Here is a 40445-nt window from a genome sequence, read left to right as displayed (position 1 = left end):
TGGCCGCGGGCAAGGGCCCCGAGGCCCAGGCGGCGGCGCTGAAGCAGTCCGAGATCGAGGCGGCCGCGGGCCCCGGCGGCGCGGCCCGTCCGCGGCCCGCGTGTCCACCGACCGCGGCCCGCGTGTCCACCGCCCGGGGCACCGGCAGCGCGCGTCTGGCCGTCCGGCCGGGCCCGCTCTGCTGTGCTGGGGCCATGACACATTCGTCCCCCACGGCCCCGCTGCGCCGCATGGTCGCGCGCGGGCGCGCCGAGGAGCACCGGGCGGCCACCCCGCTGGAGCTCTTCTTCGACCTCTGCTTCGTCGTGGCCGTCGCCCAGGCGGGCGTGCGGCTGGTGCACGCGCTCGCCGAGGGCCACTACGGCACCGGGATCACCGGCTACTTCTTCGTCTTCTTCGGCGTGTGGTGGGCCTGGATGAACTTCACCTGGTTCGCCTCCGCCTACGACTGCGACGACGTGCCCTACCGGGTGATGACGCTGGTGCAGATCGCGGGCGTGCTGGTGTACGCGGCGGGGGTGCCGCGCGCGTTCGACGCCGACGACTGGACGGTCGCCGTCATCGGCTACCTGATCATGCGGGTGGCGCTGACGGCCCAGTGGCTGCGGGCCGCCGCGTCCGAGCCGCCGGGCAGCGCGGCGCGGCGCACGAACACCCGGTACGCGACCGGCCTGGTGGTCTGCCAGGCGGCCTGGGTGGGGCTGCTGTTCGCGCCCGCCGGCGCGAAGCACTGGCTGTTCCTGGCGGTGGTGGTGGCGGAGCTGCTGGTGCCGGTGGTCGCCGAGCGGAACCACCCGACGCCCTGGCACCCGCACCACATCGCCGAGCGCTACGGGCTGTTCACGCTGATCGTGCTGGGCGAGACGCTGACGGGGGCCACGGTCGCGGTGCAGTCGGCGATGGACGAGCACGACGCGGTGGGCGAGCTGCTGCCGATCGCGGCGGGCGGCGTCCTGATCGTCTTCGCGGCCTGGTGGATCTACTTCGCGGTCCCGGCGGGCGACCGGCTGAGCAGCAACCGGGAGGCCATCCCGTGGGGGTACGGGCACCTGCTGGTGTTCGCGTCGGCGGCGGCGATCGGGGCGGGCCTGGAGGTCGCCGTGGAGGAGGCGGTCGGCAAGGCGCACGTCTCGACGTTCGCGGCGTCGGCGGCGGTGACGGTGCCGGCGGCGCTGTTCCTGCTGACGGTGTGGCTGCTGCACGCGCGGCACTTCAAGAGCGGGCCCGCCCAGCAGCTGGTGCTGCCGGTGACGGCGCTGGCGGTCCTGGCGTGCACGTTCGCCGGCTCGTGGGCGGTGCTCGCGGCGGGCCTGGTGTCGGCGGTCGCGGTGGCGGTCGGGGTGGTGCTGCACCAGCGGCCCGTACGGGCGTGAGGGCGCGGGCGCCGGGGTGCCCGCGCGGGTCCGGCGCCGCCCCTGGAAGGGCGCTCGACAGGGGGTCCTGCGGTCGCGGGCCCCGTGGTACGCAGGGGGCATGACCAACAATGACGCACTGACGGACGTGGCCGGCCTGCGGGTCGGCCACGCGCGCGTGGCCGGTGACGGCGCGCTGAGCGGCACCACGGTCGTGCTCGCGCCCGAGGGCGGGGCGGTGGCCGCCGTGGACGTGCGCGGGGGCGGTCCGGGCACCCGGGAGACCGACGCCCTGGACCCGCGCAACCTGGTGCCCCGGGTGGAGGCGGTCGTGCTGACCGGCGGGAGCGCGTACGGCCTGGACGCGGCGGGCGGGGTGATGGCCTGGCTGGAGGAGCAGGGGCGCGGCATCCCGGTCGGCGGGCCCGGCCGGGTGGTGCCGGTGGTGCCCGCGGCCTGCCTGTTCGACCTGGGCCGGGGCGGCGACTGGCGGGCCAGGCCGGACGCGTCGACGGGGCGGGCGGCGGTGGAGGCGGCGGCCGCGGCGGAGCCGGGCGCGCCGTTCGCCACGGGCGCGGTGGGCGCCGGGACGGGGGCGCTCATCGGCGGCATGAAGGGCGGCATCGGGACGGCGAGCACCGTGCTGCCGTCGGGGGCCACGGTGGCGGCGCTGGTGGCCGCGAACGCGGTCGGCTCGGCGCTCGACCCGCGCACCGGGGTGCTGTACGGACGGCACTTCGCGACCTCGGACGGGCCCGTTCCCCTTCCGGACGCGGCGGTGCACGAGGCGGCCGTCAAGCGCCTGAACGAGACACGGGCGGCGATCGGGATGCCCCCGCTGAACACCACCCTGGCGGTCGTGGCCACCGACGCGGCCCTGGACAAGGCCCAGGCGCAGAAACTGGCCGGGACGGCGCACGACGGCATCGCGCGCGCCGTGCGGCCGGTGCACCTGCTCAACGACGGGGACACCGTCTTCGCCCTGTCGACCGGCGCCCGCCCGCTGGACGCGGCGGACCCGCTCGCCCTCAACGAGGTCCTCGCGGCGGGCGCGGACGTGGTCTGCCGGGCGATCGTGCAGGCCGTGCTGGCCGCGCGGGGCGTGGACGGCCCCGGCGGAAGCTTCCCCTCCTACTCCGACCTGTACGGGGAGGGGCCGGGCGGGGCCTGACGCACGGGCCCGCCGGGCGGCGCGCCCGGGGGCCCAACGACGGGGGCGCACAGGGAACTTCCCGTGCGCCCCCGTCGTTTTGACCGAAACCCCGGACACGATGTCAGACCCAGGGACTACGTTAAGCAAGCACCGAGTGACATGCGGCGACGGCGAATGCCTGGAGACTCCCCTTGAACGATCCGAACGAGACCACCGAGGCGCACCTGCGGCGGCTCATGGGCCGGGCGCTCAACTCCTTCGACCTGCCCGACGCGATGATCGAGCGCCTGGAGTCCGCCCTCGCGCACGCCGGTTCGCTGCACTCCTCGCACCACAGCGCGGCCCTGCACCGCGCCACGTACAAGCACGTCTTCCTGATGCCCGACGGGGACTCGCTGACGCTGTGGGAGCTGGTGCACAACACCGGCCGCGACGGCGCCGAGCAGCACGAGCTGTACGCGGAGGAGACCGAGGCGCGGCTGGCGGCCTCCCGGCTGCCGATGGGCTTCCCCGAGGCCCCGGACGTGCTGGGCGGGAGTGGCGACGACGACCTGGACGGGGACCTGGAGACGCTGGCGGCGATGCTGGCCCGCCCGGTGCTCCCGGCTCCGCGCACGTACACGCCGGACAACTCCGCGGACCACGCGCGCCGGGTGCTGCGCCGCGCGGAGAACCCCGACCACCCCGGCGAGGACACCGCCCGGCGGCTGCGCGGCGCGTTCGCGCACCACATCACGCAGGTCTTCGGCCGGCTGTGCCCGCTGGCGCAGGAGGCGGGCCGCGACGCCGGGTTCACGCTGTACGAGCACGCGTTCCTGCTGGTCGACGGCAGCGAGACGAGCCTGTGGGAGGTCGAGCACACGGCGACGCCGGACGGCCGCCACATGTGCGAGGTGTACGCGGACCAGGAGGCGGCCCGCGAGGCGATGGAGCTGCGCGCCAAGGTGCGCTGAAGGCGGTCCGTACGGGACGGACCCCCGGGCGGGGCCCGGGGGTCCGGATCGGGTGCGGCTCACGCCGGGGTGCGCGGTGAGGCGCGCGGCGGTCAGGCCGCGACCGGGACCTTCGGCTCCTCGTCCGCCGCCACCGGGGCCTCCTGGGGCTGCTTGCGGGCGCCCTTGAGGAGGATGACCAGGCCCGCGCTGACGGCCGTACCGGCGGCGATCGCCACCAGGTAGAGCAGCGGGTTGCCGATCAGCGGGATCACGAACACACCGCCGTGCGGGGCCCGCAGGGTGCACTCGAAGGCCATCGACAGGGCGCCGGTGACCGCGCCGCCCGCCATCGCGGCCGGGATGACCCGCAGCGGGTCGGCGGCGGCGAACGGGATGGCGCCCTCGGTGATGAAGGAAGCGCCCAGCACCCAGGCGGCCTTGCCGTTCTCCCGCTCCGTCTTGGTGAAGAGCCTGCCGCGCACCGTGGTGGCCAGCGCCATCGCCAGCGGCGGGACCATGCCCGCGGCCATCACGGCCGCCATGACCTTCAGGGAGCCCTCGTTGGGGGTGGCCAGGCCGCCGACCGCGAAGGCGTACGCGACCTTGTTCAGCGGACCGCCCAGGTCGAAGCACATCATCAGGCCCAGGATCACGCCCAGGACGACCGCGTTGGCGCCGGACAGGCCGGACAGCCAGTCGGTGAGCGCCTTCTGCAGCGACGCGATCGGCTTGCCGACCACCAGGAACATCAGGAAGCCGACCACGGCCGAGGAGATCAGCGGGATCACCACGACCGGCATGATGCCGCGCAGCGCCGCGGGCACGTTCACCCGCTGGATCGCCAGCACCGTGCCGCCCGCGATCAGACCGGCGGCCAGACCGCCCAGGAAGCCCGCGTTGATGGTCAGCGCGACCGCGCCGCCGACGAAGCCCGGCACCAGACCGGGCCGGTCCGCCATCCCGTACGCGATGTACCCGGCGAGCACCGGGACCAGGAAGCCGAACGCGAGGCCGCCGACCTGGAACAGCAGCGCCGCCCAGCTGGTGGACTCGGTCCACACGAAGTGCTCGGCGACCGAGGGGGCCTTGTCGATGGTCCAGCCGCCGATCGCGAAGCCGAGCGCGATCAGCAGACCGCCGGCCGCGACGAACGGGACCATGTAACTGACGCCCGACATCAGCCACTTGCGCAGCTTGGTGCCGTAGCCCTCGCCCGGCTCGCCCGCGCCCTCCACCGGGGTGGCGGCGGCCGGGGCGGTGACGTCGCCGCGCGCCGCCTTCTCGCGGACCTCGCGGATCAGCTCGGCGGGCCGGCTGACGCCCGCCTTAACCCCCACGTCCACGGTGGGCTTCCCGGCGAACCGCTCCTTGTCGCGCACCGGCACGTCGTGCGCGAAGACCACGCCGTCGGCCGCCGCGATCACCGCCGGGTCGAGCCGGGTGAACCCGGCCGAGCCCTGCGTCTCCACGACCAGCTCCACGCCCTCGGCCCGCCCGGCCTGCTCCAGGGCCTCGGCGGCCATGTAGGTGTGGGCGATGCCGGTGGGGCAGGAGGTGACGGCGACGATGCGGAACGGGGCACCGGCGGCCGGGACTCCGGTGGCCGCGGGGGCCTCGGGCGCCCCGGGGCTCGCGGCCTCGGGGGCCTCGGCGGTCTCGGCGGACGCGGGGGCCTCGGGGGCCTCCTCGCCCGCGATCAGTGCCGCCGCCCGCTCCGGGGAGGACTCCGCGCGCAGGGCCGTCGTGAAGGACTCGTCCATCAGGCGGCGGGCCAGCGAGGACAGGATCGTCAGATGGGCGTCGTCCGCGCCCGCCGGGGCCGCGATCAGGAACACCAGGTCGGCGGGCCCGTCCGGAGCGCCGAAGTCGATGCCGCGCGCGGAGCGGCCGAAGGCCAGGGTCGGCTCGGTGACGTGGGCGCTGCGGCAGTGGGGTATGCCGATGCCGCCGTCCAGGCCGGTGGGCATCTGCGCCTCGCGGGCGGCCACGTCGGCCAGGAAGCCGTCGAGGTCGGTGACCCGGCCCCGCGCGACCATGCGCTCGGCGAGCGAGCGGGCGGCCGCCTCCTTGGTGCCGGCGGACAGGTCGAGGTCGACCAGGTCCGCGCCGATCATCTGGCTCATCGCGGGCTCCCTTGCTCGCTGAGTACTCGGTCCAGGGGGACGTCGCCGGTCACGGTGACCGCCGAGGCGTCCAGGTGGTGGGGGGTGGGCATCTGGCTGCCGGGCAGCTGGACGGCGGCGGCGCCGTGCGCCACGGCCGCGGCCAGCGCCTCGGGCCCCTCGCCGCCCGCCGCCAGGAAGCCGGCGAGGGAGGCGTCGCCCGCGCCGACGTTGGAGCGGACGGTGTCGACGCCTGCGGAGCCGAACCAGGTGCCGTCGCCGGAGACGAGCACCTGCCCGTCCGCGCCGAGGCTGGCGAGCACGGCGCCCGCGCCCCGCTCGCGCAGCTCCCCGGCGGCCTTCACCGCGTCGCCGACGGTGAGCAGCGGGCGGCCGACGGCCTGGGCCAGCTCGTCGGCGTTGGGCTTGACCACGTCGGGGCGGGCGGCGAGGGCGGCGAGCAGCGAGGGCCCGGAGGTGTCCAGGGCGATGCGGCTGCCGAAGTCGTGTGCGCGGGCGACCAGTTCGGCGTACCAGTCGGGGGTGAGGCCGCGCGGCAGGCTGCCGCAGCAGGCGATCCAGTCGGCGTCGGGGGCGTGCGCGCCGACGGCGGCGACCAGGGCGGCGGCCTCGTCCGGGGTGAGTTCGGGCCCCGGCGCGTTGATCTTGGTGAGGGTGCCGTCGGGCTCGGCGAGCGCGATGTTGGAGCGGGTGGGTCCGGCGAGCGGGACGGGGGCGACCTCGATGCCCTGGGCGGCCAGGAGTTCGGCGACCAGGGCGCCGGGGGCGCCGCCGAGCGGGACGACGGCGAGGGTGCGGTGGCCGGCGGCGGCGACGGCCCGGGAGACGTTGACGCCCTTGCCGCCGGGGTCGACGCGTTCGGCGCGGGCGCGCAGCACCTCGCCGCGCTCCAGCGCCGGGACCTCGTAGGTGCGGTCCAGGGACGGGTTGGGGGTGACGGTGAGGATCATGCGCGTACCACTTCCGTGCCGGCGGCCTCGATGGCGGCGGCGTCCTGCGGGTCGAGCCCGCTGTCGGTGATGAGCAGGTCGACGTCGGCGAGTCCGGCGAAGCGCGCGAAGTGCTCGGCGCCCGACTTGGCGGAGTCGGCGAGGAGCACGACCCGGCGGGCGGCGGCGACGGCGGCGCGCTTGACGGCGGCCTCGGCGAGGTCGGGGGTGGTCAGGCCGTGCTCGGGCGAGAAGCCGTTGGCGCCGAGGAAGACGACGTCGGCGCGGATCTCCCCGTACGCGCGCAGCGCCCAGGCGTCGACGGCGGCGCGGGTGCGGTGCCGGACGCGGCCGCCGACCAGGTGCAGGTCGATGCCGGGGTGGTCGGCGAGCCGGGCGGCGACGGGGAGGGCGTGGGTGACGACGGTCAGCGAGCACTCCAGCGGGAAGGCCGCGGCGAGGCGGGCCACGGTGGACCCGGCGTCCAGGACGACGCTGCCGTCCGCGGGGAGTTCGGCGAGGGCGGCGCGGGCGATGCGGTCCTTCTCGTCCGCGGCGGCGGACTCGCGCTCGGCCAGGTCGGGCTCGAAGTCGAGCCGCCCGGCCGGTATGGCGCCGCCGTGGACGCGCCGGACGAGCCCGGCCCGGTCGAGGGCCTTGAGGTCGCGCCGGATGGTCTCGGCGGTCACCTGGAAGGCGTCGGCCAGGGAGAGCACGTCCACCCGGCCGCTGTCGCGGGCGATGCGGAGGATCTCCTGTTGGCGCTCCGGTGCGTACATGTGGATTTGGGTCCGTTCTCTGCCCGAACGTGTGGTTTCCCTTGCAGAGTACGGCGGGGGTGCGGCCGAAGCCAACCGATCGGGCACGACCGGACACATTCGGGCCCTTGGGCCCACCACCCGGGCCGGGGCGGCGGGCCCAAGGGCCTCCAGGGGCCCCCAAGGGCCCGGGTCCGCCGCCCCGGTCCGTCCGTCAGTCGGCGGCCGCCCCCGACAGCCGCTCCCCCAGGGCCGCCGCGTACGCCCGCAGCGGCTCGGGCGAGCGGATCGTGAACGGCCGGTCGGTGAGGGCCAGGTGCAGGGCGATCCACTCCACCGAGTCCGCCATCGGCCCGCGCACCCGGCACACCCCCTCGCCGGTCTCCCGCGCCGCCGGGAACGACCGGGGCAGCCGGGCCGCGATCCACTCCGCCGGGGCCCGGAACTCCACGTCCACCTCCAGCTCGGGCCGCCCCCGGTGCAGCGACTGCCCCAGCATCTGCGCGGGGCCCTCGGCGGGCAGCTCGCGCGGGGTGTAGCGGGCCCCGGTCGCGAACGGCTCGTCGACCCGGTCCACCCGGAACGTCCGCCAGTCCTCGCGCTCCAGGTCGTAGGCGACCAGGTACCAGCGGTGGCCCGTGGACACCAGGCGGTAGGGCTCCACCTGGCGCCTGCTGGGCGTGCCGTCCCCGGCCCGGTAGCCGAAGCGCAGCCGCTCCCGGCCGGTGACGGCCGAGGCGATGGTGGTCAGGGTGTGCGGGTCCACGGTGGCGCCGTCGCCCCGGGTCAGCGGGAGCGTGGCGTGCTGGAGGACGGAGACCCGGCGGCGCAGCCGCGAGGGCAGCACCTGCTCCAGTTTGGCCAGTGCCCGTACGGAGGCCTCCTCCACGCCCTCGATGGCGTGCCCGGCCCCGGCCCGCAGGCCCACCGCGATGGCGACCGCCTCCTCGTCGTCCAGGAGCAGCGGCGGCAGCGCCGCGCCGGCCACCAGGCGGTAGCCGCCGGCCGCGCCCATCGACGCCTCGACGGGGTAGCCGAGCTCGCGCAGCCGGTCCACGTCGCGGCGGATGGTGCGGGCGCTGACGCCGAGCCGCTCGGCCAGCTCGCTGCCGGGCCACTCGCGCGGGGTCTGGAGCAGGGACAGCAGGTTCAGCAGGCGTGCCGGGGTGTCCGTCATGGGCCCAGCATGCCCGGGAAGTAGGACATGACCTGTCCTACACGGCGGTTAGTGTCGTCGTCATGAGTTCACAGGCCCCCACCACCCCGGCGCCGTCCGGCGCGAGCGACCCGGCGGACCGCCGCCGCTGGATCGCGCTGGCGATCGTCATGACCGCCGCGTTCATGGACCTGGTCGACGCGACCATCGTCAACATCGCCATCCCCAGCATCGAGCGCGACCTCGGCGCCACCTTCGGCGCGATCCAGTGGATCACCGCGGGGTACGCGCTGGCGTTCGCCGCCGGGCTGATCACGGGCGGCCGCCTCGGCGACATATTCGGCCGCAAGCGGCTCTTCCTGCTCGGCACCGCCGGGTTCACCCTGGCCTCGGCGCTGTGCGGGTTCGCGGCGAACCAGGAGATGCTCGTCGCCTCGCGGCTGCTCCAGGGCGCGGCGGCGGCGCTGATGGTGCCGCAGGTCCTGTCGATCATCCACGTGACGTTCCCGGCGCACGAGCGCGGCAAGGTCTTCGGCATGTTCGGCGCGATCATCGGCCTCGGCGCGGTGTCCGGGCCGCTGCTGGGCGCGCTGCTGACCCAGTGGAACCTGTTCGGCCTGGAGTGGCGGCCGATCTTCCTGATCAACCTGCCGGTGGGCGTCGCGGGCCTGCTGCTCGGCCGGAAGTTCATCGTCGAGTCCAAGGCGCCCAAGGCCCTGAAGCTGGACCTGGTCGGCGTCGTCCTGGTCACCGCGGGGCTGCTGCTGCTCGTCTACCCGCTGACGCGCGGGCGCGAGCTGGACTGGCCGGTGTGGGGCTTCGTGTGCATGGCCGCGAGCCCGGTCGTGTTCGCCGCGCTGGTGGCGTACGAGCGCCACAAGACCCGCAAGGACGGCTCGCCGCTGGTGGAGCTCTCGCTGTTCCGCGTGAAGAGCTTCGCGGCGGGCATCGTGGTGCAGCTGACCTTCGGCGTCGCGCTGGGCATCTTCTTCCTGGTGTGGACCCTGTACATGCAGATCGGCCTGGGCTGGAGCCCGCTGCGGGCGGGCCTGACCGGGGTGCCGTTCTCGGTGGCCGTGTCGGTGGCGGCCGGGATCTCGGTGCAGCAGCTGGTGCCGCGCTTCGGGCGCCGGGTGCTCCAGACGGGCGCGCTGGTGATGGCGTCCGGCGTGCTGTTCTACCTGTGGGAGGCCGGGCGCTACGGCACCTCGATCCACTCCTGGCAGATGATCGCGCCGCTGGTCGTGATGGGCCTGGGCATGGGCCTGATCGTGGCGCCGCTGACGGACGCGGTGCTCTCCGAGGTGCCGCGCGAGCACGCGGGATCGGCCTCGGGCCTGATCAACACGGTGCAGCAGATGGGCAACGCGCTGGGCCTCGCCCTGGTGTCGGTGGTCTTCTTCGGCTCCATCGACGAGGGCCGGCTGGCGGTGGCGCCGCAGGAGACGGGCAGCGCGTTCACCGGCGCGTTCCAGGACTCGCTGTGGTGGGTGGTGGCCGTGCTGGTGGCGATCTTCGCGGTGATGTTCGCGCTGCCGCGCAGGCCGAAGCAGCACGTGGAGGGCGGCGGGGACGCGCTCCCTGAGCAGGCCGGCGCCCCGGAGCGCGAGCTGGTGCACTGAGCACGGGCGGTACGTACGCGAGGAGGGGCCCGGCCCCGGAGGCGATCAGCCGTCCGGGGCCGGGCCCCTCGTCCACGTACGTGCGTACCGCTTACGCCGCCGCGTCGAAGCCCGTGTCGCGGGCCATGCGCTTGAGCTCCAGCAGCGCGTGCTTCTCTATCTGCCGGATCCGCTCGCGGGTCAGGCCGTGCTGCTTGCCGACCTCGGTCAGCGTGCGCTCGCGGCCGTCCTCGATGCCGTACCGCATGCGGATGATCGAGGCCGTGCGGTTGTCGAGCTTGCCGATCAGGTCCTCCAGCTCCTCGCTGCGCAGCAGCGAGAGCACGGACTGCTCGGGCGACACCGCGGAGGTGTCCTCCAGGAGGTCGCCGAACTGGGTCTCGCCCTCGTCGTCCACCGACATGTTCAGCGAGACCGGGTCGCGCGCCCAGTCCAGGACGTCCGTGACGCGCTCGGGGGTGGAGCCGAGCTCGGCGGCCACCTCGGCGGGCTCCGGGTCCCGGCCGTTCTCCCGGTTGAACTCGCGCTGCACCCGGCGGATGCGCCCGAGCTCCTCCACCAGGTGGACGGGGAGCCGGATGGTGCGGGACTGGTCGGCGATGGAGCGGGTGATCGCCTGGCGGATCCACCAGGTCGCGTACGTCGAGAACTTGAAGCCCTTGGCGTAGTCGAACTTCTCCACCGCGCGCACCAGGCCCGCGTTCCCCTCCTGGACCAGGTCGAGCAGGGGCAGGCCGCTGCGCGGGTAGCGGCGGGCGACCGCCACGACCAGGCGCAGGTTGGACTTGATGAAGAGGTCCTTGGCGCGCTCGCCCTCGGCGGCCAGTGCTTCCAGCTCCTCGCGCGAGGCCCCGCCGGCCTCGCTCTCGAGCTCGCCGTCGAGGATCTGCCGGGCGAAGACCCCGGCCTCGATCGTCTGCGAGAGCTCGACCTCCTTGGCGGCGTCGAGCAGGGGCGTGCGCGCGATCTCGTCGAGATACATGCCGACCAGGTCGCGGTCGGCGATCTCCCCGCCCACGGCGCGAACGCTGCTTGCCCGGCCAGTCCCACCGGAAGCGGACTGACGACGGGCGACGGCACGGGTTGCCATGCGTGCTCCCTTGCTGAGTAGGTCGCGACACCTTTCGGGTGCCCTGCATCCGATGGAAACAACGACTGGAATCCGGACAGAATTCCCAAGCCGTGCTCTCGATTTCGCGATCATGCAGTACCCTGTGCCGCCACCGAGTCGGCACGGATCCTGCAAGAACGTACAGAAGTGCAGGTCAGGCCCTGCGGAGCGACTTCTTCCGGAACCCGCTCCAGGCCCTTGGCCCGCCCCTGTGCGGCGCTCGAATGAGACCGCGATCACACCGTGACGCCTTGCGGATGCCCGCACTTCTCCCCCTTAGACGGGATCGGACACCCCGAGGTTGCTCGGGATGTCCGATTGATCGCCTATTGCGAGAAAAGTACGGAGTGGGTTCGGGATACGGAGCCGGGGCCCGCGCCTCGCGGCCCGCCCCGGGCGCGCGCCCCACCCCGGGCCCGTCCTCAGCCGAACTGCACCGACCGCTTCGCGAGCCCCATCCAGAAGCCGTCGATCACGCTGCGCCCGTCCGCCAGCTCGCCGTGCGCCTCCGCCGCGCCCAGCGTCACGAAGAGCGGGGCGAAGTGCTCGGTCCTGGGGTGGGCCAGCTTCCCGGCGGGGGCCTTGCGCTCGAAGTCGAGCAGCGCGTCCACGTCCCGCGCCTCCAGGGCCTCGCGCCCCCAGGCGTCGAACTCGGCCGACCAGCCGGGGGTGCCGCCCGGGTGGCGCAGGGCCGCCAGGTTGTGGGTGAAGAAGCCGCTGCCGACGATCAGCACGCCCTCGTCCCGCAGCGGCGCGAGGCGGCGGCCGATCTCCAGGAGGCGGACCGGGTCGAGGGTGGGCATGGAGACCTGCAGGACCGGGATGTCGGCGCCGGGGAACATCTCGACCAGCGGGACGTACGCGCCGTGGTCCAGGCCCCGGTCCGGGACGTCCTGCACCGGCGTGCCGGGCGCGCGCAGCAGCTTGCGGACGGACTCGGCGAGCCCGGGGGCGCCGGGCGCGGCGTAGCGGACCTGGTAGTAGTGCTCGGGGAAGCCCCAGAAGTCGTACACCAGGGGCACCGTCTCGGTGGCGCCGAGGGCGAGGGGCGCCTCCTCCCAGTGGGCGGAGACGACGAGGATCGCGCGGGGCCGGGGCAGCGCGGCCGACCAGGCGGCGAGCTCGCCGGGCCAGACGGGGTCGTCGGCCAGCGGCGGGGCGCCGTGGGAGAGGTAGAGGGCGGGCATCCGCTCGGGTGCTGCGGTGGCCATGGCGACTCCTTGCGCTCAATCTCCTTGAACTTTCAAGCTCAACGTACGAGAAGGGTAGCGGGATCTAGTTCAACTTTCAAGGAAAGGTCGTACAGTGGATGCATGAACACGGCACCCACCCGCGCGAACGGAACCGCCGGAACCGCCGGCGCCCCCGACACCCCCGCCGTCGCAACCGCTGTCGAACCGGCTGCCGAGCCGGCCGTCGGGCCCCGCTGGCTCGACGCCGAGGAGCAGGCCGTCTGGCGCTCGTACCGGCACGCCACCACCCTCGTCGACGACAGCCTCGACCGCCAGCTCCAGCGCGACGCGGGCATGCCGCACATCTACTACGGCCTGCTCGTCCAGCTCTCCGAGGCGCCGCGCCGCCGCAAGCGGATGACCGAGCTGGCCAAGGACGCCAAGATCACCCGCTCCCGGCTCTCGCACGCGGTGGCCCGGCTGGAGAAGAACGGCTGGGTGCGCCGCGAGGACTGCCCGTCGGACAAGCGCGGGCAGAACGCCGTACTGACCGACGAGGGCTTCGAGGTACTGAGCAAGGCCGCCCCCGGCCACGTCACCGCCGTGCGCCAGGCGATCTTCGACCGGCTCTCCCCCGAACAGGTCCGCCAGCTCGGCGAGATCATGCGCCTGGTGGCCGAGGGCCTGCAGCCCACCGGCCCGGACGCGGACCTGCCCTGGCTCCGCTGAGCGGAACCAGGGCAGGCCACCTGGGGGACGCACCCCGGGTCAGTGCGCGATGACGGGGACCTTCACCTCGTCCTCGGCGCCCTCGTCCGCGCCGGAGGCCGTGGAGGCGCCCGGGCGGCCGGTGTTGATGAGCGTCACGGCGATCGTCGCCGAGACGACCAGGATGCCGACCGCCCACCAGATCGCGGCCGAGTAGCCCTCGACCATGCCGCGCAGCGCGAGCAGCTGCCGCGCCTGCGCGGTGGTGGCGCCCGCCGCGTGGTCGGTGATGTACGCGGTGGTGGCCGAGGCGGCGATGGTGTTCAGCAGGGCGGTGCCGATGGCGCCGCCGACCTGCTGCGAGGTGTTGACCATCGCGGAGGCGACACCGGCGTCACGCGCCTGGACGCCGTGCGTGGCCAGCGACATGGCCGGCATGAACGCGGTGCCCATGCCCAGGCCGAGCAGCAGCTGCGCGGGCAGGATCAGACCGGCGTACGAGGAGCCGATCTCCAGCTGGGTGAGCAGCAGCATGCCGAGCGCGGCGGTCAGGAAGCCGGGGCCCATCAGCAGGCGCGGCGGCACGCGGGTCATCAACCGGGTGCCGATCTGGGTGGAGCCCGTGATCATGCCCGCGATCATCGGCAGGAAGGCGAAGCCGGTCTTGACCGGCGAGTAGCCCTTGACCACCTGGAGGTAGTACGTGAGGAAGAGGAACAGGCCGAACATCGCGATGACGGCCAGGCCCAGCGAGAGGTAGACGCCGCCGCGGTTGCGGTCGGTCACCACGCGCAGCGGGAGCAGCGGGGACTTGACCTTCGCCTCGACGGCCACGAAGGCGCCGAGCAGCACGACCGAGCCGATGAACAGGCCCAGGGTGACCGGGTCGGTCCAGCCGTCGGACTCGGCGCGGGTGAAGCCGTACACCAGGGAGACCAGGCCGAGCGTGGACAGGATGACGCCGGGGACGTCCAGCGGGGCGCGGTTGCGGCCGCCGGCCGGCTCGCGGATCACGAAGTACGCGCCGAGGGCGGCGACGATCGCGAACGGGATGTTGACGAAGAACGTCCAGCGCCAGTTCAGGTACTCGGTGAGGAAGCCGCCGAGGATCAGGCCGACGGCGCCGCCGCCACCGGCGATCGCGCCGTAGATGCCGAAGGCCTTGGCGCGCTCCTTGGCGTCGGTGAACATCACCGCGAGCAGCGAGAGGGCGGCGGGCGCGAGCAGCGCGCCGAAGGCGCCCTGGAGCGCGCGGGCGCCGAGCATCATGCCCTCGCCGTTGGCCGCGCCGCCGAGGGCGGAGGCCAGGGCGAAGCCGATCAGGCCGACGACGAAGGTGCGCTTGCGGCCCCACAGGTCGGCGATGCGGCCGCCGAACAGGAGCAGTCCGCCGAAGGCGAGGGCGTAGGCGGTGATGACCCACTGGCGGTTGCCGTCGGATATGCCGAGGTCCTGCTGGGCGGAGGGCAGGGCGATGTTCACGATCGTGGCGTCGAGCACGACCATGAGCTGGGCCAGGGCGATGAAGACGAGCGCCTTCCACCGACCGGGGTCGAGGGAGGCGGACGGTGAGTTCTGGGACATGGAACGGGCCACCTAGTGGTGCGTAACGGGCGGGACGGGCGGTGTCGCGGACGTGCGGGGGCAGGGCTCGGCGCCTCGCGGCGCACGACGGCGGCCGCGGGACCTTTACGGGCCCGCTCGTCGCGGGCTCTCGGGAAGGCGGGTCCGCGGGCCCTCAGGGGCCGGCGGTGAGGCGGGTTCGCGGGAGGGGGCGGGCTCTCGGGAAGGCGGGGGCGGTCAGGCCTCGGGGCAGGACTCGCGCCGCAGTTCCTCCAGGGTGGCGGCGGCTCCGGGGAGCTCGGAGCGCGCGGGCGCCTCGAGTCCGTCGAGGAACAGCTGCAGGTGACGGTGGGTGAACCGGTCGAAGTCGGCACACGCGGTGCCGGGCAGCGGCCGGGTCAGCTGGGCGATGGCGACCATCAGGTCTCCGACGGCGACGTCGGCGCGGAGCCTGCCTGCCTCCTGCGCGGCGTCGAAGAGCCGCTGGACGGCGGCCTCCAGGCGGTCGCGGCAGGCGAGCAGTTCGGGATGGGCCTGGTCGAAGGCCCCGGAGAGCATCGGGCACAGGGCGCCGATGCGCTCGTCGACCGAGGCGTGCGCGAAGCGGCGCACCGCGGCGAAGGCGTCGGCCTCCTCCTCGGCGGCCTCCAGCGCCAGGGCCGTGCTGCGGTCCAGGACGCTGAGGACGACCTCGTGGACCAGGGCGGCCCGGTCGGTGAAGTGGCGGTACAGGGTGGCGTTGCCGACCCCGGCGCGCCGGGCGATCTCGTCGAAGGGGACCTCGGGCCCGTGCTCGACGAACATCTCGCGGGCCGCCGCGACGATCCGCTCCCGGTTGCGCAGCGCGTCGGCGCGCGGGCGCGGGACGCGGCGGGGTGCGCTCTCGGAGACCGGCTTCACGGGGCCACTTCCTTCGGTTCGCTTCGGGCGTTCGGTACGGGGATTTTCCCGCCGCCCCCCGAAGCGGGGAACGGCTCCCCGTTTCGCTGGGGACACGTATCCAAACGGGGAAACCGTCCCCGGTTATTTCACGCCCCCCTGTGACCTGTGCCACACGAACGGAGCAGTGCGCGGGGGCGTCCCGGCACACCCCCCTGTTGGGCCACCCGGCGCGCGCACCGGCACCACCCGTCACAGGCTGATCGCACTGAGTGCAGTCCGGAGCAGGCCGACTGCCCCGGCCGAAGGCGTTCTCGCATGCACCGAAGCCGCCGGAGGATACGCAGACCCGCCGCTTCCGCGGCCGTCACCGTCCTCGCCCTCGCGGCCCTCGCCTCGGCGAGCACCAGCCTGCCGAACCCCAGCCGCGCCTCGGCCGGCCCGGTGGCGGCGGTCCGCGACTCCTCCCCGCTGGGGCCCTGCCGGATCGCGTCCACCATGGGCGTGCAGATGTCGGAGGGCATGCCGACGTCCCCCGGGTACGCCCGCTCCACCGGCGAGGTCCGCGCGCTCAACCTGATGATCGACTTCCCGGACGCGCCCGGGGAGGGCGCCGCCGCCGACCGGCTCGCCGAGTTCTTCCCGCAGACCTCCGACTGGTTCCGCACCAGCTCCTACGGCCGGCTCAGCTACCGCCCGTACGCCCCGATCGCCGAGTGGCTGCGGATGCCGATGCCGTTCGCCGCGTACGGGATAGAGCGCGGCGCGCCCTACGAGCCGGGCTACAAGCAGCTGGTCGAGGACATCGTGACGGCGGCCGACCCCCACGTGGACTTCAGCGCGTACGACCTGGTGAACATCCTGGTCACCCCGAACGCGGGCCCCTCCGCCCTGGACACCGTCCTGTCGGTGACCTTCTCCGGCAACGACGAGGCGCCCTACGCGGACGGCGTGCCGCTGTCCAACACGTCCTTCGTCTACAGCCGCCAGGACGACGGCTCGGGCTCCTTCCCCGAGACCGGCTTCCGGGTGCTGCCGCACGAGAACGGGCACGTCTTCGGACTGCCCGACCTGTACACGACGGACGGCGGCGGCACCGTCGGGCACTGGGACATCATGAGCGAGGACTGGGGGGCCAACAACGACCTGCTCGGCTGGCACAAGTGGAAGCTGGGCTGGCTGGACAACGAGCAGGTGGGCTGCGCGACCGGCGCGGGCACCAACGAGTACGTCCTGACCCCGCTGTCCCAGCCCGGCGGCCCCAAGCTCGCGTTCGTCCCGCTGAACGGGGAGTCCGGGTACGCGGTCGAGGTCCGCGCGCGCGGCGGCAACGACGAGGCCGTGTGCGAACCGGGCGTGCTGGTCTACAAGGTGGAGTCGGGCGTGGACACCGGCCACGGCCCGGTGACGGTCGCGGACAGCGACCGCGGCAGCGGCGGCTGCACCCGCCGCCCGAACGTGCACGCGGAGCTGTCGGACGCTCCGTACCGCCCCGGCGAGACGTTCATCGACCGGCAGAACGGGGTGCGCATCACGGTGATGGACGAGGACGCGGAGGGCAACTACCGGGTCCGGGTGACCCGGACGTAGGGCCGCGCACGCGGATCAGGCCCCGGCCACCTCCTCCTTCAGCTGCCGCTTGAGCACCTTCCCCGTGGCGTTGCGGGGCAGCGGGAGGGTGCGTACGAAGAGCAGGGCGGGCACCTTGAAGGCGGCGAGGCGCCCGGCCGCGTACGCCCTGAGCTCCTCGGCGGTGGCGGCGGCGCCCTCGGCGAGCCGCACCACGGCGGCGACCTCCTCGCCGAGCTCGGGGTGGGGCACGCCGAGGACGGCGGCGTCGCGCACGGCGGGGTGGTCGAGCAGGACCCCCTCCACCTCGACGCAGTACACGTTCTCGCCGCCGCGCAGGATCACGTCCTTGATCCGGTCCACGACGCTCACCCGCCCGTCGCGCAGCACGGCGAGGTCGCCGGTGCGCAGCCAGCCGTCGGGGGTGAAGGCGGCGCGGGTGGCGGCCTCGTCGCGCCAGTAGCCGCGCACCAGGGACTGGCCGCGCAGCAGCAGCTCGCCCGGCTCCCCCTCGGGCGCGTCGACGCGCACCTCGGTGACGGGGCTGGGCCGCCCGGCACCGGCGGGATCGGCCCGGTACCCGGCCCCGGAACTGGCGAGCACCCCGCCACAGGTCTCGGTGAGCCCGTACCCGGTGCGCGGCTCCACGCGCTCGCCGCAGACCCGGGCGAGGCGCTCCAGGAGGACGGGCGGGGCGGGGGCGCCCCCGGTGTTGAGGTGCCTCAGGCTCTCCATCGGGTCCACGGCCTCCTCGGCGTCCCGGAGCAGCCGCAGGGCGGTGGTGGGCACGCCGGAGAAGTGGGTGACGCGGTGCTCGCGGATCAGCCCGCGCGCCTGCCGGGCGTCCCACTTGCGCATCATGACGAGCGCGCCGCCACTGGCCATCACGGAGTACACGGAAGTGAAGGCGGCGACATGAAAAAAGGGAAAGGTCACCAGAAAGACGGGCGGCGGCGCGCTCCCCGGCACCTCGCCGCGCTCCAGGGCGGCGAGGGCGGCGTGGAAACGGGGGTTCATGGCGGCCCCGGCCTGCGCGAGGTGGGTGGCGACGGCGCCCTTGGGCCGCCCGGTGGTGCCGGAAGTGTAGATGAGGGTGGAGTCGTGCTCGGGCAGGACGTGGAGGTCGGGCGGCCCGGCGTACGGATCCCGGTCGGGCACGTACGCGTGATGCCCCCGCACCTCGCCACACATCACCACGACGGGCACGCCCCGCCCCCGTGCCCACGCCTCCACGCCGGCGACCCGCTCGTCGTCGACGAGCAGGACGGAGGGCTCGCAGTCGTCCAGGGCGTACGCGGTCTCCTCCGGCCCCCACCAGGCGTTCAGGGGTACGGCGACGAGCCCGGCCAACTGCACGGCCCAGAAGGCGATCTGCCACTCGGGCAGGTTGCGCGCCGCCAGCGCGACCCGGTCCCCGGGCACGGCCCCGTACCGCCCGAGCAACGCCCGGGCGAGCCCGCAGGCCTCGTCGAAGAACTCCCGGTAGGACCACACCCCGCCCTCGGCCACCAGGAAGGGCCGGTCCCCGAGGGCCCAGGTCACCTCGACGAACTCCCGCAGGGTCCGGGCCCCGCCCGCGTACACCCCGTCCACGACCTCGAAGGGCGCACCGGGCCCGGTGAGCACTGCCTCGCCACGATTCACGGAGCCCGACGCTAGGGGACGGGGGAGGGGGGCGGCAAGATCGGGGGGTGGGGGGCCTGGGGGAAGGGGGCCGGGCTGTCGCGGGGGCCGGGGCGGCCGGACTGTCGCGGGGGCCGGGCTGCCGCGGGGGCGGGGGCGGCCGGGCCCGGACACGACGGGCTCCCCGGGAGAAACCCCTCCACCAGCGCCACGCCCCATCCGCTACCCTGTCCCAGGACCGCCCACAGCGGTCGCGCCTCCGTAGCTCAGGGGATAGAGCACTGCTCTCCTAAAGCAGGTGTCGCAGGTTCGAATCCTGCCGGGGGCACCATCTGATCGGCCTCGGACGCACGTCGTCCGGGGCCGTTCGCGCGGATGGAAGAGGATTGCCCTACCACTCCGCATAGCGCAGGAACTGCCAGCCCAACACGATCAGGGCCAGTGACTGGCCGAGGGAAACAAACACGAGTAGCGGCCTGACCTGAGGTGAGCACCAGAATCCGGTCACGCAGGCCAGTGGCACGGCAAAGTACGTGAACAGATCCACGGCAGTCTGAAGTCGTTTGCGCGTGGTGCGGCTCGCATCCTCGCGATGGTAGGTCTCCCATCCGAATACCGTGCCTTGGGCACCACTCAGCTCAGCCAGCCGTGGTCCCAACTGACCACGGATGTAGCAGCCGACCGCCGAGATCTTCTCGTCGTTGACCAGGTAGGTCCAGCCTAGGACCAGGCAGATCACCGGCACGGCAAGCAGCAGTTGGGCCTGGCTGCTCTCAGCAGCCACCGCCAGGACTGTGGTGGACGCGGCAAGCGTGAAGTAGAGCAGGTTGTCTCGAAATCCTATTCGAGTCTTCTGCTCCTCCTTGATCCGGTCGTACTCAGCCAGCAGCAGGCTGATCTCAGAGACGTCTTCCGTGGCGGCCATGAGCACTCCTCAGTTCGAACCCCCGCTTGCCTGATGGGAGGGCGGACCGGACTCCGACACTCCGGCCCGTCCCCACCCTGGAAGTCCAAGAAGGGTCAGTCGACGACGCGGAAGTGCGGCAAGTTGTTGGGATTAATTCGTTCGATCCAGCCCTTCCCATCCGCCGCGATACCCTCCAAGAGACGGAAGGTATGGATGAATCCAGCCGAGTTCAAGTTTATTTCGGAGATCTCTTGGGCGTTCTCATCCGGGGCCATCTGATGAGTGTCGGCATCCTTGACCCGAATCCTCCTCGCCGGACCGTTGGTCAGAACGAGTTCCAGGTCGTAGCCGATCTGCGAGCGTTCCGTCACCTGCACCGATGACAACGCATCGAACCGATAGTTACTGCGCTGCTCGTCCCCGCGTTTCGCGTCGGCAAAGTCAAATTCCGCGCTTACCTCACGAACGCCATCCTGCGTAACCAGGAAAAGGCGGAAGCTGTAACGCGAGTACCGCCAAGGGCCGCCCCTCACACGCCCCCGCTTGTAGGGCCGCGCGGGAGTCACCAGGATTGTGTGAGTGATCAGATCGCGCCAGGTGAGCTGGTAATTACGGAGGGCTTCGTCCACGAAGAGCGTCTTGTCACAGGTGAGCCAGTTCTCCATTTCCAGTTCACTAGGCCTCACGGAGTCCAGGAAGGACTTCCACCGCTGGTAAGCGCCCTGTCGCGCAGCCAGTCGACCTTGATGCTCCAGAGATTCCTCGGCAAGTCGACGCTCCTCCCCCCAAGCCTCCAGCCAGAAGGATGTGGCCACCTGTCCAGACCAGCCCACGCCGGCTGTCGCCAGGGTGGCCAGCAGGATCTGAGCTGACCCCGAACCTGAGGCAACTATTCCTAACAGAATGAGAGTCGTGATCCCGAGGGCAACAAGGGCGACCGTGCACAGCACCTTGGTCATCACCACTGACAGTGCATTTCCCTGGTGACGCCGGTCGAACAGGGTCCCGTTGTTGTGACGATCTCTGGCGTCCTCGGCCAGGTATCGAATCAGCCAGTTGACCCGGTCCACACTGATGCGACTCTCGCGGTACACAAACGCAATCTCGGCGATCAGGGCGCTGCGGATGTGAACGGTGTAACCGAGCCATTCGTTCGGCGTGAACCCGTAGGGCGCGCGGACACTGAAGTAATGGTCGAACGAATGACGGACACGCTTGGTGAATCCGTCCTCGGCCGAAGCGACATCGCCCGCGTACGCAGCCTGTGGTTGCGGGCTCTTGGCCTTGATCTGGCGTTCCCGATACCACCATCGGCGACCGAAGTGTGCTGCGGCCAAGGCCGCAGCGAGCGCAACCGAGATCTGGACGGACGCCGCAACCGGGTTCGCGACCAGCGCGAGGACCCACAGCAAAGCGGCGCTGATGACGAAAAGCCCTGCGGGAACCGGAAGGGCGGCCTTGGCAGCGGCAGCGGTACTCGGACGGGGTGGCAGGGCCCGTGGACCGATCGGATCGGGTTCGAAATACGACCAGACTCGTTGGACGCGTTCATTACCGAAACGATCCGTCTCGGCTTGTTCACGGTTCCCGGCCCACAAGCTGTCCTTCAGTCCTCCAGTGAGCACGAGGTCGAGGTGGTGGAACATCGCGTCACGCTGGCGTGGTGACAAGGCCAGCAATCGCTTGAGTACTTGGTCCGTCTCACCGTCCGCGGTGCTGAACATCTCCAGCACGTCGAAGGCGACGCTCAGAGCCTCCTTCCACTCTCCCTCGGCGTAGTTCGGTACGAGCTCGGCGGTCTTCTGTAGCCGCTGCACATCTTCGCTGTTGAGGTCGTGCAAAGCGCGGGCGCTGAGCATGGCAAGCACCCAGTAAAAGCGAACCTCGGCGTTGTCGTATCCATGGGCAATCGCGTCACTGATCATGTCGCGAGCGCGGCTGGGGATGCCATCCTCCAGGAACCGAACGCCAACCTTGTACTTCTCTTGTGGTGAAGCATCCGGATGGACGAAATAGACGTTGGAGTTGTGCACGGTCTCGGCTTGGATACCGACCGTGGAGTCGAAGGAAGCGGAGTTGTACGTGCCTCCCATACCGTTGTTCATGACAAACCACCCACTGCGACGACCAAGGGGGCCAGCATGCCCACCAGTTCGGGAAGGTCTGCGACCAGACCGCGTAGCCTCTTGAGCGCCATGGTCGCCCTCTTGGAGGATCCGGGAGTGTTCTCCGTTACCGATCGGCGAGCAAATCCCAGTTCGGCCAGCGCCTCTTGGTAGGTGTCGCCGTCCAGGGCGCCCTCAGCGTGGTAACGCTTCAGGTATTCGCGGAATCCGTCCAGTTCATGGACGGCATCTGCCGGGCTTGTCGCCTTCGGAGCAGTGTTCACGTGGACGCTGCTCCCCTCGACCGAACCAGCCATGATGCCAACGGTGCTGTGGTGGGCAGTGTTGTTGACGTTTCCCTTGAATGCTCCGGACTCCTGGGACCTGCCTGCATGGGGCATAGCGGTCTGCTCCTGTTCTGCCACCAATTCCACAGCCAGGCGTGTGGCAAATGCCGCCGCGTTCGCTGCGGCCCTTGGTTGCCAGTTGCGGTCCTCTGCACTGTTCTTCGTACCGTCCGCGCGATCGCTGATCCCCCGGATGATGGCCACGGGTGCTCCATTGAGATGGCCGGCCTGAGCCACGCCGGCGGCCTCCATCTCGATCGCGAGCGCGTCGTTGTAGTGCTGCCGGATCCACCGTGCCTCTGCCGAGATCTTCGAGTTCTGCACGATCTCACCAGCGGCGATCGCGCCGAAGCGCACCTCGGGCGGGCGTCCGGAATCGGGCGTCTCATCGGCCCAGTCGTTCACACGAGCCAGGTGCGAGCCGAGTTGGCTGATCCCGTGCGGCGCCTCCCACACCCGGGGCCGGGCTTTGAGCCCGTCGTCCTCACTGGTTCCGCCGTGGTACGCGTACACGTGTGTGGCCATCACCACGTCACCCAGTCTGGCGGTGCTCCACAGCGCACCTGCAACGCCGACGAAAAACAACGCCACCGGCGAGAACTCCTGGACGGCGCGCTCAGCGATCACCGCCGCAGACTGATTTCCCTTATTCGTCAGCCCGAGCACAACCCGGCACGATGTGCCCTGCACCGTTCCCACTTCGAACCGTGTCCCACGTTCATGGCGGTGCACCCGCAGGTCGGACATCCTATGACTTACAGCCTGGTACTCGAGATTGAGGGCGGTGAGGATCACCACCAGGTCCTTCGACATCTACTCCCCTTCTTCCCCCGTGTGCTCTTCCGTCCCGGGTGGCACAGTCCGGATCAGTGGCGGGTACAGAACCCTCTTCGGTCCGGCTCTGTACAAACGCGCGGGCCGGCCTCCCGTGGTCTTGCGTCCCGAGCCCGAGGGAGTGATGAATCCCTTTACGGCTTGGACTTTCCGGTAGAAATTGCGAGTGTCGAGCCCGATGCCCCAGACCGCTTCGTACACCTGCTGCAACTCGGCGATGGTGAAGAGCTCTCCGCAGAAGGCCGTGGCCAGCGCGGAGAACTCAAGCTTGGTGCGTGCACGCTCGATCCCGTCCGTCACGATCCTTCGGTGATCGAAAGCCAGCTCCAGCTCACCCGAGAGGACGGTCGCCGCGGGGACCCACTCTGCGTCCACCGCGTCCGTTCCAGCGACGGGTTCGGGAAGTCCTGGTGCGATCGCCAGATGGGCCACGGAAACGACTCGGCCCCGTGGATCACGGCCCGCATCCCCGTAGATGGCCAGCTGTTCAAGGTGTACGGAACCGGCGGCCAGGGATGTTTCCTCGCTCAGTTCACGATGGGCAGCGTCCAGGATCCCTTCACCGGCGTGACTGAGGAAGCCTCCGGGCAGAGCCCTCATGCCCTGAAAAGGATCTTCCCCTCGCTCGACGAGCAGGACACACAACCGCCCCTCGCGCAGGGTCAGGACCACGAGGTCGACCGTCAGCAGCACTGGCGTGGGCGACCACGCGTCATCTTGCATGTTTTAAAAGGTAGTTCGATTCCTGTCACAGTGACAAGAAGCGTGTCGGAGGATGGCTGGTAAAGGCTGTTGGACAGGCTTGAACAGAGGACCACCGGACCCGGAGGTACCGCGAAGGCCCCCGTTCGCACCGAACGGGGGCCTTCGTCAGGTCAGGCGGGAGGCCGCCCTCTTCCTCACCGCAACTCCTCCGGGCAAGGCGTCCCCCGCGGGAACATCTTGTACGGGGCCGCCAGGCGGTAGGTGCCCGGGTGGGGGGCGATGAGTTCCGTCCATTCGTCGCCCTCCGAGTCCACCTCCGTCTTGAGCAGGCAGCCGTACGGGTTCACGAACGTCTTCCGGCGCTCCTCGTCGTCCTCGCGCAAGCGCTTGGACTCCTCCGTCTCGTACGGCGCCTCGACCTTCTTGCCCTGGTCGTCCAGGAGCGACAGCCACGGCGAGTACGGGATGCGGATCAGGACGCGGCCCGCCGTGGACACCCGGATCGTCACCTCGTTCGCGCCCGCCTTGTCGACCACCGCCGGCGGGTCCGCCAGGGGCATCGGGTCCTCGACCGCGAACAGGCGCCAGTTGGCGTCCGACCAGACCTGCCTGAGGTAGGGCAGGCCCTCGTCGACCAGCTCCGCCTCCTGCTTGCCGCCCGGGTCCGGCTCGCCCTTCGGCAGCACCACGTAGTGCACCGCCCAGCGGTCCAGCCAGTCCTGGTAGTTGACCGGGTTCAGGGTGTCGTCGTAGAAGATCGGGTTGCGCTGGAGGTCCGCCTGCCGGTTCCAGCCGCGCGCCAGGTTGATGTACGGGGTGAGCGCGGACGCCTCCCGGTGGCTGCGGGCCGGGACCACCTCGACGCGCGCCTTCTCCGCCCCCAGCTGCTGCAGCTGGTTGATCAGCGGCGCCGCCTCGCGCGCCCAGGACGCGTCGGGGGCCGTGCGGATCACGTCATCGACGCCCTTGAACCCGATCCAGGCGTTCAGGCCCGCGAACGCGAGCAGCACCGCGTACCACTTCCGCGAGCGCGGCACCGTGTACGGCAGCACCGCCAGCAGCGCCACCCCCGCGAACAGCATCGGCAGGCGCGAGATGTTCGACCCGATCTGCGAGTCGATCAGCCAGGTCAGCAGGGTGCCCAGGGAGTAGACCGCGGCCGCCGTGCGCACCGTCGCCCAGCTCTTCGGCACCAGCGCCGCGACCAGCACGCCGAACAGGAACGGCAGCGACGTGGAGCCCAGCGACATCGGCTGCGTACCGGAGAAGGGGAACAGCCACGCCGACAGCGCCACCACCACGACCGGGGCGAGCCCGAGCGCGTACGCGCCGGGGCGCCGCTTGTGCAGGAACAGCGCGGCCGCGACCACGCCCAGGAACAGCCCCGCCACCGGGCTCGCCGCCGTCGCCAGGCCGGCCAGCGGCGCCGCCGTCGCGGCCTTCGCCCAGCGCTTGTAGCGCCACTTGTGCGGCCAGCAGAAGACCGCCGCGACCGCGCCCAGCGCGAACAGCATGCCCAGGCCGAAGGTGACCCGCCCCGACAGTGCGTTGCAGACGAACGCGAACACCCCGGCCATCGAGCAGGCCAGCGGATTGCGGACGGCCCGCACCCGGGTCAGGATCAGCGCCGTCAGCGCGGCCGAGGCCGTCCCGGCCAGCATCATCGTGGAGCGCACGCCGAGCACGGACATCAGGTACGGCGACACCACGCTGTACGAGACCGGGTGCATCCCCCCGTACCAGGCCAGGTTGTACGCCGAGTCCGGGTGGCGCCCGACGAACTCCGCCCACGCGTCCTGGGCGGCCAGGTCCCCCCCGCTGTTGGCGAAGAAGAAGAACCACAGCACGTGGCAGAGCGCGGCCACCGCCGTCGTCACCGCCACCGGGTGGCGCAGCAGGCTCCTCAGCCGGCCCTCCGGGGCCTCCGCGGAGACCGGGCGCCGGGGAGCGGGCAGCCGTATTCGCGTCCCGGTCCCGGGAACGTCCTCGGCGCGTGTCGGCTCGGCGGTGGTCACTCGGCTCTCTCCGTCTTCCCCCGCGTCCGCACCGGCCGGGAGCCGTCCCGGCGGTACGTCGTCCCGGCCTGGTGGTCTCTGAAGGTCGCCGGCCCCGCCGCACGGTGCGGACGGCGGGTGTCCGGCGGGCGGTCCCGACTGCGAGGACGCCGTCCCCGCGTCCCCGAGTTGCCCCGGGACGCTAGCACGCGCCGTGCCGGGGGGTCCGGGACGCGGGGCGGGGTGCGGGGGCGAGGGGGTGCGAGGGGTGTGAGGCGGGGGCGCTTCTCCGGCGCCCCCACCCGTGCCCCGGAGAGCGGGACTCGCGTGCCCCGGGGGGCGGGACTCGCGGAGAGCCCCGCCCGTCGGCCCGTGAGGCGCGTAGGCCCGTGGGGCCCGTCAGCCCACCCGGGTCAGCTTCGCCATCGTGCCCGGCTCGACCAGGTCCTGCTGGACCGCGACCGGCACGCTGATCTCGCCGGTGCCGGAGCCCGTGGAGACCTTGCCGACCACCGTGCCCTCGGCGGCCGTGTGGGCCAGGGCCTTGCCACCGTCGGCGAGGTCCAGCTTCACCTTCACGCCCGACCAGCCGAGCGCCTTCAGGTCCTGGGTGGCGACGACCGGGGTCCGGCCGCCGAGGCCGTCGTCGACGTACCCGACGACCTGGCCCTTCTTCACCAGCACCTTGGAGGTGAGGCCGCCCTCGGCCGCCTTGACCAGCTCGTAGGCCGCGTCGAGCGCCTTGGAGAGCTTGTCGGACGGGGTGCTGCCCTCCTGCATGCCCATGACCGCGCCGACGATGCGGCGGTTCTTGCCGTCGACCTCCTTGTTGGCCGCCCAGATCAGGTTGCCGCCGGCCGGGGTGGAGGAGCCGGTCTTGATGCCGGAGAAGTGCGCGTCGGGACGGAGGAGGTTGCGGGCGTTGCCGTTCTCCATGCGCGTGGGCAGGTCGTGCATCTGGAAGTTCGGCTGGCTGACGACGTAGCGGAAGACCTCGTTCTCCATCGCCTTCTTCGCCAGCTTCACCTGGTCGACGGGCGTGGACACGGTGGAGGACTTGAAGCCGCTGGGGTCCGTGTACGTCGAGTTGGTCATGCCCAGTTCCTTGGCGGTGGCGTTCATCTTCTTGACGAACGCGGCCTCGGACCCGGCGTCCCAGCGGGCGAGCTGGCGCGCGATGTTGTTGGCCGACGGCAGCATCATCATGAGCAGCATCTCGCGCTGCGTGTACGAGACGCCTTCCTTGGCCGCCACCCGGGACTCGTCGACGTTCTTGACGCCCTCGACCTCGGTGACCTTCTCGATCTTCATGCTCGGGCCGGGCTCCTGGCCCTTGAGCGGGTGGTCGCGCAGGATGATGTACGCGGTCATCACCTTGGCGGTGCTCGCCGTCGGGGTCGGCTTGTTCGCCGCGCCCGACCTGCCCATCGAACCGATGCCGTCGACGTCGACGGCCGCCGCGCCCTCGCCGGGCCACGGCAGCTTCAGCTCGCCGCCCTCGAAGGTCTGCTCGGCCGCGGCCGTGAGCTTCAGGGTGGGGGGCGGCAGCGGGCGCACCATCTGTACGACCGCGAAGACGATCAGTACGAGCAGGATCAGCGGGGTCCAGATCTTGACCCGGCGGACCACGGTACGGACGGGCGTCTGAGCCGGGGGCGGGGTGTTGGTCAGCTCGGCGAGCAGGTCCAGCGGGGGCCTGGGCGGCATCGGCTGCTGCCGGGTCCGCTCGGCCTCGCCGAGGGACGCGGCCCCCGGGGCGCCGGCGGCCGGGACGACCGGCGCCGCCGACGTGGCGGTCCGCTCGGCGGGTCGCTCGGCGGGCTTCGGGGCGGGCTTCCCGGCAGGTGCCCCGGTGGCCTTCGCGGCGGGCGTCCCGGTGGACTCGCCGGTGGTCTTGTCGGTGGTCTTGCCCGTGGTCTTCCCCGTGGGCGCGGGCTTGGCCTGGGGCGACGCGGTGGTCCGTACGTCGTCGGAGCGCAGCGGCACGAACTGGCTGGTGCGCTCGGCGTCCGACTCGGGCTTCCGCCCGGACCCGGACTCGGCGACCGGCTCGGTGACCGGCGTGGATCCGGCCGCCGCACCGCCCTTGACCTCGGACTTCGGGGCCGGCGAGGGGGCGGGGAGCTTGAGCGCGGTGGTGGGGTTGTCGAGGGCGCGGGAGTCCTTGGCGGCCCAGGAGGGGGCGGCCTTGTCGTCGCCCTCGGCCTCCTCCGTACCGCTCGTACCGCTCTCGGGACCGCTCTTCGAGCCACGGTCCTGGCCGCTCTTCGCGTCGGTCCCCGGGGCGTCCTCCCCCGTACCGCCGTCGTCCTCCGCCGCCGGCCCGGACCCGTCCTTCGCGTCCGCCTTCTCCGCGTCCGCGTCCTCGGGGCGGACGGCGCGGAACATGGCGGTCGCCTGGTCGCCCTTCGGCGCCCCGGTCGTACGGAAGACGGCGGTGGCCTTGTCGGACTCGGGCGCGGATGCGGGCTCGTCAGATGCCTCGGGTGCCTCGGGCGCCTCGGCGGAAGCGGCGTCGGCGGAGGCGGACGCCACCGCCCCGTCGCGCGCCCCGGACTCCTCGCCCTTCTCGCTCTGCTCGCCCTCCTCGGGCTTTGCAGGAGCACGGAAGACGGCAGTGGCCTGGTCCACCGCGGGGGCCTCCCCGGCCTTCTCGCGGGTGGGCAGCGTGCGGAAGACGGCGGTGGCCTGGTCGGGGGCGGGCGCCTCGGGCTCGTCGGCCCCGGCGGCATTCTCCTCGCCCGCCGCGGTCTCCTCGGCCTTGACGGGCGTACGGAACACGGCGGTGGCCTGATCGGCCTTCGGCTCGTCGGAGGCGCCGTCACCGGCGTCAGCCTCGTCGTCCCCACCGGACCCATCAGCCGCATCGGACCCATCGTCCCCAGCGGCCTTCGCGTCCCCGCCCTCGCGCTCCCCCGCCTGGGCGGGAACCGCCTCGGGCATCATGCGCGTCTCCGCCTCCGAACGCTCTTCGGCGTCGTCGGCGCTCTGGACCCAGGCGGCCACGGCGGCCCGGAGGCGGGCGTCACCCTCGGCAGAGCCGGACTCCGTTCCGGGCTCGGGGCCGCGCGGGACCGACGCGACGGCCAGTCGCGGGTCGCGCTCGCCCGGAGCCGTCTCCCCCGACGACTTCCGCTGCTCCGACTTGTCGGGGGACTCGCCCGCCACCGTGCCTCCTCAACCGCTAACGCCAACGCTGTACGACCAGTGAACCGCGCCGGGGCACGGTGTCCGAACCATGTACCAGTGTCCTGTGTGAACCCCGGGCTCTCGTGGCTAGACGAGAACGACATACCTACTGGTTCCCGTACGAACCACCCAGGCGCTCTCGACAGATGAATGTGAGAGGGGTCACCCTGTCATTCATCCACGCGGGGAGGCATGGATGGGCAGGAGCCGCAGAACAATTCCGGAGGAGCTTCTGCTGCTCGCTCTGGACCCGGCCACGGGTACCACAGCGCAGCCGCAGTCGCTCGACCTCGGCCTCGCCGGAGCACAGCTAGTGGAGCTGGCTCTGGCGGGACGGATAGCCCCAGACGGGGATCGTATCGCCGTGGTGATGCCACGGCCGACCGGAGATCCGACCCTGGACTCCGCACTGGAACTGCTGCGCAGGCGCGGCAGTCCGGTGCGCGCGGTCCACTGGATCGGCGGGCCCAGGCTTGGGCTCCGCCAGACGTATCTCTCGCACCTGGAGCGGTGCGGCATGGTGCATGCCGTGGCGGGACAGATGTGCGGGGTGTTGCCGACGACTCGCTACCAGGCGACGGACACGGCGATCAGCCGGGAGATCAGGTCCCGGCTCGATTCAGCGATCCGCACCGGCGTACCGCCGGACCCGCGGACCGCGGCGCTCGCCGCGCTGGCCCACGCGGTCGGTCTCGGCAAGCACCTCTACCCCGGGAACGAGGGGCGCTCGTCGCGCTCCAGGCTCCGGGACCTGATCAGGCACGACCCGATGGGCGGCCTCGTGGCGCACGCCGTGATGGACGTCCAGAACGGCGCGGCCGCACAGCCGCGCCGCAACCCGGCCGTGCCGAACGGCAGGCCGGCCGTCCCGGTGCAGGAGGGCGCACGTCGCGGCATGGCCCGCGTCGCCGCCCACTGAGCACCCGGACACCGAGCACCACCGGGCGCACGCGCACCGGCAGAACCACGCGTACCACCGCCGCACCGACGTCCCCATGACCCGGTTCGGGAGCCGCATGACCGCGGGGCCGCCTTCCAGGGCGGCCCCGCGTTCGCGTGCGGAGCACTGTGTGCCCGTTTTCCAGCGGGGACGGCGCCATTGGTGGCAGTCTGCTGAACAGTAGATACGCACAGCTACGCGACCGGAGGTGCAGTTTCCGTGGCGTCCAACGTCAACCCGACCGTACGGCGACGTCGCTTGGGCCAGGAGCTGCGCCGGCTCCGGGAGCTCAAGGGCATGACGGCGGAGGAGGTGGCGGAGCGCCTGCTCGTCTCGCAGTCGAAGATCAGCCGCCTGGAGAACGGCCGTCGCTCCATCAGCCAGCGGGACGTCCGCGACCTGTGCGGGGTGTACGAGGTCGAGGACCACCGGATCGTCGACTCGCTGATGCAGATGGCCAAGGACAGCCGTCAGCAGGGCTGGTGGCACGCCTTCGGCGACATCCCGTACAGCGTCTACATCGGCCTGGAGACGGACGCGGCGAGCCTGCGGGTGTACGAGCCCCAGGTCGTCCCGGGCCTGCTCCAGACCCGGCAGTACGCGGAGGCGCTGATCCACGGCGCGCTGCCGGAGTCGACCGAGCAGGACATCGAGAAGCGCGTCAACGTCCGCGCGCGCCGCCAGGAGCGGGTCAAGGACGAGGAGCACCCGCTGCGGCTGTGGGCGGTGATCGACGAGTCGGCGCTGCGCCGGGTGGTGGGCAACCGGGCCCTGATGGTGGAGCAGTTGGAGCACCTGGTGGAGCAGTCGCGGCTGCCGCACGTGACGGTGCAGGTGCTGCCCTTCGACATGGGCGCGCACCCGGGGATCAACGGGCAGTACGCGATCCTGGAGTTCCCGGACGCGGCCGACTCCAGCGTGGTGTACCTGGAGGGCGTGACCAGCGACCTCTACCTGGAGAAGGCCAACGACGTGCAGAAGTACAGCGTGATGTACGAGCACCTGCGGGCCCAGGCGCTGAACGTGGAGCAGACGCGGGAGTTCATCACGACCATCATGAAGGAGTACGCGCGGGGATGATCCCCGCAGGTCAGCGCGGCCCAACTCGCCTTTCTGACAAGCGATTTGACAGCGAGGGCGCGAAGGGAGGCCGGTACGGTACACCGCGGCGGCCTCGCGGGGGAAGCCCGCTTGGAATATGCCATCCGGTCGAGTGAACGACCGTCTCGCCCGGCGGGGCCAGCGAGTAGCGTCGATCACGCCAGCAAGCACGTTGGCGCAAACCTCACTGGTTGAACCGGAGTGATCATGGCAATTCAGCAGGGTGCCCAGGCCTCGTGGATCAAGTCCTCCTACTCCACCGGCAACGGCGCGTGCGTCGAGGTCAAGTCCCCCGTCACCGCCGCCATCGCGGTCCGGGACTCCAAGGTGGTGGACGGCCCCAACCTCCACTTCGCCTCCGCGACCTGGAACGCGTTCGTGCGGGACGTCACCACCAGCGCGCTCTAGCCGTACCGCAGCACCACACGAAGAGCCCTCTCGACCGGTCCGCCGTCCTGGCCGAGGGGGCTCGGCCCTGCCCGGGCCCCGGCCCGCCCCGGCCACCGGCCCCCGCTCGCGACGGCGACCCGCCCCGCCCGTGACGGCTACCGCAGCCGGTCCACGTACCGGTCCGTGCCCGGGACCGTCGGGATGAACGGGGCCACCAGTTCCACCCGGCCCAGGCCCGTCGCCGCGACCTCCTCGTCCAGGCCCGTGAAGTGCGGGGTCCAGGCCTCCGCCGGGTCGGTCTGGAGGAACCAGAGCAGGGTCAGGCGGGTGTCGACGCCCTCGACCTGCTTGACGTACGTCATCCGGTCGCCGGGCAGCGGGGTGGGGCGGAAAAGCGTCACCAGGGCGGCCGGGGAGCCCGCCAGGCGCTTGGGGAGGTGGCGGGATCGCAGCCATTCCAGGAGGGCCGTGCGCTCCTCCGGGCCGTGGGCGTCGACCACTTCGAGGACCAGGCCCGCGTAGGGGTGGTCCAGGGCGTGGAAGTCGCGGGGTCCGGCCGCGCCGTCGCGGTAGACCGTGGCCTCGTGGTCCTGGAAGGACGTGAAGACGTGGGTGCGGTCCTGGTAGACCCGCCCGTCGCGGTTGAGCCGCTTGTTGATGCCGACGGTCCACTTCATGTGGTCGTCGTAGCGCCCGTCGGTGATCCAGTACGTGGAGAGGTAGCAGCCCGACGTGACCGGCTGGGCCACCGCCGACTTCTCCGGGTAGCGCATCAGCTGGAGTTCGCGGGTCGCGACCCAGCGGCGCCCCGCGTACATCCAGGGCATCGCCATCGCGCCGGCGTAGTAGTGGTCGTCCTCGTACCAGCGGTTGTAGGCGTACTCGTGGCCCGGGTGCGGCTCGACCATGGTGATCAGGGCGTGGCCCGGGTGCACCCCGTACGGGCCCACCCCGGCCAGCTCGGCGTACACGTCGCTGCGGGTGTCCTCACTCATCCGTACCCCTTCCCAAGTCCGTGTGCGGGACCTACTCTGACGGGCCGTCAGATCTTTGGCCAGAGTCGGGAGGCACCGGATGCTGCTCCAGGGGAAGACCGTCGTCGTGTCGGGCGTCGGTGCCGGGCTCGGCCACCAGATCGCCGCGACGGTGGTGCGGGACGGCGGCAACGCGGTGCTCGGCGCGCGCACCGGGGCGAACCTCGTGAAGACCGCCGCCGAGATCGACCCGGGCGGCACCCGCACCGCCCTGCTGCCCACCGACATCACCGACCAGGCGCAGTGCGAGGCCCTCGCCGCGCTCGCCGTCGAGCGCTTCGGCGGGATCGACGCCGTGGTCCACGTCGCCGCCTGGGACAGCTACTTCGGCGGTCTGGAGGACGCGGACTTCGACACCTGGAAGGGCGTCCTGGACGTCAACCTCCTCGGCACCCTCCGGATGACCCGCGCCTGCCTGCCCGCGCTCAAGGAGCGGGGCGGCTCGGTGGTCGTGATCGGCACCCAGTCGGCCATCGCGGCGCCCTCACAGGTGCGCCAGGCGGCGTACGCGGCGTCCAAGGGGGCGCTCACCTCGGCCGCGTACTCGCTGGCGCGCGAGCTGGGCCCGCACCGGGTCCGGGTCAACACCGTGCTGCCGGGCTGGATGTGGGGCCCGCCCGTCCAGGCCTACGTGCAGTTCACCGCGCACACCGAGCAGGTGGCGGAGGAGGAGGTGCTGCGCCGGCTCACGGAGCGCATGGCGCTGCCCGAGCTGGCCACGGACGGGGACGTCGCGGACGCGGTGGCGTTCCTGGCGTCGGACCGGGCGCGGGCGATCACGGGGCAGCAACTCCTCGTGAACGCCGGGGAGATCATGCGGTAGGGCTGACCGCACCAGGGCTACCTCCTCGCTCCGGCCGCACGGGACCCGCATCCCGTGCGGCCGTTCTCGTGTGTGCGTACGCGTCTTCGCATGTAAAGGGACCTGACGAAGTGCCCGCTCATCGTGTGGCCGCCGTCCCGGGCCGGACAACAACCCCGAAGGTCAAGAGCGGGCAAAATCGTTCTGCTTTCTGACCTGCGTTCACATCCCTGACCGTGAATGTATTGACCCGCCCCCTCGCCCGACGGTTCAATCCCGGCAGTCCCCGCTCCCGCACGGGGACGCCGACGCCGCTGAGCGGACGTACCGCGGACGTACTGACGAAGAGCACCCACATGGACAGACGTTCACAAGGCGGACCCCTGGAGGGGGAATGAACAGTCTCGACTGGGCCGTGCTCATCGGCTACTTCGGCGTGATGGTCGCCATCGGCGTGTGGTCCCACAAGCGCGTGGACACCGTCTCCGACTTCTTCACCGCGGGCGGCAAGATGCCCTGGTGGCTCTCCGCCATCTCGCACCACATGTCCGGCTACAGCGCCGTGATGTTCACCGGGTACGCGGGCATCGCCTACACCTACGGCGTTACGTCCTTCGTCACCTGGTCGCTGCCCATCGCGATCGGCATCTTCATCGGCGCCAAGGCCTTCGCGCCCCGGCTCAACCGGCTGCGCTCCCGGCTCCACGTGGCCTCCCCGCTGGAGTACCTGAAGACCCGGTACGACCTGAAGACCCAGCAGGCCCTGGCCTGGTCCGGCGTCCTGCTGAAGATCGTCGACGTGGGCGCGAAGTGGGCCGCGATCGCCACCCTGCTGTCCGTCTTCACCGGACTCTCCCTCGACCAGGGCATCCTCATCACCGGCGTGATCACCGGCGTCTACTGCACGGTGGGCGGGCTCTGGGCCGACGCGCTCACCGAACTCGGCCAGTTCGTCATCCAGTTGTTCGCCGGGCTCGCGATGCTGCTCGCGGTGATGTCGAAGCTGGACGGCTTCTCCACGCTCTGGACCGTCTGGGACCAGCTGCCCGAAGGCCACGCGTCCCCGACGGCGGGCCCGTACACCGTGACCTTCCTGCTCGCGTTCCTCTTCATCAAGACCTTCGAGTACAACGGCGGCATGTGGAACCAGGCCCAGCGCTACATGGCGACGGGCAGCGCCCGCGAGGCCACCCGCTCGGCCCGGCTCTCGGCGGTGCTGTGGCTGGTCTGGCCGGCGGTCCTGTTCTTCCCCATGTGGTGCGCGCCGCTGCTGGTGGAGGCGCAGAAGCCGGACGCCTCGGACTCGTACGCCCTGATGACCGAACAGCTGCTTCCGCACGGCCTGTTGGGCCTGGTCATCGTCGGCTTCTTCTCCCACACCATGGCGATGTGCTCCTCCGACGCCAACGCCATCGCGGCCGTCTTCACCCGCGACATCGCCCCGGTCCTGTCCAAGCGGGCGCGCGGGTGGAGCGAGCGGGGCGGCCTGGTGGCGGCGCGCTGGTCCACGATCTCGTTCCTCGCCCTGTCGATGGCGATCGCGACGCAGGTCAACTCCCCCACCTTCAAGGACATCATCTCGGTCGTCATCAAGTGGGTGGCGGGCCTGATGGGCCCGATCGCGATCCCGTTCATGCTGGGCCTGCTGCGCCCCTTCCGCCGCTCGGGCCCGACGGCCGCGCTCACCAGCTGGGCGTGCGGGCTGCTCGCCTTCTTCTTCCTCAACTACGACCTGACGGGCACGGCCCGCACCGACGTGGCGCTGCAGTGGCAGGTGTCGGTGCCGCTGGCGGTCTCGCTGGTCCTGTACGTGGTGGTGGGGCTGGTCCGGCCCGAGGACACGGAGGAGCGGGACGCGGTGATCGGCATCGTCAACGCGGACGGGGACGCGGACGGGGACGGAGGCGGGGGCGCCGGGGATTCGGGGACTTTGGTCCCGGGGCGGCCGGGCGGAGTCGGGTAAGTCGCCTGGGGGCGCCCGCGGTTGGTGCGGGACCTCGGTCCCGCACCCCCTGCCGGAGGCGCCGCACTCCGCCCCGCCCCCACCCCGCCTATCTGCATGTTTGCGAACATTCGGCTAATTTCGGGGTAAAGACGCCGACCCGGGAGCACGTACACATGCGCAGGCACTACGGAGCAGCCGCCCTCACCGTCATCGCCCTGGCCGCCACGGCGGCGTGCGGCGGGGGTGGTGGCGGTGGCGTCAAGGCGGCGTCCGGTTCGGGCGGCGGCGACGACGGTGCCGCGAGCCCGGCCCAGGTGATCCAGGCCGCGGCGAAGCAGAGCGGCGAGCTGACGTCGCTGTCGTACGTGATGAAGGGCAGCGCGGCCGGGGGCCAGGCGTTCGAGGCGAAGGCCGAGATGTCGATGGACCCGGTGGCGATGCGGATGACGATGGGCGCGCCGGCGGGTGGGGCGGGGGCCGGGACGGGTGGCGGTGCCGGGGCCGCGGGGATGGAGTTCCGGCTGATCGGCCAGCAGTTCTTCATGAAGACGCCCGCGCCCGCCAAGAACGGCAAGTCGTGGCTCAAGGTGGACACCGGCAAGATGCCGGGCGTCGCCGACGGCGTCCAGCAGAACCCGGTCTCCACGCTGGCGGGCCTGGCCGACGCGAAGGACCTGAAGGAGGCGGGCACGGAGAAGGTCGACGGGGTGGACACCACGCACTACACCGGCACCGTGACCCTGGAGCAGCTGCGGGCGGCCCTGAAGGAGAACGGCAACCGGGGCGCCGGTCTCAAGGCCCAGCAGAACGCGATCGACCAGTACGCGAAGACCGGCGTCGAGAGCGTGGACATGGAGGTCTGGATCGACGCGAAGGACCGCCTGAAGCAGCTCCGCACCCGCGCCGAGGGGAGCACGGGCCCGACGGACATGAAGATCACGGTGACCGGCTACGACAAGCCGGTCAGGGTGGAGGCGCCGCCGGCGTCGGAGGTCGGGGACCTGGCGGAGGCGTTCCGCAGGTGACACCGGGCGTGCCGTCCGACGGTCCGGGAGGACGTCGGACGGCACGACGGACGTCAGGCCCGGGCCCTCTTCCCGCGCCGGCTCGCGAACACCGAGCCCGCGCCCACGGCCACCAGCAGCGCCCCGGCCAGCAGCCCCTGCCCGGGAGTCACCGGGGCTCCGGTGTCGGGCAGTTGGGGCGGCACGGGGGTGTCGCCGGTGGGGGGCTGCTCCGGCGGGGTGACGCCGGGGTCGGACGCGGAGGGGGACGGCTGCGCGGGGGGTTGCGAGGGGGCCTGCGAGGGCTTCGGGAGGGGTGACGGGTCGGGGTCCGGCGTGGAGTCGGGGCGTCCGGGCGGGACGGCGACGGGGGGCACGGCGACGGGCGGGTCGACCACAGGCGGTACGGCGACGGGCGGTACGAGGACCGGCGGGGCGACCACGGGCGGGTCGAGGACGGGGAGTTGCGGGTCGGGCACCTCGTCGGCACGCGGCGGGACGGCCACGACCGGGGGTGTGAGCACGGGCGGGAGGGCCACGACCGGTGGTGTGAGCACGGGCGGGACCGGGGTCTGGGGAGTGGGCTCGGGCGGTGTCGCCACGGGCGGTGTGGCCACGGGCGGTGTCGGGCGCGTGGGGCGGCGCCAGGTCCCCTCGGCCTGCGACGACAGGGCCCTGGGCCGCGGGCGCGAGGTGACGAAGCCCTGGCAGTCGTCGGCGCCGCCGTTGGTGACCAGGAACTCCATCGAGGTCAGCGTGTGGTCCTCCGCCTCGGCCCGCACGGTGCCGGTGCCGGACTCCGCCCGGGTGCCGCACAGTTCCGTACGCCCGGTGCCGGCGGGAAGCTCCAGCTGGCCGTCGACCAGGGTGCCGGGGCTGCCCGCGCAGACGGTCAGCGTGTCGATGCCGCTGCGTTCGATCCGCGTACGGCGCACGTCGGAGGCGACGGGGAAGCGCAGCTCGGCGCCGGGCTCGGCGGGCTCTTGGGCTGCCGTCACCTCGATCTTCGGGCTGGTCTTGAGCGTCGGGTCGACGGACGGCCAGTCGGGGCACTTCAGGTCGCCGTAGGGGCCGCCCTCCGGGGCGGGGGCGTTGGCGCCGAGCCCCTCGGTGACGCACCACACGAGGAGCTGGGTCCTGCGGCGCGTGGCGCGGTCCGTGTAGTCGGCCTCGGCGGTGAGTACGTGGGCGAGCCTGGCCCGGTCCCGGTCGCTGAGGTCCGCCCGCCCGCCGCGCGTGCTGCCGGAGGGCAGGAAGGGGGCCTCGCCGCAGGCGCGCAGGGGGTAGTTCATGCAGAAGGCCCAGCGTGCGGGGGTCACCACGCCGTCGACCACGGGGCCCACGACGCAGAGCGGAACGCCGTAGAAGAGGCGGCCGGGCGGGGGCTTGGCGAGGTCGGGGTTCACGGCTCCGGAGACGTTCTGGACCGCCGCGATCTGCCCGTTGGCCAGCCAGGAGGGGTGCACGACCACGTCCGGGGCGGGGGTGCCGCCGGCGGCATCGGCGACACAGCCCTTCACGGTGTACGAGTCCACGGCACGGGCCTGCTGGGGGTACGGGAGGACGGCCAGTCCGAGGAGGGCGGCGGCGAGGCCGAGGGCGGGGGCTGGTCGACGCATGGGGCGGGCTCCTGGACGTGCGTGGCCGCGAGGGCGCTCGGTTCAGGAGCATGTGATCACTCTTGTCCGACAAGCGACACGGCGGCGCGCCGCCGGTTCCGGGGACCGCCCGAATGCCGGGGGGTGCGGGCCCGGGCGCACGGGGGCGGGGCCCTACCGGGTGGCCCGCACGGAGCTGGGACCACCCCCGTCGACAGCCCCGACGCCGCTGGACAGGCCCTGGACAGGCGTCGTCGGACGGGGCGGTATGGGCGGGTTCGTTCCCCTCGTCCGCATCACACGGGCCGCGACCCGGTTGGCCGTGGCGCGGGGTACCGGGACGTGGTCGCCCGCGCGACAAAAGCTTTTGAAGAACCGTGGGGAATTACCCCTCCAACCCCTCCCCCAGCCCCCCGCACCGCACGTCACCCACACAGGTGATTCATTCCAACTGGGCTGGATTTCGCGGCCGTTCATGGGCATATGCTCGCCGCGACAACCCCAGACATGCGACGGCCCCCGGCCGGGACTGGCATCCCGATCGAGGGCCTGACCACCTAGGAAGCGATCCCTTCCTGATGGCTACCACTGCGGAAGAAAGACCTTCCCGATGGCTTTGAAGCAGCCTAACGCGCCCGTGCGCGCCCCGCGATCCATTCCGCCGACGGCCCCCCGATCCGGTGTCGCCCACGTCAACTTCCGCCACTCCCGTCACTACACCGTGGTCGGCAACCACCTCGCCCAGCACCGCGAGTTGTCGCTGCTCGCGATCGGTCTGGCCGTGCACATCCAGTCGCTCCCCGAGGGGAGCCGCATCGGCATCCGGTTCCTCGCGGCGCGCTTCCCGGAGAGCGAGCACCGGATCGCCCGGGCGCTGCGGGAGCTGGAGGAGCACGGGTACCTGGCGCGCACCCGGGAGCGGGGTGCGGGTGGGCGCGTGGTGACGCGCACGGTCTCGTACAACCAGCCCGGCCAGCACGACCAGGCCGAGCGGCCCCAGCGGGGTCGGGCGGCCGAGCCGGAGCCGCGTCCCCCGGTCGCGCCACCCGCACCGCGTCCCGTACCGCAGGCGCCGCCCGCACCCGCGCCCCCGGAGACCACCCCCGCCGCCTCCCTCCTCTCCGGCCTGCGCGCCCACGACCCCCGGCTGCTGCTCGGCGCCCGGGACGTGGAGCGGCTGGCGCCCGGGGTGGAGGCGTGGCTGGAGCGGGGCGTGCCGCCGGAGGCGGTGCGGCGGACCCTGACCGCCGCGCTCCCCGACGGGCTCAGATCAGCGGCGGGGCTGCTGGCGTACCGCCTCACGGCCCTGGAACCGCCCCCGCTCCCGGCGGCGCCCAGGGCGCCCGACCCCCTCCAGACCTGCGACGGCTGCGAACGCGCCTTCCGGTCCCGCGCCCCGGGCCGCTGCGCCACGTGCCGCGAGGCGACAGCCGCGTGAGGCGGGGCTGCGGCAGGGCCGCGCGGTACCCGGCGGAACCGACCCGGGCCCCGGCTTCACTCCCCGCCCCCTCCAACCCGGTCAAAAGCGGCCCCCCGGGCGTCCGTTGACATAACGATCGGGTACTCGAACGAGCACCTCCGGTCGCATAGGGTGATGGCCCTGAGCCACTTTCCGGGGAGGGGCGCGGTGACAGCAGCGACGGGCGTCTGGGGGCGTACGGAGCAGCAGGACTTCCGTTCCCGGGTGCGCGGCTGCCTCCTCGGCGCCGCCATCGGTGACGCGCTCGGCCTCGGCGTCGACGGGCTCTCGCTCGACGAGATCCGCGACGCCCACGGGGGCGCCGGGCTCGCCGAACCCGTCCCCGCGTACGGCCGCCTCGGCGCCGTCTCGTACGCCACCCAGACCACCCTCTTCACCGTCGACGGCCTCATCCGCGCCCAGGTCCGCCGCGACACCGGCGCCTGGCACCCGCCCACCGACCTGCACCGGGCCTACCGGCGCTGGGCCGCCACCCAGCACGACTGGGGGCCCGACGAACGGCGCCCCGACAACGGGTGGCTGGCCTCCCAGGAGTGGCTCTACGTCCGCCGCGACCCGCCCCGCTCCTGCCTCATGGGCCTCGGGGACGACGTCCTCGGCACCCTGGAGAAGCCCAAGAACCCGGCGGCCCGGGACGTGGGCGCCCTGGTGCGTTCGGCGCCCTTCGGGCTGCTCGTCGGGTGGGAGCCGCAGCTGGTGTGCCAGCTCGCCGTCGAGTGCGCCGCGCAGACGCACGGGCACCCGGCGGCCTACCTCTCGGCCGGCGCCTTCGCCGTCATCGTCCACGGGCTCGCGCGCGGCGAGGGCGTCGACGGCGCCGTGCAGCGGGCCCTCGCCCAGCTGGGCACCCGGCCCGGGCACCAGGCCGTCACCGACGCCCTCCAGCAGGCGCTCGGAGCCGTGCGCCAGGGGATCCCGGGGCCCGGGCGGCTCGCCGCGCTGGGGACCGGGGCGGTGGCGGAGGAGGCGCTGGCCATCGGCGTGTACTGCGCCCTCGTCGGGGAGGACGTCGCCCACGGGCTGCGGCTCTCCGTCAACCACGACGGCCCGTCCGCCGCGACGGGGGCCGTCACCGGGGCGCTCCTCGGGGCGATGCACGGGGAGACCGCGTTGCCGGCGTCGTGGCTGGCGGGGGTGGAGGGGCGGGGGACGCTGCTGGAGCTGGCGGACGACTTCGCGCTGGAGATGACGCAGGGGGTGGCGTTGCACGGGCCCGGGGGTGGGGCTGCGGGTGGGGGGGATGGGGGGTGGCTGGGGCGGTATCCCCGGGGGTAGCCCTCCGGGGGGGCGGGGCCTGTGTACGGGCCCGGGCCCCGGGTGCGGGCCTTTGGGTCCCCTACCCGCCCCTTCCCGAAAGCCTCCGGCGGTTGAGGGCGCAGGTCCCGGGGGCCAGCCCCCGGACCCCCGCTCCTCAAAC

At 72.3% G+C, this 40445-nt stretch carries 32 protein-coding genes and 1 tRNA gene; 15 read left to right on the top strand and 18 right to left on the bottom strand.

What is annotated here, in order from left to right:
* Window positions 1-196 (bottom strand): hypothetical protein (locus tag ABT160_RS36450; RefSeq protein WP_351652308.1); only part of this gene is annotated, 196 nt, incomplete at its 3' end.
* On the opposite strand from ABT160_RS36450, the gene ABT160_RS36445 reads away from it, so the two are divergent.
* From ABT160_RS36445 to ABT160_RS36435, 3 genes are all read left to right on the top strand, one after another.
* Window positions 195-1373: a low temperature requirement protein A gene (locus tag ABT160_RS36445; RefSeq protein WP_351652307.1), complete on the top strand. Its 1179-nt coding sequence runs from the start codon at window positions 195-197 to the stop codon at window positions 1371-1373. The two genes, ABT160_RS36450 and ABT160_RS36445, sit on opposite strands and share 2 nt — an antisense overlap.
* Before the next feature lie 100 nt (window positions 1374-1473).
* A complete protein-coding gene (locus ABT160_RS36440) occupies window positions 1474-2523 on the top strand; it encodes a P1 family peptidase (RefSeq protein WP_351652305.1) in 1050 nt (349 codons plus the stop codon).
* 173 nt (window positions 2524-2696) lie between these two features.
* Window positions 2697-3458, top strand: coding sequence for a DUF6227 family protein (locus ABT160_RS36435; RefSeq protein ID WP_351652303.1), 762 nt, complete (start codon window positions 2697-2699; stop codon window positions 3456-3458).
* 92 nt (window positions 3459-3550) lie between these two features.
* On the opposite strand, the gene ABT160_RS36430 is transcribed toward ABT160_RS36435, so the two are convergent.
* The 4 genes from ABT160_RS36430 to ABT160_RS36415 all read right to left on the bottom strand — a co-directional run bounded on the left by ABT160_RS36430 (window position 3551) and on the right by ABT160_RS36415 (window position 8427).
* Window positions 3551-5563, bottom strand: coding sequence for a PTS fructose transporter subunit IIABC (locus tag ABT160_RS36430; RefSeq protein WP_351652301.1), 2013 nt, complete (start codon window positions 5561-5563; stop codon window positions 3551-3553).
* Window positions 5560-6513, bottom strand: coding sequence for a 1-phosphofructokinase (gene pfkB, locus ABT160_RS36425; RefSeq protein WP_351652299.1), 954 nt, complete (start codon window positions 6511-6513; stop codon window positions 5560-5562). Before pfkB ends, ABT160_RS36430 begins: the two co-directional genes overlap by 4 nt.
* Complete coding sequence (locus tag ABT160_RS36420; protein ID WP_351652297.1) at window positions 6510-7271, bottom strand: DeoR/GlpR family DNA-binding transcription regulator; 762 nt, start codon at window positions 7269-7271, stop codon at window positions 6510-6512. The genes pfkB and ABT160_RS36420 overlap by 4 nt, the downstream gene beginning before the upstream one ends.
* 193 nt (window positions 7272-7464) lie before the next feature.
* On the bottom strand, window positions 7465-8427 hold the full coding sequence (locus tag ABT160_RS36415; protein ID WP_351652295.1) for a helix-turn-helix transcriptional regulator: 963 nt from the start codon (window positions 8425-8427) through the stop codon (window positions 7465-7467).
* 62 nt (window positions 8428-8489) lie between these two features.
* Here ABT160_RS36415 and ABT160_RS36410 point away from each other — a divergent pair, with 62 nt between their 5' ends.
* Window positions 8490-10028: an MFS transporter gene (locus ABT160_RS36410; RefSeq protein ID WP_351652293.1), complete on the top strand. Its 1539-nt coding sequence runs from the start codon at window positions 8490-8492 to the stop codon at window positions 10026-10028.
* 91 nt (window positions 10029-10119) lie between these two features.
* Here the strand turns inward: ABT160_RS36410 and ABT160_RS36405 are convergent, their stop codons facing one another.
* Entirely contained in the window at window positions 10120-11118 is a 999-nt protein-coding gene (locus tag ABT160_RS36405; RefSeq protein WP_351652291.1) for a sigma-70 family RNA polymerase sigma factor, read from the bottom strand.
* Between the two features lie 443 nt (window positions 11119-11561).
* Window positions 11562-12350 carry a dioxygenase family protein gene (locus tag ABT160_RS36400; RefSeq protein WP_351652289.1) on the bottom strand — a complete coding sequence of 263 codons (789 nt, stop codon included), beginning with the start codon at window positions 12348-12350 and terminating at the stop codon, window positions 11562-11564.
* Window positions 12351-12452: 102 nt separating this feature from the next.
* Here ABT160_RS36400 and ABT160_RS36395 point away from each other — a divergent pair, with 102 nt between their 5' ends.
* On the top strand, window positions 12453-13040 hold the full coding sequence (locus ABT160_RS36395) for a MarR family winged helix-turn-helix transcriptional regulator (protein ID WP_351652287.1): 588 nt from the start codon (window positions 12453-12455) through the stop codon (window positions 13038-13040).
* Between the two features lie 39 nt (window positions 13041-13079).
* Here the strand turns inward: ABT160_RS36395 and ABT160_RS36390 are convergent, their stop codons facing one another.
* Together ABT160_RS36390 and ABT160_RS36385 are read right to left on the bottom strand one after the other, a co-directional pair.
* On the bottom strand, window positions 13080-14603 hold the full coding sequence (locus tag ABT160_RS36390; RefSeq protein ID WP_351652285.1) for an MFS transporter: 1524 nt from the start codon (window positions 14601-14603) through the stop codon (window positions 13080-13082).
* Window positions 14604-14819: 216 nt separating this feature from the next.
* On the bottom strand, window positions 14820-15482 hold the full coding sequence (locus ABT160_RS36385; RefSeq protein WP_351652283.1) for a TetR/AcrR family transcriptional regulator: 663 nt from the start codon (window positions 15480-15482) through the stop codon (window positions 14820-14822).
* A 297-nt stretch (window positions 15483-15779) separates the two neighbouring features.
* On the opposite strand from ABT160_RS36385, the gene ABT160_RS36380 reads away from it, so the two are divergent.
* Window positions 15780-17051, top strand: coding sequence for a M6 family metalloprotease domain-containing protein (locus ABT160_RS36380; protein WP_351652281.1), 1272 nt, complete (start codon window positions 15780-15782; stop codon window positions 17049-17051).
* Window positions 17052-17066: 15 nt separating this feature from the next.
* Here the strand turns inward: ABT160_RS36380 and ABT160_RS36375 are convergent, their stop codons facing one another.
* Window positions 17067-18674, bottom strand: coding sequence for a class I adenylate-forming enzyme family protein (locus tag ABT160_RS36375; RefSeq protein WP_351652279.1), 1608 nt, complete (start codon window positions 18672-18674; stop codon window positions 17067-17069).
* Window positions 18675-18908: 234 nt separating this feature from the next.
* Here ABT160_RS36375 and ABT160_RS36370 point away from each other — a divergent pair.
* Window positions 18909-18984, top strand: a tRNA-Arg gene (locus ABT160_RS36370).
* A 60-nt stretch (window positions 18985-19044) separates the two neighbouring features.
* On the opposite strand, the gene ABT160_RS36365 is transcribed toward ABT160_RS36370, so the two are convergent.
* The 6 genes from ABT160_RS36365 to ABT160_RS36340 all read right to left on the bottom strand — a co-directional run bounded on the left by ABT160_RS36365 (window position 19045) and on the right by ABT160_RS36340 (window position 28713).
* Window positions 19045-19578: a hypothetical protein gene (locus ABT160_RS36365; protein ID WP_351652277.1), complete on the bottom strand. Its 534-nt coding sequence runs from the start codon at window positions 19576-19578 to the stop codon at window positions 19045-19047.
* A 95-nt stretch (window positions 19579-19673) separates the two neighbouring features.
* On the bottom strand, window positions 19674-21665 hold the full coding sequence (locus ABT160_RS36360) for a hypothetical protein (protein ID WP_351652275.1): 1992 nt from the start codon (window positions 21663-21665) through the stop codon (window positions 19674-19676).
* Window positions 21662-22825, bottom strand: a complete 1164-nt coding sequence (locus ABT160_RS36355; protein WP_351652273.1) for a 5'-methylthioadenosine/S-adenosylhomocysteine nucleosidase family protein — start codon at window positions 22823-22825, stop codon at window positions 21662-21664. Before ABT160_RS36355 ends, ABT160_RS36360 begins: the two co-directional genes overlap by 4 nt.
* On the bottom strand, window positions 22826-23569 hold the full coding sequence (locus ABT160_RS36350; RefSeq protein WP_351652271.1) for an NUDIX hydrolase: 744 nt from the start codon (window positions 23567-23569) through the stop codon (window positions 22826-22828).
* Between the two features lie 176 nt (window positions 23570-23745).
* On the bottom strand, window positions 23746-25566 hold the full coding sequence (locus tag ABT160_RS36345; RefSeq protein ID WP_502984366.1) for a DUF8823 domain-containing protein: 1821 nt from the start codon (window positions 25564-25566) through the stop codon (window positions 23746-23748).
* Window positions 25567-25944: 378 nt separating this feature from the next.
* Entirely contained in the window at window positions 25945-28713 is a 2769-nt protein-coding gene (locus ABT160_RS36340; protein ID WP_351652269.1) for a D-alanyl-D-alanine carboxypeptidase, read from the bottom strand.
* Window positions 28714-28930: 217 nt separating this feature from the next.
* On the opposite strand from ABT160_RS36340, the gene ABT160_RS36335 reads away from it, so the two are divergent.
* From ABT160_RS36335 to ABT160_RS36325, 3 genes are all read left to right on the top strand, one after another.
* A complete protein-coding gene (locus ABT160_RS36335; protein ID WP_351652268.1) occupies window positions 28931-29653 on the top strand; it encodes a GOLPH3/VPS74 family protein in 723 nt (240 codons plus the stop codon).
* A gap of 240 nt (window positions 29654-29893) precedes the next feature.
* Window positions 29894-30754 carry a helix-turn-helix domain-containing protein gene (locus ABT160_RS36330; RefSeq protein WP_351652267.1) on the top strand — a complete coding sequence of 287 codons (861 nt, stop codon included), beginning with the start codon at window positions 29894-29896 and terminating at the stop codon, window positions 30752-30754.
* Window positions 30755-30982: 228 nt separating this feature from the next.
* Window positions 30983-31183 carry a DUF397 domain-containing protein gene (locus ABT160_RS36325; protein WP_351652266.1) on the top strand — a complete coding sequence of 67 codons (201 nt, stop codon included), beginning with the start codon at window positions 30983-30985 and terminating at the stop codon, window positions 31181-31183.
* A 137-nt stretch (window positions 31184-31320) separates the two neighbouring features.
* Here ABT160_RS36325 and ABT160_RS36320 read toward each other — a convergent pair whose 3' ends face one another.
* Window positions 31321-32160: a hypothetical protein gene (locus ABT160_RS36320; protein WP_351652265.1), complete on the bottom strand. Its 840-nt coding sequence runs from the start codon at window positions 32158-32160 to the stop codon at window positions 31321-31323.
* 79 nt (window positions 32161-32239) lie between these two features.
* Between ABT160_RS36320 and ABT160_RS36315 the strand changes: the two genes are divergently transcribed.
* The 3 genes from ABT160_RS36315 to ABT160_RS36305 all read left to right on the top strand — a co-directional run bounded on the left by ABT160_RS36315 (window position 32240) and on the right by ABT160_RS36305 (window position 35971).
* Entirely contained in the window at window positions 32240-33022 is a 783-nt protein-coding gene (locus ABT160_RS36315; protein ID WP_351652264.1) for an SDR family oxidoreductase, read from the top strand.
* Between the two features lie 373 nt (window positions 33023-33395).
* Complete coding sequence (locus ABT160_RS36310; protein ID WP_351652263.1) at window positions 33396-34964, top strand: sodium:solute symporter family protein; 1569 nt, start codon at window positions 33396-33398, stop codon at window positions 34962-34964.
* 155 nt (window positions 34965-35119) lie between these two features.
* On the top strand, window positions 35120-35971 hold the full coding sequence (locus tag ABT160_RS36305) for an SCO4651 family lipoprotein (protein WP_351652262.1): 852 nt from the start codon (window positions 35120-35122) through the stop codon (window positions 35969-35971).
* A gap of 53 nt (window positions 35972-36024) precedes the next feature.
* On the opposite strand, the gene ABT160_RS36300 is transcribed toward ABT160_RS36305, so the two are convergent.
* The gene (locus tag ABT160_RS36300) at window positions 36025-37569 is read right to left on the bottom strand and encodes an LPXTG cell wall anchor domain-containing protein (RefSeq protein ID WP_351652261.1); all 1545 of its coding nucleotides are present in this window, start codon (window positions 37567-37569) and stop codon (window positions 36025-36027) included.
* A 589-nt stretch (window positions 37570-38158) separates the two neighbouring features.
* Between ABT160_RS36300 and ABT160_RS36295 the strand changes: the two genes are divergently transcribed.
* Window positions 38159-38986, top strand: a complete 828-nt coding sequence (locus ABT160_RS36295) for a helix-turn-helix domain-containing protein (RefSeq protein WP_351652260.1) — start codon at window positions 38159-38161, stop codon at window positions 38984-38986.
* Window positions 38987-39142: 156 nt separating this feature from the next.
* On the top strand, window positions 39143-40303 hold the full coding sequence (locus ABT160_RS36290; protein WP_502984365.1) for an ADP-ribosylglycohydrolase family protein: 1161 nt from the start codon (window positions 39143-39145) through the stop codon (window positions 40301-40303).
* The last annotated feature ends 142 nt before the right edge of the window (window positions 40304-40445 follow it).

This window comes from Streptomyces sp. NPDC001941 (assembly GCF_040296945.1).
GTDB lineage: Bacteria > Actinomycetota > Actinomycetes > Streptomycetales > Streptomycetaceae > Streptomyces.
Note: the sequence above shows the minus strand (reverse complement) of the source record. Positions and strands in the feature narration are given on the sequence as shown.

What these genes read in the sequence shown, in the direction of transcription:
- ABT160_RS36445 (WP_351652307.1), top strand. Translation starts at nt 195, where the DNA reads ATGACACATTCGTCCCCCACGGCCCCGCTGCGCCGCATGGTCGCGCGC.
- ABT160_RS36440 (WP_351652305.1), top strand. Translation starts at nt 1,474, where the DNA reads ATGACCAACAATGACGCACTGACGGACGTGGCCGGCCTGCGGGTCGGC.
- ABT160_RS36430 (WP_351652301.1), bottom strand. Translation starts at nt 5,563, where the DNA reads ATGAGCCAGATGATCGGCGCGGACCTGGTCGACCTCGACCTGTCCGCC.
- pfkB (WP_351652299.1), bottom strand. Translation starts at nt 6,513, where the DNA reads ATGATCCTCACCGTCACCCCCAACCCGTCCCTGGACCGCACCTACGAG.
- ABT160_RS36420 (WP_351652297.1), bottom strand. Translation starts at nt 7,271, where the DNA reads ATGTACGCACCGGAGCGCCAACAGGAGATCCTCCGCATCGCCCGCGAC.
- ABT160_RS36415 (WP_351652295.1), bottom strand. Translation starts at nt 8,427, where the DNA reads ATGACGGACACCCCGGCACGCCTGCTGAACCTGCTGTCCCTGCTCCAG.
- ABT160_RS36410 (WP_351652293.1), top strand. Translation starts at nt 8,490, where the DNA reads ATGAGTTCACAGGCCCCCACCACCCCGGCGCCGTCCGGCGCGAGCGAC.
- ABT160_RS36405 (WP_351652291.1), bottom strand. Translation starts at nt 11,118, where the DNA reads ATGGCAACCCGTGCCGTCGCCCGTCGTCAGTCCGCTTCCGGTGGGACT.
- ABT160_RS36400 (WP_351652289.1), bottom strand. Translation starts at nt 12,350, where the DNA reads ATGGCCACCGCAGCACCCGAGCGGATGCCCGCCCTCTACCTCTCCCAC.
- ABT160_RS36395 (WP_351652287.1), top strand. Translation starts at nt 12,453, where the DNA reads ATGAACACGGCACCCACCCGCGCGAACGGAACCGCCGGAACCGCCGGC.
- ABT160_RS36390 (WP_351652285.1), bottom strand. Translation starts at nt 14,603, where the DNA reads ATGTCCCAGAACTCACCGTCCGCCTCCCTCGACCCCGGTCGGTGGAAG.
- ABT160_RS36380 (WP_351652281.1), top strand. Translation starts at nt 15,780, where the DNA reads ATGCACCGAAGCCGCCGGAGGATACGCAGACCCGCCGCTTCCGCGGCC.
- ABT160_RS36365 (WP_351652277.1), bottom strand. Translation starts at nt 19,578, where the DNA reads ATGGCCGCCACGGAAGACGTCTCTGAGATCAGCCTGCTGCTGGCTGAG.
- ABT160_RS36360 (WP_351652275.1), bottom strand. Translation starts at nt 21,665, where the DNA reads ATGAACAACGGTATGGGAGGCACGTACAACTCCGCTTCCTTCGACTCC.
- ABT160_RS36355 (WP_351652273.1), bottom strand. Translation starts at nt 22,825, where the DNA reads ATGTCGAAGGACCTGGTGGTGATCCTCACCGCCCTCAATCTCGAGTAC.
- ABT160_RS36350 (WP_351652271.1), bottom strand. Translation starts at nt 23,569, where the DNA reads ATGCAAGATGACGCGTGGTCGCCCACGCCAGTGCTGCTGACGGTCGAC.
- ABT160_RS36335 (WP_351652268.1), top strand. Translation starts at nt 28,931, where the DNA reads ATGGGCAGGAGCCGCAGAACAATTCCGGAGGAGCTTCTGCTGCTCGCT.
- ABT160_RS36325 (WP_351652266.1), top strand. Translation starts at nt 30,983, where the DNA reads ATGGCAATTCAGCAGGGTGCCCAGGCCTCGTGGATCAAGTCCTCCTAC.
- ABT160_RS36320 (WP_351652265.1), bottom strand. Translation starts at nt 32,160, where the DNA reads ATGAGTGAGGACACCCGCAGCGACGTGTACGCCGAGCTGGCCGGGGTG.
- ABT160_RS36315 (WP_351652264.1), top strand. Translation starts at nt 32,240, where the DNA reads ATGCTGCTCCAGGGGAAGACCGTCGTCGTGTCGGGCGTCGGTGCCGGG.
- ABT160_RS36310 (WP_351652263.1), top strand. Translation starts at nt 33,396, where the DNA reads ATGAACAGTCTCGACTGGGCCGTGCTCATCGGCTACTTCGGCGTGATG.
- ABT160_RS36305 (WP_351652262.1), top strand. Translation starts at nt 35,120, where the DNA reads ATGCGCAGGCACTACGGAGCAGCCGCCCTCACCGTCATCGCCCTGGCC.
- ABT160_RS36300 (WP_351652261.1), bottom strand. Translation starts at nt 37,569, where the DNA reads ATGCGTCGACCAGCCCCCGCCCTCGGCCTCGCCGCCGCCCTCCTCGGA.
- ABT160_RS36295 (WP_351652260.1), top strand. Translation starts at nt 38,159, where the DNA reads ATGGCTTTGAAGCAGCCTAACGCGCCCGTGCGCGCCCCGCGATCCATT.
- ABT160_RS36290 (WP_502984365.1), top strand. Translation starts at nt 39,143, where the DNA reads ATGGCCCTGAGCCACTTTCCGGGGAGGGGCGCGGTGACAGCAGCGACG.